The organism is Aquimarina spongiae (genome assembly GCF_900141785.1).
Lineage (GTDB): Bacteria > Bacteroidota > Bacteroidia > Flavobacteriales > Flavobacteriaceae > Aquimarina > Aquimarina spongiae.
The window spans coordinates 1-57671 of sequence record NZ_FQYP01000007.1; the positions used below are offsets into that span (position 1 = coordinate 1).

Annotated in this window: 45 protein-coding genes (1 of these 45 running past the window's edge); 34 read left to right on the forward strand and 11 right to left on the reverse strand. The window is 37.1% G+C overall.

The annotated features are described in order from the left end of the window. The 7 genes from BUE24_RS15670 to BUE24_RS15700 form a co-directional block, all read right to left on the reverse strand. Positions 1-1925: DUF5060 domain-containing protein (locus BUE24_RS15670; protein WP_073317673.1), on the reverse strand; the 1925-nt coding region annotated here is incomplete at its 3' end. A gap of 118 nt (positions 1926-2043) precedes the next feature. Further along, positions 2044-6969 carry a glycosyl hydrolase family 8 gene (locus BUE24_RS15675; protein WP_073317675.1) on the reverse strand — a complete coding sequence of 1642 codons (4926 nt, stop codon included), beginning with the start codon at positions 6967-6969 and terminating at the stop codon, positions 2044-2046. Positions 6970-6987: 18 nt separating this feature from the next. Then, positions 6988-10317, reverse strand: a complete 3330-nt coding sequence (locus BUE24_RS15680; protein ID WP_073317678.1) for a PKD domain-containing protein — start codon at positions 10315-10317, stop codon at positions 6988-6990. Between the two features lie 132 nt (positions 10318-10449). Further along, positions 10450-17415, reverse strand: coding sequence for a PKD domain-containing protein (locus BUE24_RS15685; RefSeq protein ID WP_073317680.1), 6966 nt, complete (start codon positions 17413-17415; stop codon positions 10450-10452). 125 nt (positions 17416-17540) lie between these two features. Then, entirely contained in the window at positions 17541-19931 is a 2391-nt protein-coding gene (locus tag BUE24_RS15690; protein WP_073317683.1) for a cellulase family glycosylhydrolase, read from the reverse strand. Positions 19932-19989: 58 nt separating this feature from the next. Beyond that, the gene (locus BUE24_RS15695) at positions 19990-26667 is read right to left on the reverse strand and encodes a glycoside hydrolase family 48 protein (RefSeq protein ID WP_073317685.1); all 6678 of its coding nucleotides are present in this window, start codon (positions 26665-26667) and stop codon (positions 19990-19992) included. Positions 26668-26855: 188 nt separating this feature from the next. Further along, the gene (locus BUE24_RS15700) at positions 26856-29030 is read right to left on the reverse strand and encodes an RICIN domain-containing protein (protein WP_073317687.1); all 2175 of its coding nucleotides are present in this window, start codon (positions 29028-29030) and stop codon (positions 26856-26858) included. 663 nt (positions 29031-29693) lie between these two features. On the opposite strand from BUE24_RS15700, the gene BUE24_RS15705 reads away from it, so the two are divergent. The 20 genes from BUE24_RS15705 (at position 29694) to BUE24_RS15800 (ending at position 45974) form a co-directional block, all read left to right on the forward strand. Beyond that, entirely contained in the window at positions 29694-31421 is a 1728-nt protein-coding gene (locus tag BUE24_RS15705; RefSeq protein ID WP_139242022.1) for a tetratricopeptide repeat protein, read from the forward strand. A 77-nt stretch (positions 31422-31498) separates the two neighbouring features. Then, on the forward strand, positions 31499-31978 hold the full coding sequence (locus BUE24_RS15710; RefSeq protein WP_073317693.1) for a hypothetical protein: 480 nt from the start codon (positions 31499-31501) through the stop codon (positions 31976-31978). A gap of 56 nt (positions 31979-32034) precedes the next feature. Continuing rightward, positions 32035-32592, forward strand: coding sequence for a crossover junction endodeoxyribonuclease RuvC (gene ruvC, locus BUE24_RS15715; protein WP_073317696.1), 558 nt, complete (start codon positions 32035-32037; stop codon positions 32590-32592). A 5-nt stretch (positions 32593-32597) separates the two neighbouring features. Then, on the forward strand, positions 32598-33731 hold the full coding sequence (hemW, locus tag BUE24_RS15720) for a radical SAM family heme chaperone HemW (protein WP_073317699.1): 1134 nt from the start codon (positions 32598-32600) through the stop codon (positions 33729-33731). A gap of 19 nt (positions 33732-33750) precedes the next feature. Then, positions 33751-34536, forward strand: coding sequence for a class I SAM-dependent methyltransferase (locus BUE24_RS15725; RefSeq protein WP_073317702.1), 786 nt, complete (start codon positions 33751-33753; stop codon positions 34534-34536). Positions 34537-34545: 9 nt separating this feature from the next. Continuing rightward, complete coding sequence (locus BUE24_RS15730; protein WP_073317705.1) at positions 34546-35298, forward strand: cyclase family protein; 753 nt, start codon at positions 34546-34548, stop codon at positions 35296-35298. Continuing rightward, positions 35295-35651: a DUF4260 domain-containing protein gene (locus BUE24_RS15735; RefSeq protein ID WP_073317708.1), complete on the forward strand. Its 357-nt coding sequence runs from the start codon at positions 35295-35297 to the stop codon at positions 35649-35651. Before BUE24_RS15730 ends, BUE24_RS15735 begins: the two co-directional genes overlap by 4 nt. Position 35652: 1 nt before the next feature. Next, positions 35653-36273: a DUF4230 domain-containing protein gene (locus BUE24_RS15740; protein WP_073317711.1), complete on the forward strand. Its 621-nt coding sequence runs from the start codon at positions 35653-35655 to the stop codon at positions 36271-36273. Then, positions 36273-36686: a GNAT family N-acetyltransferase gene (locus BUE24_RS15745; RefSeq protein WP_073317714.1), complete on the forward strand. Its 414-nt coding sequence runs from the start codon at positions 36273-36275 to the stop codon at positions 36684-36686. Before BUE24_RS15740 ends, BUE24_RS15745 begins: the two co-directional genes overlap by 1 nt. Continuing rightward, a complete protein-coding gene (locus tag BUE24_RS15750) occupies positions 36683-37042 on the forward strand; it encodes an MmcQ/YjbR family DNA-binding protein (RefSeq protein ID WP_073317717.1) in 360 nt (119 codons plus the stop codon). Before BUE24_RS15745 ends, BUE24_RS15750 begins: the two co-directional genes overlap by 4 nt. 105 nt (positions 37043-37147) lie before the next feature. Beyond that, on the forward strand, positions 37148-38923 hold the full coding sequence (locus tag BUE24_RS15755) for a MutS-related protein (protein WP_073317720.1): 1776 nt from the start codon (positions 37148-37150) through the stop codon (positions 38921-38923). Between the two features lie 77 nt (positions 38924-39000). Then, complete coding sequence (locus BUE24_RS15760; RefSeq protein WP_139242023.1) at positions 39001-39384, forward strand: hypothetical protein; 384 nt, start codon at positions 39001-39003, stop codon at positions 39382-39384. A gap of 162 nt (positions 39385-39546) precedes the next feature. Next, positions 39547-40113, forward strand: coding sequence for a hypothetical protein (locus tag BUE24_RS15765; RefSeq protein WP_073317726.1), 567 nt, complete (start codon positions 39547-39549; stop codon positions 40111-40113). A 10-nt stretch (positions 40114-40123) separates the two neighbouring features. Next, complete coding sequence (locus BUE24_RS15770; RefSeq protein WP_084549590.1) at positions 40124-41338, forward strand: serine hydrolase domain-containing protein; 1215 nt, start codon at positions 40124-40126, stop codon at positions 41336-41338. A gap of 343 nt (positions 41339-41681) precedes the next feature. Continuing rightward, the gene (locus BUE24_RS15775; RefSeq protein WP_073317732.1) at positions 41682-42248 is read left to right on the forward strand and encodes a hypothetical protein; all 567 of its coding nucleotides are present in this window, start codon (positions 41682-41684) and stop codon (positions 42246-42248) included. A gap of 112 nt (positions 42249-42360) precedes the next feature. After that, on the forward strand, positions 42361-43050 hold the full coding sequence (locus BUE24_RS15780; RefSeq protein ID WP_073317735.1) for a VOC family protein: 690 nt from the start codon (positions 42361-42363) through the stop codon (positions 43048-43050). A 156-nt stretch (positions 43051-43206) separates the two neighbouring features. Beyond that, positions 43207-43542 (forward strand): hypothetical protein, encoded by a 336-nt coding sequence (locus BUE24_RS15785; RefSeq protein ID WP_139242024.1) that lies wholly within the window; start codon positions 43207-43209, stop codon positions 43540-43542. A 408-nt stretch (positions 43543-43950) separates the two neighbouring features. Continuing rightward, entirely contained in the window at positions 43951-44400 is a 450-nt protein-coding gene (locus tag BUE24_RS15790) for a hypothetical protein (protein ID WP_073317740.1), read from the forward strand. A 138-nt stretch (positions 44401-44538) separates the two neighbouring features. Next, positions 44539-45180, forward strand: coding sequence for a hypothetical protein (locus BUE24_RS15795; RefSeq protein WP_073317743.1), 642 nt, complete (start codon positions 44539-44541; stop codon positions 45178-45180). Positions 45181-45302: 122 nt separating this feature from the next. Beyond that, positions 45303-45974 (forward strand): YARHG domain-containing protein, encoded by a 672-nt coding sequence (locus BUE24_RS15800; protein WP_170864611.1) that lies wholly within the window; start codon positions 45303-45305, stop codon positions 45972-45974. A gap of 97 nt (positions 45975-46071) precedes the next feature. On the opposite strand, the gene BUE24_RS15805 is transcribed toward BUE24_RS15800, so the two are convergent. Continuing rightward, positions 46072-46692, reverse strand: a complete 621-nt coding sequence (locus BUE24_RS15805) for an NAD(P)H-dependent oxidoreductase (protein ID WP_073317748.1) — start codon at positions 46690-46692, stop codon at positions 46072-46074. A 97-nt stretch (positions 46693-46789) separates the two neighbouring features. Here BUE24_RS15805 and BUE24_RS15810 point away from each other — a divergent pair, with 97 nt between their 5' ends. From BUE24_RS15810 to BUE24_RS24425, 9 genes are all read left to right on the forward strand, one after another. Then, positions 46790-47665, forward strand: coding sequence for a LysR family transcriptional regulator (locus tag BUE24_RS15810; RefSeq protein ID WP_084549591.1), 876 nt, complete (start codon positions 46790-46792; stop codon positions 47663-47665). Positions 47666-47860: 195 nt separating this feature from the next. Further along, the gene (locus tag BUE24_RS15815; protein WP_139242025.1) at positions 47861-48274 is read left to right on the forward strand and encodes a hypothetical protein; all 414 of its coding nucleotides are present in this window, start codon (positions 47861-47863) and stop codon (positions 48272-48274) included. Between the two features lie 29 nt (positions 48275-48303). Next, positions 48304-48750, forward strand: coding sequence for a hypothetical protein (locus BUE24_RS15820; RefSeq protein ID WP_139242026.1), 447 nt, complete (start codon positions 48304-48306; stop codon positions 48748-48750). A gap of 36 nt (positions 48751-48786) precedes the next feature. Next, positions 48787-49284 (forward strand): hypothetical protein, encoded by a 498-nt coding sequence (locus BUE24_RS15825; RefSeq protein WP_073317760.1) that lies wholly within the window; start codon positions 48787-48789, stop codon positions 49282-49284. 84 nt (positions 49285-49368) lie between these two features. Then, positions 49369-50184 (forward strand): RNA polymerase sigma factor, encoded by an 816-nt coding sequence (locus BUE24_RS15830; RefSeq protein WP_073317763.1) that lies wholly within the window; start codon positions 49369-49371, stop codon positions 50182-50184. Positions 50185-50261: 77 nt separating this feature from the next. Beyond that, complete coding sequence (locus BUE24_RS15835) at positions 50262-50603, forward strand: YciI family protein (protein WP_073317766.1); 342 nt, start codon at positions 50262-50264, stop codon at positions 50601-50603. Between the two features lie 22 nt (positions 50604-50625). Beyond that, on the forward strand, positions 50626-51075 hold the full coding sequence (locus BUE24_RS15840; RefSeq protein WP_073317768.1) for an SRPBCC family protein: 450 nt from the start codon (positions 50626-50628) through the stop codon (positions 51073-51075). Positions 51076-51236: 161 nt separating this feature from the next. Then, complete coding sequence (locus BUE24_RS15845; protein WP_073317771.1) at positions 51237-51698, forward strand: hypothetical protein; 462 nt, start codon at positions 51237-51239, stop codon at positions 51696-51698. 145 nt (positions 51699-51843) lie between these two features. Continuing rightward, positions 51844-52437 (forward strand): acyl carrier protein, encoded by a 594-nt coding sequence (locus tag BUE24_RS24425; protein ID WP_073317774.1) that lies wholly within the window; start codon positions 51844-51846, stop codon positions 52435-52437. Between the two features lie 116 nt (positions 52438-52553). Here the strand turns inward: BUE24_RS24425 and BUE24_RS15855 are convergent, their stop codons facing one another. The 3 genes from BUE24_RS15855 to BUE24_RS15865 form a co-directional block, all read right to left on the reverse strand. Further along, positions 52554-52745 (reverse strand): helix-turn-helix transcriptional regulator, encoded by a 192-nt coding sequence (locus BUE24_RS15855; protein ID WP_073317777.1) that lies wholly within the window; start codon positions 52743-52745, stop codon positions 52554-52556. Further along, positions 52729-53202, reverse strand: a complete 474-nt coding sequence (locus tag BUE24_RS15860; RefSeq protein WP_073317780.1) for a DUF2178 domain-containing protein — start codon at positions 53200-53202, stop codon at positions 52729-52731. The genes BUE24_RS15855 and BUE24_RS15860 overlap by 17 nt, the downstream gene beginning before the upstream one ends. A 544-nt stretch (positions 53203-53746) precedes the next feature. Next, a complete protein-coding gene (locus BUE24_RS15865) occupies positions 53747-54496 on the reverse strand; it encodes a CPBP family glutamic-type intramembrane protease (RefSeq protein ID WP_073317783.1) in 750 nt (249 codons plus the stop codon). Positions 54497-54655: 159 nt separating this feature from the next. Here BUE24_RS15865 and BUE24_RS15870 point away from each other — a divergent pair, with 159 nt between their 5' ends. The 5 genes from BUE24_RS15870 to BUE24_RS15890 all read left to right on the forward strand — a co-directional run. Beyond that, on the forward strand, positions 54656-55306 hold the full coding sequence (locus BUE24_RS15870) for a hypothetical protein (RefSeq protein WP_073317786.1): 651 nt from the start codon (positions 54656-54658) through the stop codon (positions 55304-55306). A gap of 61 nt (positions 55307-55367) precedes the next feature. Beyond that, entirely contained in the window at positions 55368-55895 is a 528-nt protein-coding gene (locus BUE24_RS15875) for a GNAT family N-acetyltransferase (RefSeq protein WP_073317789.1), read from the forward strand. A gap of 118 nt (positions 55896-56013) precedes the next feature. Beyond that, entirely contained in the window at positions 56014-56634 is a 621-nt protein-coding gene (locus tag BUE24_RS15880) for a hypothetical protein (RefSeq protein ID WP_073317792.1), read from the forward strand. A gap of 97 nt (positions 56635-56731) precedes the next feature. Continuing rightward, positions 56732-57370, forward strand: a complete 639-nt coding sequence (locus BUE24_RS15885; RefSeq protein WP_073317795.1) for a YIP1 family protein — start codon at positions 56732-56734, stop codon at positions 57368-57370. 66 nt (positions 57371-57436) lie between these two features. Then, positions 57437-57671, forward strand: partial view of a hypothetical protein gene (locus BUE24_RS15890; protein ID WP_073317798.1) — the 5' portion only. It continues 83 nt past the right edge of the window; the window shows 235 of its 318 coding nt (coding positions 1-235); it begins with the start codon at positions 57437-57439; its stop codon lies beyond the right edge, outside the window.

Below are 57671 nucleotides of genomic sequence, written 5' to 3' on the forward strand. Positions count from 1 at the left end.
CGAAGATCTCCGTTGTTAAAACGAGTGGTTCCTTGCAAGTAAGCGTCTTCTGAAGCAATAGCTACTTTGGTATTATCACATCCACCGCCGTTTCCATTTCCATCTTTGCTAGTGATTAAAGCTACCCAATCATTATTATCTGGAGCTACCAGATTACCACCTAAGGTTGTTTTGGCGGTAAGGTTTCCACCAGCTCTTGGATTGTACCATTGTACATCATACTTATTGTTCCCTGCAGGTAAACTTAGTCCTGTAGATCCTCCATTTGGACGATATACAGCGTATACATTTCCTGCTTTGGCCAATACATAGTCATTGTTATCCGAGGTAACACCATCTGCACTAACCATATCTACCATGGTGCTTTGCAAATGATCATTAAAGAATTTTAAAGCATAACCACCTTCTTTATATTTCTTCCCTCGTTTTCTGTGATCATTACCGTTGATATCACCATCGTCGTTGGTATATCCGCTATAGTACTCTACTCCGGTTCCTCCGGCCATAAGAGTTCCCCAAAGTACTCTATGTCTCACTTCTTTGTCAGACACTCTAACTCCGGTAGAAGCTGGGCCTTGTTCATCATTGGCTACTACCCATTTTTTACCTGCGTTTCTCGATTTCTCTAACCATCTTTTTACATCGTTATGTACATTGTTCTTTCCGGTTTGTATCGATGCTCCGGTTAGTTCAGAATTGTTTCCTAATAATGGATTGTAACGCTGATCTTGCTCTCTAGGGTAAGTATGTATCACGATATTGTGATCATATGGATCTACATTTTTGATATATGCTGCCGTAGCTTTGGCCACGTTATCTGTCAATGTAGTCTCCTCAGTCAAATTCCAGTTCAAAGCTAAGTGGTGCCCAAAACGTGCAATAAGTTCTCTGTAGTATAACTTGCGTTCTCTTCCAAAGTTATTCCCATCCATTTTATTGTCGTTCTCGGTCTCCATGGTTTTAAAATGCAGGTAAATTCCCTTTTTATCTGCATACTCCATGATCTTTTCCCACTGATCCGTTTTTGAAACATCAAAACGATCGTGATGTACTTTGTTCCACTGTTGACCTCTGGAGGTATTTCCATATTCCTGCTCAGACACTTTCAGCACATGAGGAAAAACTGCTCCTCCATCACCATCGGTGTTCCAGGTTAAGAAAGACATCACATTGGCTCCTTCGCCAGAAAGGTAATTGATCACCCCTAACATTTCGGTACCTTTACCATTTCCCCAGGTATATGCGCTTGCATCTGCTGCTACATAATCCCTTTGGTGAGGCTGCCAGGTTTTGCTTCCTATCTTATTCAAATTGTTATTAAAACTTGGCGTAGCATCAAAATCCACATAGTTCAATGCGTTTTCTGGAGAATCCGCTCCTGCTTTTACAAACCAAGGTCCATTTGGATTTGCTGGATTGGTTCCCACATGCTTTAAATAGTGTTGTCCTACATATTTCAGTCTTCCAAGTTCTTTACTTCTGAAATCTCTTCCAGACTTATCAGACTCTGCCACGTTGAAAGATCCAGTAGCACCGTTCATAAAGCCTGCTCCAGAACCTCCGCCGTTGATAGCAACGTTGGACCCCTGTTTAAAAGACACCGACCAGTTCCAGGCCCCTGTTTGATCTGGCGCAAAATGTACTCTCCATTTATTTCCTGAAGCACAACCATTATTTGCTGCATTCCCACAAGCAGCAAAATAACCAGGAACTTTGTAACTACGGTTACTTGCCTGATGTGTAAAGGTTACTTCCAGATTATAATCTGAAAATGGATTGGGGCTGGCCGTTTCTGAGGTGTTTGGCCCATTAAATGTCAAGGTAACTTTGTGCCACCTTTTTAATTCTCCTTCTGGGGTTTGGGCTTGTGCCAGTAACCCCAAAACGAAAAATGCAATTAAGCAATTAAGTTTAGTAAGTTTCATAATTAAATTGATTCTAGTTAAACGTATTATTATTTGTTTGTAATTAATTTTAATGACTCTCGTCATCCGTGTAACTAGGGGTAGTGCTTGCGAGGTGCCCACACCTCATGTTTATGATCTATCGGTGAATTATTATTTTTTTTCTGATTTGTGTATTTGTTTTATAGTCTACAATTTCTAAAATGTAGATCCCGGATTCTAAACCTTCTACAGGGATTACCGTTTGAATGTTTTGTTTTCTTTCTTCAATAAACTTTGTAGTAATGGTCAAACCTGTAAGGGTATATAGATGTAATTGTAACTGAGTGATTCCACTATGTTTTTGGAGCTCATCTTGCGATATATCTACATGAATATAATTTACCGCTGGATTAGGGCTTATCACTACATCCGTTTCTGCTATACCATCAGCAGTAGCATTGGTACAATCTGGAGAAATAGAGGAAGTACTAAAGTATATTGAAAACCCTTTCGATTTGGAAACCAAAACAAAATTGCTTCCATCCAATCCTACCCAATAATCTCCATCAAGCCCGGGAATCCCAGATGCTGTAATCAAAATTGAAGGTTGCAGTTCATCAAAACTATGGGTCACCTTAGGCAAGAGATCATTCCACCAATTTGGAATACCATCGTTGGTATTCATAGAAAATTGATAAAATCCATTATTTGTTTGGTCCCAGTTTACTTCAAACTTGATAATATTGCTTAAATCCGGACCACCATCCCCAAGAACGAATACATTCTCGAAAGCACTGTTGATTGATGGAAGCGCACTATCCAGCGGAGTACCAAAAGTGCAATCACCACCGCCACTACTTGCAGGATTTCGGAATACGGAAATCGAATTTGAAAAATCGAAATCTCCAACCAAGGTATTGATATTTGCATTCATAGTTAACCCTTGTAAACCATCTTCGTAACTCAAATTCCAAATAAGACAAGTCCCTGTACCAGTAGTATCAAAATCAACAGATTCAATAGTCACCGGTAGGCCAAGTATGTTATTTTGATCATCGGTAACCACCCATTGAGAGTTGGCTCCCCTATTACCAACCAACGAAATACCAGAAACATTATCAATAATACCATCTTCAACGATAAAAGAGAAAGGTCCACCAGAAATACTTCCCCCTTCGACTACAGGAGTAGGTGTTGTCCCTCCATCACAATTAGGTGCTATCACCGAAGTACTAAAGTAAATGGTAAATCCACCAGTTTTTGACACCAGCACGAAATTATCGGTGTCGATAGTAGCCCAATACGAACCATCTAAACCACTAAATCCAGAGTCGGTTATGGTAATTTCTGGTTCTGACGAATTGAAATTCTGGGTTACTTTCGGTAAAAAATCATTCCACCAGTTTGGTGAACCATCATTGGTACTCATAGAGAGTTGATACAATCCATTATTACCTACATCCCAATTGATTTCGAACTTGGTTACATTATTCAAATTTGGACCCCCATTCCCTAAAACGAATACATTCTCAAAAGAGGTGTTGATCGAAGGCAAGGGAGTTGCCAAAGGCGCTCCAAAAGCACAACTTACATTTCCATCGGTAACTGTAATAGTCTTGGTGATACTATCTGTTTGACCAGATGTATTCGTCACTACAAGCGTTACCGTATATGTTCCTAGACTAGTATAAGTAGTCGTTGTTGTTGCCGTTGTTGCCGTTTCTCCATTATCAAAATCCCAACTGTAGGACAAGCTTTCTCCTGAAGGATCGGTAGATCCAGTACCATCAAAAGTTATTGTTACCGGCGCCACCCCTCCATCTACATTGGAAACTATTGAAGCAATCGGGTTTTGATTATTGGTATTCGGCTTATATATCTTAAACTCTCCGGCCAGATGCATAAAACTCATCATGTACAGCAAACCATCGTAATATCGAAACTGTCCTGATGGTATCGACAATTCAAAGAGTTCATCCACAAAAGGCCAAATCTTGGCATCTTCCAACGCTAAACTCCCCACTGCATTACAGGCCACCAACCCAGGATTATGATCTGTATTTCTAGGTGTACCATCAAGTGTCCATAAACCAGGATAATTAGGTTTATCTTTAAAAAAGTCGATCTGTCTGTTGATCAAAGGTTGAATAGATGTTTTATTTTTCTGAAACCAGGCAAAATCAAACCCCATATTCATAATATTTCTCCAGGCATCAAACTCAAAATTCGCATGTGTCCCAATATTTTTAGGAGTCCCGTCGAATTCTGAATAATCAGGCATAAGACCTGTTACCGGATGTGCAGCTCTTGGTAAAAGATAGGTTCTACTCACATCAGCCATTTCTGACCAAAGCGTATTATTATTATCTGCATATAAAGCCCATATTTCATAAAATCCCGCCAAATGATATGAAGGATCAGTAAACGTAGCCGATGTACCACAAGGGGTAAAAACGATTTGCTTCTCTGTGAGATTAACAAGATCCGTAGGACATTGCCCACTATCTGAACTTGGTTTATTAAGCATACTGTCCAGGATATAATTAGCTTGCCCTCTATAATCAAAGACGTCAGTCTGCGGATCAAAATTACCATCAGCAACACTCCCCCATTTGGCATCAGCAAAGAACAATGCTGTGGCAAAATACTCTTCGCCGTCGGGAGCCGGATTTTGATCAATCATAGAAAAATCTGTTGTGGTTAACTGCCATGCAAAAAGCCCTTCTCTGGTAGTACCTGGTTGATGTTGACTATGTGTTTTTGCAAATTTCCATAGCTTATCAAATTGTTCTTTCTTATCCAATTGCACACAAATCATCATTCCGTACGACATCCCTTCAGATCGAATATCATTATTTCCCGTATCCAGAATATAGGCCATGTCATTACCCACTTCATAATACAAGCGCTCAGAATTCACATCTCCATTAACAAAGAATTGATTCCATATTTGATCCAGCCTTGTCGAAACTTCAAGAGTTGTTCGCCCAGATTCTACAAACATGTTTCTGTAGATATCGGTTGTAAATGAAGGTTGATCAGGAATAACTGGCGCAGGCCTGGAATCACCATTATTCACAGTTATTATTTTTTCTACTTTTGAAGTACTTCCGTTTCCATCATCAACAGTCAACATTACCGTATAAGTACCTGGATCCACAAACGTCATTGAAGGAGTTACGGCGGTAGCCGTTTGCCCATTTCCAAAATCCCATGCATATGTTAAAGTATCACCATCTGGATCTGAAGATGTGGAAGCATTAAAATCAACTTCCAAAGGCGCTGCACCAGAGGTTACACTTGTAGTAAATGCAGCAACAGGAGGATTGTTTGTTGTATCTCCTTCTTTTGTAAAAGTCATTGTAGAGAAGTTAAACGAACCTCCATCTATAAATATTCGCATCACCTGTTCTCCTGCATTGAGCGTTACATTTGAAATCTTTTGAGGGATGTAGCTTATCCATCCACCTGTGGAAGCTACCTGTTGAATTCCGGTAACATCAATTCCATCAAATTCTAAATGGTAAGCCCCTGTAGATACTGCCGAAGCTACCAACACATCAATAGTATACGTACCTGCTTGCACTACATCTACGGTGTATTCTATCCACTCTCCTGTAGCGGTATATCCAATATTTCCACCATCACCTCCAGATTCGGTATCCACATCTTCTTCTTGTCGTATACCGTCACCTTCATTTCCTACGGTAGTATCATGATAGGCAACCACTTCGCCGCCCAGATCAAAAGAAGTAGCCTTTATTTTCCCTGGGATACTTTGTGGTTGTCCGTTTACATAAGGCACCTGTGGTGGTAACGGTATTGCCGAAAAAACCACATCGATCGTATGATCACTGGTGACATTCGAGAATGTATGAGTACTTATTGCTCCCAATGAACTCCCATCTACTACCACATCTTCAATCTTAAAGCCTCGATCCGCTGTAATATCAAATATCTGGTTATCATTTTCAGAAACAATAACGTCTCCCGAAGGCGATATACTACCTCCTGTACCAGCTGATGCTACAATGGTATAAGTAACTCCACAAGCAGGAATACCTGGGTTTATCATCGATTGCGGAATCACAGAGGTGTTTTGTATAGAATTTACATCGGTTACGCATATTTCTTCAGCAAAGGTTGTTGCCCAATTTCCAAACACTCCATCTGTTGTGATATCTAATTCGCTATTGGGTGCTCCACAATCATTATTATCTACAGCCCCCCATGACCAGCTTAGCCAACCGATTTTTTCCTCTTCCAGTCTTTTGATCATTTCTTTGTATGGGAAACTTTGCCCACAAGCCACTGGAGAAGCTACTTTCTGCGGACCTTCACCTATGATATAGGGAAGTTCTTTTTGTCTCGCATCAAGAATCATGGCATTAAGACGATCTATTTTGGCTTGATCATCACCATTGGTCCAATAGGTATGTACCGCAAAAATGATATTGTGCAACGGGTCAAATTCTAACAATTCTTTTCCTCCTTCAAGAAAATAGCGTTCCTGATTTCCATAACCCCCACAATCTATCATCAAAGGGGTATCTACTCCTGCATCTCGCAGTTGTGTAATCGCATCTTTGTAATAATTTACCCATTGGGCGGTAGACTCGGATCCATTCCCAACCTCATTTCCGATATTAACGATTAACCATTTTTTATACTTTTGAATGGTTGCCAAAACTGCTGGTTTTTTCCAATAATCCAACAATAGTTGAAGTTTACTAAAATCACCTGTGGCATCATGTAATTCAGCCACAGGAACCATTTTATTCTTAATACTATTATTAATTAAAGCATCCAATTCATTTTCTGGACCTTCGGTTGTCCAAACCAATCGTACGGCATTGGATCCTGTTTTTGCTATTTCAGGAAGAATTCTTTCTCCTGTTCGGTCCTGAGACCAAACAAACATTTCGTTAACTCCTCTCATTACTATTTCTTCACCACAAGAAGAATAGATTTTATCTCCTTGGACACGTATAGTATTTTGCGAAAACACTTGTTGATTGTTCCATCCTAAAACCAATAGAGCAAACACCAAAAGTGTTTTTAAAAATTTACTTGGTATATTCATGATTGCTAGTGCTTGGTTTTATTTTATCACTTGTTTTACAATTGTCTTATCTCCTTTTTGAATTCTAACAAAATAGGTCCCAGGACGCAATGCACTAAAGTCAAATGATGTACTATTGATATCTTCTTGCACTTGCTTTTCCTGGAATACTTTACCAGAAAAATCAATCACCTTGATGTTTGTATTTTTAAAAGATGCTGTTGTATTTACCACTAGCTCGTTTATTACTGGATTTGGTGAGACAATAACTTTTGAAGACGCTATCGTAGCAGGAACAGCAGCAGGTTCCAGACCCCAAATCAAGTTTCCATTTTGATACATGGTAATTTTATCATTAGCCATGTAATCCAATGCTGTTGCATTAGACGAGTAGTCATCGGACTCATCAAAAGGAGTCCAATTTGTTTTGGCAAAACGCCCTTGTATCGGACCAGAATTTTGCGATGCACTTATACTTCCAGCAGCTGGATCAAAAGATATTTCGAGATAATCCATTCCATTGGCCTCTCCAAAAACTCCATTTACAAAACCACTACCCAACTGGGCCCAATCGCACCAGAAATTAAGATTGCTATTCTCTTCTGAAGTGAACCAATATCTAATCGTAAGATCACTATAGGTTACAGCCTGATTGCTGTTATTCACAATTCTCAAATGAGGATTGATCATATTATCAGTGGTATTTCCTCGCCCTCCATCTTTATACTCAATAGCTAAATCAGACACGACTGGTTCGTCGATAACGGTAATCGTAACAGATGCTGCATCCGTCCCCCCTTGCCCATTATCCAAGGTTAATACAACAGTATATATACCTGCCGAAGTGAATGTATGAGTTGCTAATTCTCCAGTAGCAGTATTCGTATCTCCAAAATCCCAGGCATAACTCAGTACATTCCCCTGCGGATCCAAAGATCCTGTAGCATCAAAATTTACAATAAGTGGTGCTATACCAGAAGTCACATTTGCAGTAATACTGGCTATTGGGTTTCCGTCTGTAATCGTTATGGTTTTGGTTACAGAATCATCAAGTTTACCATCATTTACAGTAAGTTGTACCGTAAACGTACCTACCGTATTAAATAGGTAAGAAGCAGTTACTCCTGTCGCCGTATCTCCGTTTCCAAAATCCCAGGTATACGTTAAGGTATCATTGTTAAGGTCTGTAGACGATGAAGCATCAAAAGTAATGGTAGCCGGTGCAATAGCGGAATCTGTATCTACTACAAAAGAAGCCACCGGAGGTTGATTAGGATCAGTAACGGTAATCGTAATGGTATCGGTATCGGCATTACCACTAGGATCACTAACTGTTAAGGTTACTAGTTGATCCCCGAATTCGGTAAATTCGTGATCTATAGCAGCTCCTGTTTTGGTGATTCCATTCCCTAAATCCCAAACATAGGTCAATACATCTCCATTAGGATCTGTAGATCCAGAACCATCAAAAGAAACTAATAATGGTCCATTACCAGATGTGGTACTAGCTGTGATCAAAGCCGTTGGTGTATTTACGGTAGTTCCCGGTTCAATACCACTAATCAATTTCCCATTGAGGTACAGCGCTACTTTTTCCCATACGGCAAAGTCTTTTTTGGTGCCATCATATGAGTAATCGTTTGCCTGATTTGTTATAGACCAAGTGCTGTTTGCTATTTTGGGCTCCATTCTACCAGAGCCATCATTTCTTCCCAATAGCCCTGCAGCAGGATCAAAAGTAATTTCAAGGTAATGCATGTTACCTTCGGTATTTACTATAGTGCCTTTGATATTTTCACTTCCGATCATGGCATAATCCACAAAAAAGTTAAGAGGTAAGTCTTCTTCGGTTTCAAACCAATATCTGATACTCAAATCGGCATATGGCACATCATCTGAAGAATTATTAAATATTCTGAAATGTGGTTTTATGATATTGCTTTCTACGGCAGTTGATGCATCTTTATATTCTAATGTTAAAATACCTTCCCCTCCTATCTGAATATTTCTTGCAGAAGAGGTTTTGGTCACCCCATTTACCCCGGTTGCCACTGCAGTAATCTGGTATTGACCATCTGGCAAATTATTTAAATCCAACTCGTAAGGAGCAAAAACATCTTCTCCTACCAACGCTCCGTTACTAAAGAATTCTACTTTGGCAATGGTATTGTTTTCATTTAATAAATTGGCTTCAATATGTACCGGACTCCCAGACACAAACTTATCTCCTGATTTTGGAGAACGCAGAGAAAGGTAAATCGCTTCTCCTCCCGACATTTCTTCCATTCGGAGTGCATGTTCTTTATAGATCGCAACCTCAACATCGCCTTCAAAAACCGCGAACTTATCTCTTGGAGTATTATTATCCGGGAACCACCAAAAACCACTAGCTCCGATCTTATTTTCTTCGATAAAGCTATACATCTCCTCCCACCATTCGTAACGTTCTTGTATTTCTACATTGAATTCGCCGATGTATAAGGGTTTTTTGATGATATTATGGGATTCGTCTGCCCATTGTGCCATTAATTGCATGGTTTGCTCCAAAGTAAAGTTGGACCAGCTCTCGCGTATATATGGGTGAGCAGAAGTAAAATCAACATAAGGAGATTCATGTATTTTGATGAAATCATTCCCTTCGTCTCCTCCAAATCCATATTTTAAACCGTGTGCCTCAAGACCTGTCCCTAGCAAATGGTTGGGATCTATGGTTTTAATAAAAGCACCCATTTCGTCTACCCAAGCCCTTAAGGTTTCTGATGCCAAATCGTCTCCAAATCCTTGATATCTGGGTTCATTCATAAGCTCCCAAGCTAAGATGGTAGGGTCATTTCGGTATTCGACTCCATCATAATGGTTTACCCTGGTGATGAAGTACTCTACATAATCCTTGTATCCTTCTATAGCGGATCGATTGGTGAAAAACTGTCCTTGATCATGTATCCCCGCTCCTTGTACATCAATCCCTTCCCATTTCAGGCGGTCTTTGATTCCTCCATAGTCATTCCAGTAATTTTCGAGCGCAACGATTAACTTGATTCCGTTGGCCTCTGCGGATTTTACTACATAATCGAATAATGAGAATTGCCCTTCGCTGTATACTCCTTTTTGAGGTTCAAAACCGTGCCAGTCTTCATGACTAAATCCCCATAATCGAACCACTCGTACTCCATTGACATACAAACGCCTCATATGTTCATCGATACGATCTTTATCCATAAATTGAGTTTCGATATCACCACTAGATGATCCGTAAGTGAAGAAATCATAAACGTTGGCTCCAGAAAAATAGAATGGTTTTCCGTCTAACATAAATTTATCTCCTTCGGTATAAACAAAACCTGCTGGAGGGGTCGTTTGTGCAGTCATAAAACTGACATTTAGAATCAAAAGAAAGCTCACTAAGAGTATCTTTCTAATTGCTGTTATTTTCATTTTTTTGTGTTATAGTTAGTTGGTGTTCTTGTACTTTTTTATACACTGATTTATCATCAGTGAGCATTATTTATATTTCAAAATTTGCTTCACCACAGTAGCTCCTGCATATTGTATTTGCATGAAATACATTCCTGATTCTATACCGTCTGTAGCCAAAGTGATTTGAGATGTATCTTGTTGTATTTGATGAGATTGTATGATTTTCCCGTTAAGATCAATGATGGTAATACGAGCTCCCTGAAGGGTCTTTGGGTTGCTAATAGTAATCTGATCGACAAAAGGATTTGGTGACGTTACTACCTGTAACTTTTTATCATTGTTCGTGGCTTTTACAGCGTTTTCACAACCTGGTGCTGCAGCTGCATTACTGAAGTATATGGTAAAAGTTCCTGCTTTGGATACCATCACAAAATTATCTCCATCTTTTGCCACATAATACGTTCCATCAAAGTTGGTGATACCGGTCCCGGAAAAAGTAATTTCTGGTTGTGCCGAATTAAACGTTTGATTTGTACTATTGGCGATCAAATTCACCCACCAATCTGGCACACCATTATTAGTGTTGATCGATAATTGCCATAGCCCGTTATTTTCCAGACTCCAATTGATTGTAAAATTGGTCACATTACTTAAATCAGGCCCACCTGTACCCAATACATACATGTTTGAATAGGTACTATTTTCGATCGTAGGTAACGGATTTGCAAGTGGTGTTCCAAAGGCACAATCATTACCCCCAACCACAGGTTCTTCGATTACTATGTTCTGGGTAGTTGTATCTGAAATACCATCTGCATTAGATACCGTTAGGCTTACTACGTAGTTTCCTGCAACCGTATATTCATGAGCTACCATTGCTCCTGCATCAGAGGTTCCATCACCAAAATCCCAATCATAGGACAATACACTATTATCTGAAATTGTAGAACCAGACCCGTCAAAATTAATGATCGCAGGCGCTGTAGCAATTGTCGCATTTGCTACAATATTGGCTGTAGCCGTTGGAATTGAAGGGTCAGTTACCGTAATGGTAACCGTTTCTGAAATATCAGAATTTGCCGCATCACTGATGGTAAGCACAACCGCATAAGATCCTGTTTGTGTATAAGTATGCGAAGGATTTTGTGCGGTACTTACATTTCCATCCCCAAAATCCCAAGAGTAGCTAATCACAGCATTACCAGGAAACACAGAAGATGAACTATCAAAATTGACTACCAATGGCACAGTTCCCTGGGTTGGTGTTGCCGTAAAATTAGCTTCCAAAACAGGTATGGGATTGGTTACAGTGATCCGCACGGTTTCGATATCTGTACCTCCTTTGGAATCATCGACCGTGACAACCACATCGTAATCTCCAGCTTGTTGATAGGTATATGCTACTACCCCTCCCGTGGCGGTATCTCCATTTCCAAAATCCCAGTTGTAGGTCAACACATCTCCATCGGGATCACTAGACCCAGAAGCATCTAAGTTGAGTGCTAGCGGAGGAACACCAGAATTTGTATCTACTGTAATGGTCGCTGTTGGAATTCTATTAGGAGTTGGCACATTATTGCCATCTGGCTCCAGCCCCCAAACCAAAGTACCTTTGTAGTATAAGGTTATCAATACATGAGGTTGTAGCGAGGTTTTCCCTGCATCATACGAGAAGTCGTTAACTTGATTGTGTGTTTGGAAATTAGAGTGATGTAGTCTTGTTTGAATAATACCTGACTTTCCATTGGCAGGTAAATTTCCTGAAGATGCATTAAAACCTAATTCAAGGTAATTTTCTGCTCCTTGAGTTCCAAAAGTCCCAGAGACTCCGGTCACTTGAGCATAATCTATATTGAAACTCATAGGTGTATCATGCTCGGGAGTAAACCAATACCTAACTTTAAAATCACTTAGTGGTAAACTTTGTGCAGACTCACTAACAATTTGGAATATAGGTTTTAACTCTGAAGTCGATACGGATGAGCTATTATCACTATATTCTACACTAAAATCAGTATCGGGCAGATTATTAAATCGTTCATCTACCGTTATTGAAATTTCGGCAGGATCTCCTGTGATTTCTCCGTTGGCTTTGGCTAATACCAATTTGATGGTATGTTGTCCTTCGGGAAGATTGGATACCGCAATTGGTGCTATCGAAAATACTGATCCTTGCTCTATATCATCAATGAAGTATTTGACATGTTGCCCACCTGGAGCAATATCCCACAAAAATGTTGAGAATTCAATAGAAAAATCCGGGCCTACCAATCCACCATTAGAAGGGGATTCGATGATCGCTGTCGGATTTTGAGGTAAAGGATCATTGGTCACAATTACAGTAATGGTTTCTCCAAGATCCGTTAGAGAATTATCACTTCGTTCCATCTGTAATGTTAACTCATGAGGTCCCTCAGATAATGCGGTGGCATCTGTAAATTCTCCTTCTGCATCAATTAATCCACGATCACTACCATCGATTCTAAATCGAAGTTTGTATTGCTGCGACGGCAGATCCCAACCTTCAGTTTCAAAATTGATTTGTAAAGGTGTATTGACCAATTGCCCATCTGTTGGGGATTTGAAATACACATCGGGTAATGGTCCGATTGGAGTCGTTGCATCTCCCCCGTGTAACGTCCACAGCACTGCGGCATCAAACATTTTGAGCCCCTGATCGGTAAGCAAATGCATAAACTGATCTCGAAGTGGAAAAGCCACTCTACGAGAAGGAATTGAAATACTAGGTTCATACCCAAATAGTATCGGTTTTGTACCTGCTTTGGCAATCACTATAGCTTCGTCTGAAGGGTTCCCAAATGGCAAACTTTGTGTAATCGAATATAAAGCCGTTTGTATACCAGCCCCTGCAGCCATAGGATGATCTGTAGCAGTAATGGTTACATTAGCAAATCCTTCAGGAGTGATCCCATACCCCGTGTTTAACTCTCCACTGGTCATTCTTAGTTTCCCGTACATAAAAGGATTCCAGGTCATCAGTGGGACTCTCGCTCCTTCCAGGTCGTTCCCTAGTTCTCTAGGATCTACCGTAGACGATACCAAGACCAAATCGAATGGGTTTGCAGATTGTGGACTTGTAGCTTCTTCGTCAGAAAACAAGGTGATTACAAATCCTAATTTTTGCTCCAATCGAGACTTAATTCGCTGATCTTCGACAGACAAATTATTCTTATCTCCAACCACAAACATAACCTTGATCGTGTTCTTGAATTTGGCATTGATCTCTGGTGTAATTGAGGCTGTTTTTCCATTATTATAAAACACTTTGGCCGCCATGGTATACGATTTCCATATAATCGGTTGCCAAGAGGATTCGAAAGGTGGAGTAGTTACCTCATCTACCAAATCATTATCTACATAATATTCAATCTTTGTAACTCCTTCAATATTGGTGTTCACACTTAGTTTTACTGGATCTGAAGTATCAATTTGAGCTCCATCTATTGGCGAGGACATTTCTAAATCTTGTGTAGATGTTACTCCAATTTCAGACCCGTCTATTTGTTTTATATAGGCTTCAAGCTGATCAATTTGAGTTTGACTTAAAGAAGATATGTTACCATGCGCATCTCCAGTATTATAGGTGGTAAGAACATCCCTGATGGTCTTTGCCGAACCATTGTGTAGGTATGGAGCTGTAGCCCAGACATCTTTTAAGGTTGGTACATCTATCCCTAGCAATTGTTTTTGCAAACGGTTACCACTATTGGCTACAACCGTTCCTACATCATGCAATTTACCAGTGTTACTATCGGTAAAGCTACTCCCTCCATGACAGGAGTTACATTTCAGATCTTCGAACAGAGATTTTCCTGCTACCCCTTGTGTGGTAAGAGATCCATCAGAATTTCGATAAGGACTAGGATCAAAGGTATTCAGTGATTCGATATAAGCGGTTAAAGCATCCAAATCTGCAGATTTCCCAACCTTAGGACTCCCAAGAGATAAGGCAGTGGTTCCATCATTAAAATCGGCATTACTCATAAATCCTTGCCCCTTAAAATGGAATCGAATATCATTCTCAAAATCCTGAATTTCATCAAAATTGGCACTCCAATGCACTCGTCCATGCCCAGTACCTGCTCGTCCGATTAACGAAATTGTATTCCGTAAACCTTCTCCTCTATCTGTAAAATCCCAGGTTCTTCCATCTTGAGTACCGTCGATATGACAACTAGCACAACTTATATATCCATCAGTACCCATTTTTAGGTCTGCAGCATCATAAAAAATTTGCTTCCCTTTAAGTACTGTAGCACTAAGTTCTTCTTGACTTACCGTAGTAATATCAGATACTTTTTCTAAGGTTACGGTACCATTTTTGATCATTTGTTCTGCATCAAAAACGGTTACCGATCGATCCATAAAATTCTTTACAAAGAGTCGATTGGTTACAGGATCAACAACAAGTCCTTGTGGTGCTTTACCTACATCCATTTTTAATAGTTCCATGCCCCGTTTTGGATCTATCACTACGATCCGATTATTCCCTTGCATGGTTACAAAAAGGTAGTTACCACTAGGGCTAAATAAAGCAGAAGACGGCTGCCCATGATTGTCAATATCCAACCTACTGGGGAGTATTTCGGTACTGGTGACCAAATTAATTGGAGATATTGCTGTTCGAACAACATTATCAAATGTTAGGGGCTGACCGTCTCTTGCCAAACCTCTTAAAATATTATCTTTTTTGGCCACAGACCAGGCCGTTTGATTATTAGGGTGTATTGTTACGCCGGAAATGTAGTTAGGTAACCCTCTTCCTGCATTTCCATTATCCTGTGTAAAATCATCAAGGGGCAAAGAAATGGTGTTTTTGAGAGTGCGGGTGTTGATATCCACTTCCCAAATTTGCCCTTCACTATCTGGAGATATAAATCGGGTAACTAATAAAGTTTCACCATCTCCTGTTATACCTAATGCTCTTGGTGTATCCCCGATACTAAAGGATGTACTTACCGAATTGGTTTGCGAAGAAACTTCTATAATATTTCCAGACCCGAATCCAGAAACGAAGCCTTTTTCTCCATCAGGAGTAAAAACCATTCCGTATGGTCTGGTTCCTTTGTTCAGGACAATTGTTTTTTGTACGGTTCCTTGCGTATTTAGAATATACAATTGATCAGAATCTCTACAACTCACCCAGGCATTGCTATTCTTATCTATCGCAACACTAATAGGATCTTTACCTACAGTAACTTCCTTGATTATGGAAAGGTTATCTGCATTGATAAGTGTCACCGAATTATTATCCGGGTTTACAGACCATACGATTCTATTGATTTCATCTACGGCAATTGGACTGGATTGGGTAGGACGAAGAGCAGATAGATTTCCTGTTATTACCAAAGATTGCGAAGCTACAGCAAATCCTCCGTTGTTATCGCTTACCTGAACCTGAACGGTATAGTTACCAGAATCTGTGTAGGTGTGCGTAACCGTATTACCCACCCATTCGGTCTTTGGAGAGCTATCTCCAAAATCCCATCGATAATTGAGGGTATTTCCTTCTGGGTCTGAAGCCTCGGCAACAAACTGAATCTGAGTTCCCGTAGTAACAGGCGAGGGTTGATCCAAGTTAATCCCAGTAATACTCGGCGACTGATTGGAGGCATCTCCTCCTGTAGTGAAATAGAAAATATATTCTTCCATCCCGTTACCCACTGCATCTTTGATTCCTCCTTCTACAAATTTTACTTCGTACGTAGTATTAGGTAGTAATTCTTCTTTTGGGGCGTAATTGATAACCTGATAAGAGGTTGTGGTTACATCTCCACGTATTGGGTCACCTCCCAGAGGACTTACCTGAATGGTTTGATCATTGAGTGTTAAATCATTTAGCGTTTCATTAATTACAAAACCTATGGTGGTCGTAATAGGTTGATTGATGGCTCCTGCTATAGGAAAGTGATGCCCTACAGAGGGCGGGTTAGTATCCAAACCATCTTGATGTGCAAAAATGGAAGTTTTATCATCTCCACTCGCTACCAAAATATGTCCAATAGGCATCCATTGATTATCGATAAACTGAAGGGTTTCATCACTAGATGGAGGAAAAAATTCCTGTTCAATCTCCATCGTTTCAAAATTGAATTTTACTCCTCTGTCAAATCTTCCGGAAAAACCAAATTCATCCTGAAAAATCATATAACGCCCTAGTGTAATTTGATCTGAATGCAGGCTGAATCCTCTTTTTACATCGGTAGGATCGCTAATATCAAATCCAACCAAGGCATCAGGTCCCTGATTTCCACTCATAAATACCAGGTAATTTCTCCAGAGTTGAATCCCAGTACTATATTGCTCATGAGGAATATCTCCTCCAAATGAGCCTAAAAATTTGATGTCATTTGGATCTCCAAAATCAAAAACAGTAATAGCTCCGGTTTGCGGAGCGTAAAATACATAGTTCCCCACTCGGACCACAACATCGGGCACCGCAGCAGGCACAGGAATATCATCTACTTGTACTCCAGATCTCATGTCAAAAACACGACTTCCAACAATGGTATGGGGGAAAGTTTCTAAATTATCGTAATTCGCTTGTCCGTCTTGTACCGTATACAAAATATCAGAAGCTGTCACGGGTTTACGATCCAACATGTCTGATAAATCAAGGTATTTATATCCTGTTCCTTGTACTTCGGGCACAGAATATTCACGGTAAAATAGATCTCCTTCCAGTTTCCACCAGCGATGTCCGTTATTGGCTGCATCGCTAAACTGAACTCTTTTGGGTGCTGTAGGATTCGAAACATCCCAGATTCCGGTTCCAGCTTGACCGTTGATCATTAAATAGTTTCGGTGATAAGTATTGATTCTGTCTCCTTCAGGGAAATTGGCAAGAAAAGTCCCTGCAGGCCAGGTTTGTGTTGTCATTTCAGGCCCCTTGGTGCCATCGTACACTTGTCTTACTGACTTTACCACCAGACCGAAGGAAATAAACACGGCAATGGCTATCCACAAGCGATAGTTCGTTTTTTTAAAAAGCATAAGCCAGCTAGCTCGCTTTTTATATGCAGGCTTCATAGTTATGATGAGTTTGTGTTTGCATGGGTTCCTAAAAACCCATTAAGTCTTAAGAGAATGATTAGGTGTAAGGGAGGAAGCTTTGAGCTTCCTCCGCTTTGGTTTTCTTTTCAGAATTGATCTATCTATTTTTTAATAAACTGTTTGGTTAAGGTTTGTTTGTTTTGATATGTTTTAATGAAATATAATCCTGAATTAAGTTCAGAAATATCCATGGTCATTTGTTTTGTGGCTGTATCTATAGTGGTTGATTTTATCACTTTTCCTGTCATATCGATAATAGTAATCACACTTCCTAGCATGGATTCGTTTCTAGAAATGCTGATTTGGTTGATCACTGGATTCGGAAAAAGTTTTATATCTGTAAATCCAATAGCTTTACTAGCACTTTGACAAACCGGAGGGGTCCCACTATTGCTAAAATAGATGGTAAAGTTTCCTGTTTTGGAAACCATAACGAAGTTAGTGCCATCCATAGTCACGTCGTATGCTCCATCAAGGTTGGCAAAACCGGTTCCAGAAAGCGTAATTGAAGGTTGTGCACTATTAAAAGTTTGACTGGTAGTGTTACTCAACAGATTATTCCACCAATCTGGCACACCATTACTGGTATTCATAGAAAATTGCCACAATCCGTTATTCGTCAGGTCCCAATTAATCGTAAAATTGGTTACGTTACTTAAATCGGGCCCTCCACTACCAAGTACATGTGCATTGGAGTATGAATTATTAGCAATCGTTGCTAATGGATCGGCTTGAGGCGCCCCAAAACTACAATCTCCACCTGGTGGATTTGACGCTGTAATTGTAACTGAAGTAGATGCGGTATCCGACACTCCATCAGGGTTAGTAGCGGTTAATGTTACCGTATAATTTCCTGCTGCCGTATATTCGTGAGCCACCGTAGCACCATTTCCTGTACTCCCATCTCCAAACACCCAAGAATAGGTTAATGCACTACCATCTGAACTTGAAGATGCAGATCCATCAAAAGAGATGGTCACAGGAGCAACTCCTCCTGTGCTACTTGCTACTATATCAGCTACAACAGTTACCGGAGTCGTATTACCCACTGTAATGGTTGAGTTTTGCGTATCGTTTAGAGCTCCATCACTTACGGTAAGTGTAACCTGATAAGTTCCTGATTGAGTAAACACGTGAGAAATTCCAACTCCTGTAGCCGTGGTACCATCACCAAAATTCCAGGAATACGACAGCGTATCATTATCGGGATCAGAAGACCCTGAAGCATCGAATTGTACTGTTAAGGGAGCATCTCCCGAAGTAATATCTGTAGTAAAACTTGCTACTGGTGGTCGATTACCGTTTCCTCCTACCACATTAGGAATAAAAGGGGCGAAATGCGGTCTTAATACATCCATTTTCCATTCGTTTACCGTAGACCAATCATCCGCCAAAATACCTCCGGTATCTCCAGAGTTAGGATTCATGGTCCAAAAGGTCCAGGAATAGATATCTCCCATAAAATTCACCCACTCCGTGAACCAGGTAAACGCAATACCATTGAAAGCATCCTGATCTTTAATACCAAATTCTCCAACAAAAATGGGAGATGTTTCGTTTTCGTATAAATAGTGGAAATGGTCTCTCCATATCTGAGGCATATTTTGAGGAAAATTAGAAGCGGTAAACCAATCCTGTGTGGCTACTTCTGGTCCATACTCATGAGCAGAATACATCAACTTGCTTGGATCTGATAATTGAACTGGGTACTGTTCCGCCCCCATCAATTGGCCTCCCCACCAGTAGGAATCTCCTTCAAATTCTCCTACACCTTCTACAATGATTAAAACGTTAGGATTCACCTCCAAAATGGCATTTCCACATCGTTCGGCCGCTTCGTTCCAATCGGTAGCAGGGTTGCTATTCCCCCAGGAAGAACCATGAGGCTCATTATTCAAATCCATTCCTACTACAGCAGAGAAATTTTTATATCGTTCTGCCATAAATAACCAATCGTTGATCCAACGCTCTTCAGAATATTCATCGGTGTACCAAAAGGCTTCATTTAAGAAGCCATCGGCTGCACGAGAGTGATTATCCAGTACAATTTTTATGTCGTTATCCTGACACCATTGTACAATTACGTCCATCAACTCTATAGGTGATGTGATGTTGGTTTCAACTTCATTCATAGGAGAAATACCAGTGTAGGGATCATTTCCATATGAAGGTATATCAATAGTAGCTCCGGGATTTAGCATTTCATTACACCACGGTACTCGAATCGTATTAAATCCCAAATCTTTGATCTGCTGAAGTACACTTTTGGTATCTCTGGTCCATATTCCATGAGGCATATAAAGTGAGGTCTCGAAACCAAACCAATTTACCCCGGTTAAACGTACTTCTTTTCCTGTGCTATCATACAGCTTATTTCCTGAAACACTTAGGAAATTTTGTTGCTGTGCAAGTGTATTATTAGTAGAAAAACCTATACATAGTACTCCTAATACTACGAAGGCTTTCTTTAAAAATCTAGTAAAGTTTTTCATGATATAAATAGTTAAAAAGAGAGAGGCGAGCAAACACCTCTCTCTTATATTCATCCTATTATCGAGTTATAATGATTTTCTTTCTGGTTTTTTGATTTGTATTAAAATCAACGATTTCTAATACATACAATCCAGAAGGCAATCCATTTACATCCATGCGAGTTTGTTTCTGATAGTTTTCTACGTACTCCATTTTGATAACGTTTCCGGTAAGATCCACTAATCTCAAACGCACATTTTCAAGTCCTTTTTTGGTAGAAACATCAATAAAACTTTTTGCCGGATTAGGGCTAGCGGTAACATCGATTTCTTTTACGACTTGTACAGATCCTGCAGAAGTATCATTGGCAAAGAAGAACCCATATTCTGCATTAGCAAGAGCTACTTCGATTTGCGCCCAACTTCTGTGGTAGCGTTGTGTATATTCCTGACCAGCATTATAGGCTGTTTCTAGTCTTGCAAACTCAGGATCATTTCTTAAATCTGATCTAATATCTAAGAAAGACACTCCAGGCTTAATTTCATCTCCATTTGGCATCGTTCCTGTAAATCCGTTTGGAACGAATACTTCTTGTTCGAAGATTCTAGCAAAATCACCGCGATCTTCTACTGATGAAACTCCTTTTTCGTCACGATACGTCACCCACATTCTATCCAATACCTCTTTAGCCAAGTCTCTGGCTTCAGTATCCAAAGTAGCATATTTGCGAGTTGCAGCAGCATAGTAAATCAAGGCTTTTGCCATAGAGGCTGCTACACCGAGATCTTGTCCGTAATCAGTAACTGTAACACTTAAGTTATTATTAGCCCCTGGACTCGTTGGATCCCAGGTATCAGGCTCTCCGGTCCATTCTAAAGTAGCAGGGATTTCAAAGTCATCACTTCCGATTAATCGAACTTCGCTTTTCACCCAGGTTGCCCACTTGTCCATCAAATTTTTGGCCATTGGATCGTTGGTGATATAGTAGTACTCTGCCACTCGCTCCATAGACCAGGCTTGCCATCCAAACCAGGTACCACTACCTGGATCTTCGTATACTGGGTTGTCATCATAGGCCATATCATAGAAAGTTGATTTACCAGCAGGATATGGACTGTAATCTCCATTCCAACTATTGGTTGCTCCACCGGCAATTGCTCCTTCTTTTGATTGTAACCAGGTATAAAACTCCATTTGTCTCTTCAAACTCTCTGTCCAGTCTCTAACTCCATTTTGTGAAGTTGGTTTTAACTCATCTACCTGAGTTAGTGCGTAAGCTGCAACTGGGTTTTGATATCCAAAGTGACAGTGGCTAGAACTAATTCTAAATGCCCATTGTGAAGCAGGATCGGCAGAACCACCCCAAGACATGTACCACGACATTAAATAGTGAGCACTGTCGTATCCAGATCCCGCTCCACTGGTTGCACTTTGTACACCTAGGGGCTTGAAATATTTATCAAACATTGAGATTCTAAGGTAATCTCCCATCTTGATTGCTTTATCTAAGTCTAAAGCCGAAAGGCTTGTACCTTGTTCTTTGGCATATATCTGAGCCCAGTACATTGCTTGTACCGCTCTGGCATCTGCATCAGGAGCACTTGTATAACGCCATTGCTTTGCATAATTCTGATCTAGAACGAAAAGTGGTAAGTATCCACTTGGTCCTCCCCAATCAAAACTCTCCCAAGAAGGGTGTGGTACAGTTTCGTATACAGACTCTTGCTCTCCTCTTTGGAAAGTATTGATGTATGAAGGCGTACTCACACCATCACCTCTGTTTCCGTATCCATAGAAGTTATCATTATCTAACAACCAGTGCATCTGATATACATCCGGCCCATAGGTTGCTGTTAGGTCTGAAGATACTGGATCCGCTCCTACTGGCGCACTAAATTCTAATGGAGCCGGATAATCGCTAGGTAATGGGAATTCACTTGCATATGCAGCCGGAGAAGACGGATTGTAAGCCGCATTTGTTGGCTGATCTGCAGTAGTTGGAATAATAAATTGTTCTATTTTATTCCAAACATTGTTCAATGGAGTCCAGTCTCCTGTTACACGTCCATTCATTACCTCAAGCCATAACCAGTATGAGTACAACTCACTTGTAGACTCGTGTCCATGGTCCGGTGCTTCTACAATTAATGTTTCTATTGAGTGGTGTGGAGAACCATCTGCGCTGAAATATCCATTGGCAGGATCATAGAACTCATTTCTCATTTCTATAAAACGATCAACATACTCATTATCTCCTGTTGGTGGATTGATAATGATATCGCCATCAGTAACGGTTATTGAAATTATGGCCTGATCTTGTCCGTTATTACCGTCATCTACTGTTAAGGTAGCCTGGTAATTCCCTGGAGCAGTAAATGTATTATCTACCGTTACACCAGTTCCTGTGTTTCCATCTCCAAAATCCCAGGTATATGTCAATGCATCTCCATCGGCATCAGAAGATCCGGAAGCATCAAAAGATACTAACAATGGCGCTTCTCCTGAAGTTGGCGTTGCAGAAATATCAGCAACTGGGTTTGTATTCCCTCCAGTATCACCACAAGTTGGTGCTGTAGCTGAAGTACTGAAATACAATGTAAAACCTCCTGTTTTGGATACCATTACGAAGTTTCCTTGATCTTCGGCAACCCAATAATCACCATCTAATCCTGTTATACCTGTTCCAGAGAAAGAAGCTTCTGGACTTGCTGTATTAAAACTATAGGTAAGACTACTTCTTAAATCTACATACCAATTAGGTTGACCATTGTTGGTATTGATTGCAAAAACATACAATCCGTTATTCGCCAAATCCCAGTTGATATTAAACTTGGTTACGTTATCTAAATTTGGTCCGCCATTTCCTAACACATAAATGTTTTCGAATTCTGCATTAATAGCTGGTAATGCATTTGCTATTGGAGTTCCAAAAGAACAATCTCCTCCTGTAGATACAGGATTTCTTACCACTTCGATACTATTTGATAAATCGAAGTCTCCAGCTAAGCCAGCAAGAGTTCCATCGGCAGCAAGACCGGTAATGGTTCCATTATAACTTAGGTGATAAATAAAACAAGAGCCAGCACCTGCACCATCAAAATCAACAGCTTCTGGTGTAGGTGGTAATCCTAATATTTTTCCTTGATCATCGGTAACTACCCACTGGCTAGTTTCTCCAACATTACCTGCAAGTGTTACTCCTGAAACATTATCAGCAATTCCATCTCCTACGGTAAAAGTGAATGGTCCACCTGTAATTGTTCCTCCATCAACTGTTGGCGTTGCCACAGGGTTTCTTACGACTTCAATACTGTTTGACAAATCGAAATCACCAGCCAAACCAGCAAGAGTTCCATCGGCAGCAAGACCGGTAATGGTTCCATTATAACTTAGATGATAGATAAAACAAGAGCCAACTCCAGCACCATCAAAATCAACAGCTTCTGGCGTAGGAGGCAATCCTAATATTTTTCCTTGATCATCAGTGATCACCCATTGGCTAGTTTCTCCAACATTACCTGCAAGTGTTACTCCTGAAACATTATCAGCAATGCCATCTCCTACCGTAAACGCAAATGGCCCACCTGCAATGGTTCCTCCGTCTACAGTTGGTGTTGCTACAGGATTTCTCACGACTTCGATGCTATTTGACAGGTCGAAATCACCGGCTAAGCCAGCAAGAGTTGCATCAGCAGCAAGACCCGTGATGGTTCCATTATAACTTAGGTGATAGATAAAACAAGATCCAACTCCCGCACCATCAAAATCAACAGCTTCTGGTGTAGGTGGTAATCCTAATATTTTTCCTTGATCATCAGTGACTACCCATTGGCTAGTTTCTCCAACATTACCTGTAAGTATTACTCCCGAAACATTGTCGGCAACTCCATCACCAACAGTAAAACTAAATGGACCTCCGGCAATAGTTCCTCCATTAACCGCAGGTGTTGTAACCCCACAATCTGGAGCTGAAGCTGCATTGGTGAAATACAATGTAAATCCACCTGTTTTGGATACCAATACAAAATTACCCTGATCCTGAGTAACCCAATATGCTCCATCTAATCCTGCTATACCGCTTCCTGATAATACAGCATCTGGATTTGCACTGTTAAAACTTTGCGTAAGACTGCTTCTTAGGTCTACATACCAATCAGGCTGTCCATTATTGGTATTCATTGCAAATACATATAAACCATTATTTGCCAAATCCCAATTGATTGAAAATTCTTGCAGATTATCCAAGCTTGGTCCGCCGTTTCCTAAAACAAAAACATTACTAAATCTATCATTAATGTTTTGCAAAGGATCCGCTGTTGGTGTACCAAAAGCACAGCTTACACTACCATCGATTGCCGAAATCGTTTTCGTATCGGTATCAATTTGTCCTGCTTGATTGGTAACTGTTAATGTCACCGTGTAATCTCCAATAGCAGCATACGTAGAGGTTGCAGTTACGCCAGTTGCAGTAGTTCCATTTCCAAGATCCCAGCTATAGGTAAGTGTGCCCCCAGCAGGATCTGAAGAACCTGATGCATCAAAAGTAACATCAAGAGGTGCCGCTCCAGCATCTGGAGTTGCGGTAAAAGCAGCTATCGGACTTCCATCGGTAACTGTTATTGTTTTATTAACCTCTGAAGAAATATTTTGCCCATCACTAACCGTTAGTGTTACCAAATAAGATCCTGGAGTAGAGAAGGTAATTGTTGGATTTACCAAGGATGATGTTTGCCCATTTCCAAAATTCCAATTGTAAGATAACGCATCTCCATTTGGATCTGAAGAAGCCGAAGCATCAAAAGATACATCTAATGGTGCGATTCCAGTTTCTGCAGAAGCTGTAAATGAAGCTGTTGGTGAGTTTCCTCCGCCTGGTTCCACACCTCCAGCTAATTGACCATCGGCATAAATAGGAACATTATCCACAATTTTTAATGTATTATCAATACCTGTTCTTGAATAATCATTTGTAGGATCCCAAGCACTCTCACTTGCAGAGCTAGGTATTCCTACTCGCATTTGGATTTCGCTTCTATATTCTCCTTGTCCTCCAGGAAAAGGCATATCTCCTGCATTTACTTCTACCTCAACGAAGTAAATATTACTCGCTGCATCCCATGCCTGTAGTCCTCCTACAGCATTTCCTGCCCCTCGAGCTGTTATTTCATAATCACTTGGAGTAAGTCCTGCGGCAACACCTTCAGAAATATCTATAAAATACCGTGCTGTTAATTTGTTAGGCACTCTGGCTGGCCATGCAGAACGGTTATTTAACCAGATAGCTACTTCAGTAAATCGAGAAGAAGTACTATTGATTTTTACCTCGTTTAGAAACTCGGCTCCAGGGGTTTCCGGTTGTGGGAAATTCGTTAGCGGAGTTCCTCCAAATTCCATCACCATTCTGGCAAGAACACCTTGGTAACAGGCGTTGTAATCTGTAGCCACTTCGTTCTCTACAAAATCAGACCGATCTTCTAGATAAGCATCATCAGGAGAATCAGGACCACCAATAAGTGCTCCCCAAAGTATGTGTCTAGACTCTGCTGGTATATCTTCACTTCGTCTCCAGCTGCTGTGTTGTCCTCTATGATGTACTTTGGTTGGTGGGTTGTTTCCAAAACCAGTTACAAAACTTCTGTTGATCGGATTATCTCCCAAAGCATACTTGACTTGTGCTACAGCAAAATCGTGATATTGTTGTTTCTTTGGCGTGGTCACATTATCACTATAAATCAAGGCCGTTAGTGCTGCATTCATAGAATGACGTAGTGATCCCCAACGGAATAAATGTGCCTGACCCCCTGGAGAGTAATTGATTCCTCCTCCTTGTTGCCAGAAGTCTAAATGACGTTCAGAATCTATTTTGTATTGTTCTTTTCCAGTCAAAATGGCTAATAAAACCATATTTCCATAGGCTTTATCATCCCAAACCAAACTCCACAAAAAGTCAGGTTGTGTATACTCTGCTTCTGCTTTATCCAGGTAGGTTTGATCCCCGGTAGCCTGATATAACCATAAAGCTCCCCAAACCAATTCATCTTCGTATGGACCTGCTGGATACGTAGGCCCTACTGGTGTTCCTCCATCGGTATGGTATGATCCTCTGTAGGTATCTCCAAATTCATATAATTCTTTGGCATGCTGTAATAAAGTAGCACTATAAGCAGGGTCGCTATCTTTAAAAATAATACTTGCCGACGCCAGCGCAGCTGCGGTTTCGCAACTAATCTCAGTTCCTGGATTAGCTGGGGTTAGCTTATGCGCTTTACGCACCCCGTACATTGGATGTACATCTACCATCTCTGCAGGCATCCAGAAATTGTGATCTTGCCCCTTTTCTGATACTTGGGAGTAAAATTCGTTTGGACTAGGGTGACATTTGATAAAATAGTCCGTTACCCACTTTACATTACGTTTAAAGATTTCGGTTTGATTGGTCGCATCGTACCCGTCTTTATATTGTAAATACCCCCAGTTAAGGGCGGTAACCGAGAAAGCCATGGGGAAACCAAACTTGATGTGATCTCCGGCATCGTGCCATCCCCCTGTGAGATCGAGACCTACATCTTGTCCATCATTAACCCCAGCATCAGCTCTCCAGCTGATTCGGTTCCAATCGGGTAAAATCCCTGATTGTTGTGTTTCATAGAAAAGCAATGATTTTTGTAAAGCTTCCCCATAATTAAACTGTGCAGTCAATGTACTACACCATAAGTACAATATGGCTATTGCACCTAGCTTCATAAAGTTTTTCATGAGTTGTGTTAGTTTTTAAGTTGATTTAAATTTTACGTCAAACCGCGTTGTTCCTTATGTGTTAGGAAGTCGAAGAAACAACTGGGGCTTGGTGTGTGCTCTGTATAATAAAGAGCTGCAAATCAGCGCTTTATAGACATCATTTTCCCGCAAAATTTATACGTCTTTTCCTTATTTTAAATTGATGTTTATTCTTTGATTAATTGCAGTTTTGACTTACCGGCAATAGAAATAATGTAAACTCCAGTCTCCAGAGAGGAGATCGAAATCAATTCCTGATCTGATTTTGCAATTGTTGATGAAACAATTTCTCCAAGCAAGTTGTACACGATAATTTCTTCTCCTTTATATTGCCCCATAATGGTAACAACATCTTTTGCCGGATTAGGAAAAAGCCCTACGATTCGGTCCAAAGTATCATTTGACTTACTGGCATCTGCCGGAACTATTTTCCATTTCTGATTGGCGTTTGTAGTACTGAAATCCCATATCTGCACATTGGCATTGTTAGCACCTCCAGATCTGTCCAGACCCGATTGTAAACAATGTAATGGTTGTAAGGAATATGAATTATTACCGTTAGCTATCACTTTCCACTTTTTATGATTGTCGTTAGCATCGGTCCAGGTGGCTACATTTTCACCATCTCCACAACGTGCATACGGTACTTCTAAAAATCTACCCGTACCCAGATTTTTGATGGTATATACATTGTCTCCAAGATGTGCAAATGTCCATTTCTGGTCATTAAAATTTCCAGGATCATGCATTCTTGCACTATGATTTTCTAAACCTCTGGCCAATATCCTTTGATTGTTTACTGACGAAGCAATAAAATAGGTTCCATTTGCTATGAGTTGAGGATTGGCAGAAACTACGGTTACATTATTTACCTGATCGTTATCCAATGCCTGTTGCCAGTTCGTACCTGTTGGGCGTATATGTGCTTTGTAGGCATAACCTACACCAATAGCTGGAGAAGATGGTAAAGTAACGGTGATGGGTTGCACCCCGTTTCCTTTGGAAACCTTTTCCACTTTACTAGCTACCCAAGCGTTGTTTTTCCAGAAGCTCACTGCTATTTCTCGTTCAGCAGAAGCGCTGTATTCCATATCAAAAGTATATGCACTAGATGGATTAATCGTGGTAGGCGCATTCTTGAATGCTACTTTGTCTTCAAAAACTACTTCATTTTCGACAGTAACGTTATTGACCTGATCGCGATCCAAAGCTTCTCGCCATGTAGTGCCTACCGGACGAATATGAGCTTTATACACGTATCCAGATCCTGCTACGGGTGGAGAAGGTAAATTTACTGTTATTGCTCTTGTTCCCTGACCTTTTGCTACGGTTACTTGTTGTTGTGCTATCCAATTGTTTGCAGACCAAAACTCTACTACGATTTCTCGATCGGTAGATGCCTGATAATCCAGGTTGAACGTATAACTGGATTGTGGAGTGATAGTAGTTGGTGCATTATTAAAAGCCACTGTATTTTGTCCAGAGCCTCCATTATCATCTACAAGCTTGTAGGTACGTACCCAATCGTAATAGGTAGTTCTGTTTGCAGCAGTATCGTTCATTCCATCCTGACCTGCTTTTGGAGGATTCCAATCATAAGTTTCGGTTACCAATCTCAAATACATCGGTAAATCAAAATCTGCTGGTGGTTTTATCTTATAAACAAATTTTCCGTCTAGGTAAAACAAAACCTCATCCTTGCTTTTCCACCAGGCTCCATAGGTATGATATCCTTTCCACGAAGGTTCTCCTAAACCAGCTTTACCCCCTTCTTGTCCTACAGGTGTATTATTACAAGCGGTACCACGGCTGTGCGTGTTTGAATTCATGTTCCTAATGGTGTTATTTACCCAACTCGCGCCATTAGAATTAACTCCAACAGTTTCTGTGATGTCAAGTTCGGTTACCCGTACATCACACCCCGAACCTTCGTTACGTTTATTAATGAGCCAAAATGTTGAGGACATAAAGGTTTTGTTGGCTTTCATCCTACATTCGTAATACCCATAGGTTTGACTTTTTAGCGCTCTTACCAATGCGCCTGCATGAGTATATCGATTGCCATTTACAGTTTCTGGAGATGATAATTTGTATGCGGTAAATTGTAATGATCCATCTTTTACTTTTACAGCATTTTGCTTAAAGATTCCTGGTGGTCTTCCTATCCAGGTGGATACATTTATTGCCCATTTCGAGGTATTTAAGTTGTTTCCGTTGAATTCGTCGGAGAGTGCTTCTACTTTTTCCCATTTTTTACCATTGGGAGGTGTTGGTTGTGCTTGAATTTGCAAAATACTTACGCAAAAGATAAGTACTGCAAAAAAGATTTCAATGCGTTTCATGACTTTTGGTTTTAACAGTTAGTTTTGTTCTGTAACATATGTTATTCTATCTGTTTTTCAGCGGGTTACAAAAAAACAGAATAGTATTGGGATTCATATATAAAAAGCTGCAAATCAATGTTTTGTAGACAATAGATTTCCTCAAAAATTATACACTTTTCCCATATAAAGGATTATGGTAATACACTATGAACTGTAATTATTTATTCCTGTACAATTGTGGTGATCAATGCTCAAATTGATAGTAAAATGAGCAAGAAGCATTTTATGGATCACAAGGGAATATGCCGTTAATAATTCAGAATAAGTATTAGATATTTTACCACTCACTTTTGAGTGAACAGAACGAAGATTTTTTGACGACTGACTATGTTTTGGTATTATCATTTTCATTTTAGAGTTTGCGTTAGATGGTGTGGTTTTCGAAAATTTTGATTTTGTGAGTTTTAGGAGTTCATATTTTAGATTTATTAGGTTAAATAGAATATTATCAAGTTTTTATCGTTAGTTTTTGTAACCAAACTGTGTTTTTAAAGAACGTCGGTTTTCTATTTTATGGAGGGTACATATGGGGTACATTCAATAAAAAAAGAATACATACGGCGTACTATTTTTTAAAAACAATGTTATTACACAATTCGTCTAAACTAACCACTCAAAAAAGTGAAACGCTTAACCTACTACACCCTCATCTTTTTATGGATGCATACCTATCATATGGTCCATTCTCAAGGAGCTACCAATCATGAGCTTCAGATCAAACAAATCGATAGTCTTTTCGAAATCGCCAATCAGGATCTTATTGGTAACGGAGATGTTTTAAAAGATTTAATCCAACGTTCTAAAAAAGCCAACTATCCTAAAGGAGAAGTTCGCGGTCTGGTCAATCTTGGTGTTTACTATATGAATAATGCTATGAATGACAGCGCGAATGTGGTGTTTGAAAAGGGCCAAAAACTCATTCAAAAGCATCCGGATCTGGAGTTTGTACTCTCTTATATCTATAACAACAAAGCCACGATTTTAACCAATCAGGACTTGCATTACCAGGCACTAAAATATTATCACAAATCACATAAGATCAATTTGAAACGAGGTGATCAAAAAATGGCGATGATCATTAAAATGAATATTCTAACCTGTCACCTTGCTCTAGGTGAACCGGATAAGGTATTGGCCTATTCCAAAGAATTAATACATGATTCTATTGTTGTCGCCCAGGAAGATTTGAAATACAAGTTGTACACCAACATGGCTATGGCTCATTTTGATAAAAAGGAGTATCGAAACGCCATCAACTGGTGGGATGCAAACCTCGAAACGATAAAAGATACAGATCAGATCGGAGAGATCAGTTACCTCTTAACCTCTATTGCAGATGCACACCGAAGCTTAGGAGATTATGACATCGCTTTACAAAAAGCATTAGAAGCCAAAAACATTTTGGAATCCAAACCTGAATTAAGTTCTTATGCGGCGGTTAATGCATTGGTATTAGCCAAAATTTATAATTCTCTGGATAATCCCGATGAAGCCATAGTATATTTTGAAAAAGCAGTACTAAAAAACCCAGATGACCCTATGGACATCGCATTTGCCTACAAAAATCTGGCTGCGATCTATAAACGAATGGAATCCTGGGAAAAATCCATGCAGTTTTATGAAAAACACGGGGTGCTGATTGATAGTTTATACAAAAACAGAAATGAAGATATCGCCAAAATCTCTGAGGGTAAATTTCAACTTTTGGAAGAGGAGCACAAAAATGACTTGCTCACCAAGGACAACGAAATCTTATCCTATAAGAATGACAAACAAGAGTGGTATATTATTTCGCTTGCAGTAGGCTTGTTTAGTGTATTAGTTGTTTTCTTATCGGTAATACTTTATCAAAAATATGCCAAAAGCGAACAAGAAGTAGAACTACTAAAAGAAAATGAGAAAAAAATCCTTGAACAACATTTGCAGAGTCGAGAAGAAGAATTTTTGGCCACTATGATATCTGTAAATGAGCGATTGAACAGGTTGACCACTATCAAAAAAATCCTGTCCACGGCAATTCGATATAACAACAGAGAAGAAATCATCGAAGCCGAAAAACGATTAGATAAATTTATTTCTTCTACTTCAGACCTTACCGTCTTAAAGGATCGTATAGAATCCCAATATCCAGGTATCACGGCCCAGATCAACACCCGTTTCCCAGAGCTATCCTCAAACGATATTAGACACTGTTTGCTTATGAAATTAAACTTATCGATCAAAGAATCTGCTCAATTATTGAGTGTGTCTACACATGCTGTAAAAATGGCCAGAAAGCGACTGAAGAAAAAAATGAATATTCCAGAAGATATCTCACTAAAGGATCACTTACAAAATGAAATTGCTTAGACATTCTTTTTCAAAAAAATGAGTTTTTATACTCTTAAAAAATACGTAGTTTGGTCGTCTGAAATTAGTATCAGGTTATGAGCTGGAGAGTTATATGGATCGGTGTATTGTTTCTTGGGTTATTATCCTGCGATAGCTTTGTTCTTAAAAAAGAGAATAAAGAGGACATCGTAAAGGATAGACTCAATAAATTAAATTGGCACGATGTCGAACAGCCTCCTTTCTTTAATTCTTGCAAAAACAGAGCAGAGGAAGAATTGGAAATCTGTTTTCAACAAACCATCACACAGCATATACAAGAACATTTGGCCAAACAATCTTTTTCGGTAAATACTGCCATAGAAGACACCATTTGGATACCCCTGTTGATCACCAAAGACAGTGAAATTCTACTACAGGATTTTGAACTACCCGATATTATTATTTCTGAGATTCCTAATCTGAAAGACCTCTTAAAAGAAGGCATTTCTACCTTGCCCGAAGTAGCTCCTGCCCATACGCGTAGTACTCCTGTAACGGCATTGTACAAGCTTCCTTTGGTAATTCGTATCAATTAACACCTGTGCTACTAACGAAATGCGTAGTTTTGTAGGAAACAAAAGCATTTCTGAATTTGAGTAGCGAAAAAATTATACTTGGTATCGATCCCGGTACAACAATCATGGGGTTTGGGCTGATTAAAGTTCAAAATAAAAAGATGTCCTTTTTACAATTGAACGAACTTCAACTAGGGAAGTATGACGATCATTACCTGAAGTTAAAACTTATTTTTGAGCGTACCGTAGAATTAATAGACACCTATCATCCTGACGAAATTGCAATTGAAGCCCCTTTCTTTGGTAAAAACGTACAATCCATGCTAAAACTAGGTAGAGCTCAAGGAGTGGCCATGGCGGCTGGATTGAGCCGAGAGGTTCCGATTACTGAGTATTCTCCTAAAAAGATCAAGATGGCGATTACTGGAAATGGTAATGCGAGCAAAGAACAGGTGGCCAAAATGCTTCAAAATCTGCTTCATATCAAAACGTTACCCAAAAACCTGGATTCTACCGATGGACTAGCTGCTGCGGTTTGTCATTTCTACAATATGGGTAGAGCAGATATTGTTGGTAAAAGCTATACAGGATGGGCTGCTTTTGTCAAACAAAATGAAGGGCGAATCAAAAAATAAACAGTATCAGCGGTATCTACATACATATTCCTTTTTGCAAGCAAGCTTGTCATTATTGCGATTTTCATTTTTCGACTTCGCTAAAGAAAAAGGATGAAATGGTGGACGCCTTGGTTCATGAGATCATTTTTCGAAAATCAGAAATAGGAGATGCCGAAATCCACACCATCTATTTTGGAGGAGGTACTCCTTCTATCCTTTCGGTAACAGAAATACAACGTATTATCGACTCAATCTATGCACATTATACGGTTATCGAAGATCCTGAAATTACCTTGGAAGCAAATCCAGATGACCTTTCAAAAGAAAAAATATTGGAACTAGCCGATAGCGCTGTAAACCGACTTAGTATTGGTATACAATCTTTTTTTGATGAAGACTTACAATTGATGAATCGAGCACATAATAGCCATGAAGCTTTGGATAGCCTAACCATGGCCTGCGAGAAGTTTCAAAACATCTCCATCGATTTGATTTACGGCATCCCCAATATGTCTATCGAGCGCTGGCAGCAAAATATTGATAAAGCTCTGGAATATAATATCGCACACATCTCGTGCTATGCACTTACCGTAGAACCCAATACCGCACTGCCCAAGCTCATTGCTAAAGGAGAAATCCCGGCAGTAGATGATGACCTGGCCCAGGAACATTTTGAATTTTTGATCACGCATCTGGAGCAACATGGTTTTGTACATTATGAACTATCAAACTTTGGAAAACCCGGATATTTCAGTAAAAACAACACTGCTTACTGGCAAGGTAAACCGTATTTGGGCATAGGCCCTTCTGCTCATTCGTATAACAAAAAGCAACGAAGCTGGAATATTAATAACAACACCAAATACATACAGGCGCTACAGCAAAATAAACTTCCTGCAGAAATAGAAGATCTAAGCATTACGGATCAATACAATGAATATGTAATGACTGGACTACGCACAATTTGGGGGGTTTCTCTCAAAAAAATAGCATCCGAATTTGGTAAAAAGTATTGTGAATATCTACTGCTACAAGCTCAAAAACATATCGAAGAACATCTCTTGTTTTTGGATGATGACACTTTACTGGTAACCAAAAAAGGAAAGTTTTTGAGTGACGGTATTGCAAGTGATCTTTTCTTAGTAAATTTAGGCTAACTTCCAAAGCACTGGGGCTATGACAGAAAAATATGATATCATTGGGGTAAACTATAACGCTACCCGAAAAGCAGATCCTTATCTTTTTAGCAGATTACATGCACTACTTGATCCAAATCCAAATGGCACTTATTTGGATATTGGATGTGGCACTGGAAATTACACTTCAGAATTTGCTAAAAAAGGATATCAGTTCATCGGGATAGATCCTTCTTCCGAAATGCTGGAAAAAGCAAAACGGCAAAACGCCAACATCTCCTGGAAAATGGGTAAAGCAGAGCATATTGAACTTCTGGATGCAAGTGTAGATGGTATTGTAGCCAGTTTAACCCTGCACCACTGGCAGGATTTGATGCAAGGGTTTTTAGAACTGCATCGTGTGTTGCGACCCAAAGGACGAATCGTCATCTTTACAGCTACGCCTAAACAAATGGAAGGCTATTGGCTGAATCATTATTTCCCAAAGATGCTTGAAGATTCGATGGTGCAAATGCCAGCCTACGATCTGATCTCTTCTTGCGCTGCCCATACAAATTTAAACATTGAGAGTACCGAAAAGTATTTTATCCAACCTGATCTGCAAGACCTGTTTTTGTACTCAGGAAAACACAATCCTAAATTGTATTTTGAACCTGGAGTACGATCGGGTATCTCTTCTTTTTCTTCGCTCTCTAATGCCAAAGAAGTAGAAGAAGGCTTGAATACGTTGCAACAGGACATCACCTCTGGCAAAATAAAGGAGATCATAAAAGAGTATCAAAATGAAGATGGAGATTATTTGTTTATGACTCTTACCAAATCTTAGTATGTATTTATGATTACAACGATTACCTATAAGAACAAACCGTATACTATTGATCTTACACAACCTCTGGATATTTCAATTCCGATTAGAAATTCAGAAGAGAATGTAAACGCATGGTATATCGAAGGACCTACAATTGCGCCTGTTACTGACAAGGATTGGGTAGGTAAAGTATCTGAGGGGGCTTCGACCAACTTCAATACCATTACCTTTAATCCACATAGTCATGGGACTCATACCGAGTGTGTAGGGCATATTTCTTCAGAATTTTATAGCATTGATGAGGCGCTCACCACCTTCTTTTTTAAGGCCGAAGTTATCTCTGTACAGCCTATATCACAGGGAGATGATCATTTGATCACCAAAGATATGATTCGGGCGGCAATAACTTCCGAAGATAATCAGGCACTGGCGATAAGAACGCTTCCGAATGCAAAAGATAAATTACAAAAACACTATTCGCACACCAATTGGCCCTATTTTACCGAAGACGCTATTATTTACATACGAGAAAAAGGTATTACCCATTTATTAGTTGATTTACCTTCTATCGACAAGGAAAAAGATGAAGGAAAATTACTGGGGCACAAAGCCTTCTGGAACTATCCCGAAGCGATCCGACATGACGCCACGATTACCGAATTTATATTTGTCCCAGATCCTATTGAAGACGGAACCTATTTTCTGAATCTTCAGATCGCTGCCTTCGAAAATGATGCAACACCTAGTAAACCGGTACTGTACAAAATACAAAACTTATGAAAACAACACTACAATTAGAAGAAATTGCGATGATGGGACTGGGTATTTATCTTTTTAGCCTGCTTCCCTATTCCTGGTGGATATTTTTGGTATTGTTTTTGGCACCGGATATTGGTATGATAGGCTATCTGATCAATAATAAAGTTGGTGCTGCTATGTACAATATTTTTCATCACAAAGGATTGGCGATTGCATTGTATTTGGCAGGTGTCTATCTATCCAATGATATACTTTGTTTGTCTGGGACTATACTTTTTGCACATTCGGCTTTTGATAGGATTCTTGGATATGGTCTAAAATTGGAAAAAGGTTTTAAATTTACACACCTAGGAGAAATAGGTAAAAAAAATTAGTATGGAGTTATTATTTATTGGGCTTTTGGGTGGTGCCATTCTCGCCTATCTTATTTTTTCCAGATTTAGTGCTGTCAGAAACAAATCTGCTATAAAAACGCAATCCACTGTTCTTATGGAAAAGATCAAAAGCGTTTGCAAACTGGTTACTGTAGAAGGTGATTTTGCAGAGATTTATCATTATGAAAGCGTAAAAGAAAAATTCTTTAAGCTCCTTACAGGCACAAAAAAAGCCTTGATTCTTATCGATGCCAAAGCCTATGTAGGTTTTGATTTGTCTAAAGTAAAACTAGAAAGTGACACCAGAAACAAGCGGATTATTTTAACTCGATTTCCGCAGCCTCAACTCCTTACGATTGAGACTGATTTTAAGTATTATGACAAGAAAGAAGGATGGCTAAATCCCTTTACCTCGACCGATCTTACAGAACTGAATCAGGAAGCCAAACAATTTATCAAAGATAAAATCCCAAATAGCGGATTGATGGAGGCTGCCAGAAAAGAGGCACTAACCGCAATTTCGCTAATGGAAACTTTGGCCGAATCCATTGGCTGGTCGCTGGATTATTCGGCTTTGGAACTCGAAGACACATATCACGATAAAAAAACATTAAAAGAATAATGGCAATAGAGATCTCTACCGATACCGATAAGCTGGATATCGATGTGATATATCAGTTTTTAACCCATTCGTATTGGGCCAAAGGCAGAACCAAAGCACAAGTACAACAAAGTATAGAGCATTGTCTTAATTTTGGAGTATACCTGGGAGGGCAACAAATTGGTTTTGCTAGAATACTAACAGATTACACTGTTTTTGCCTACGTAATGGATGTTTTTATTCTAGAGGAGCACCGCAAAAAAGGCTATTCCAAAACGTTGATCAAAGCTGTTGTAGAACATCCCGATTTACAAGGAGTAGGACGATGGATGCTGGCCACCAAAGACGCTCATGGTTTGTATCGACAATTTGGCTTTGAAACGATTGAAGATCCATCGTTTTGGATGAACAAATTAATACCAAAACAATCATGAATAATGTAGAAGCATTTAGAGACTATTGTTTGTCTAAAAAAGGAGTTACGGAAGAGTTTCCGTTTGACGAAACCACCATGGTATTTAAGGTGATGGGTAAAATATTTGCGATTACCGGTTTAGAGCGTATTCCTTTCAGTGTAAATCTGAAATGTGACCCAGACAAAGCCCTAGAACTGCGTGAATACCATTCTGAAATTATCCCTGGGTATCATATGAATAAAAAACATTGGAATACCGTAGATTTTACTGGCAGCTTATCTCCTCAACTACTATGCGAACTGATCGATCACTCCTACACCCTGGTAGTAAACAGCCTGACCAAAAAACTGAAAAATGAACTCGAAGCATTGTAACTCATAACAATAGGTTACATTTGTCGTTTATCTATTGCATACGGATTGTAACAAACTGCCCCAGTTGTTGTACTTATACAAACACGAATAGTTTTATAACACATAATGAGTATCCCAAAAGAATTTTATAGTGCTCAAATTGCACTACATCATACATCATTAAAAAAAGTAAAAAAACAGCTTGCGGTATCCAGCACGATCCGATTATTGGTTTTTCTGGCAATAGCGGCAACGATTTATCTGGGGTATCCCAATACGCAAATCATTTTGGGTGCCATAGGGATTGGGATTGTTGTTTTTATCTTTTTGGTAAATCGACATACAGACTTGAGTTATACCAAAAGGAAACTTGAAAAACTGATCCAGATCAATCAATTAGAGCTGGATGTTTTTGATGGAGATGTAAGTCGACTTTCTTCTGGAAAAGAGTTTATTGATACTACGCATCCTTTTAGTCATGATATTGACTTGTTTGGAGATCGCTCCTTCTTTCAGTATGCTAATAGAACCACTACCGAAGCTGGAACATCTATGCTTGCGCAAAGTTTGACGGCAAATACTATAGATGCTATTCCAGAAAAGCAAAAAGCGATACAAAACGTATCAAAGTTGGCCGAATGGCGACAAGATTTTTGGGCAACTGCCTCTCTGGTCCAGGTCACGGTCCCTATTGCAAAAATCCAAAAATGGTTGGATGGGTTTACTCCTTTCCTACCCAAAATAATGCGGGTGTTGCCTGTTATTGTTTCTGCAATATCAGCTATTTTGGTTGTCCTATTATTTCTGAATATCATCACCCTACAGGTATTGGTCTTCTGGTTTTTTATTGGTTTGGCGATTACAGGTACACAAATCAAAAAAATCAATGCCTTATACAACGATGCAAACAAAGTAAAAGACACCTTTGAACAATATTATAAGCTGGTTAGTAAAATCGAAAATACCGAATTTGAAGCTACCCTACTCAAAGAAAAACAACAACTGGTGATCAGCGAAAAAGAAAAAGCTTCGCAGACCTTAAAACACTTTGCCAGTATCCTTAACGCTTTTGATCAACGTAACAATATGATGTTTGGGGTTTTAGCGAACGGATTATTATTGTGGGATATCATACAAAGCTATCGTATCGAACAATGGATCGCTAAAAATCGACATCACGTAAGCCAATGGTTTGAAGTAATTGCCTTTTTTGATGCTTATAATTCTTTAGGGAATTTTGCTTTTAACCATCCGGATTATGTATATCCGGAAATTACCGAAGGAGCACATATCATCAAGGCTCAACAGCTAGGACACCCAATGCTGGCCACTGCAAAAAGGGTGGATAATGATATTACTATCTTAAAGGAGCAATTTTTTATCATTACCGGAGCCAATATGGCAGGGAAAAGTACTTTTTTGCGTACGGTGGCCCTACAAATCATGATGTCGAACATTGGATTACCCATATGTGCTACTTCTTGCGAGTACAATCCTATAAAATTGATATCCAGTATGCGCACCGCAGATTCTTTGACGGATGATGCTTCGTACTTCTTTTCAGAATTGACACAGCTCAAAAAGATAGTTGATGCCCTGGAGCAGGATGACTACTTTATCATTTTGGACGAGATCCTAAAAGGAACCAACAGCAAAGATAAGGCTGCGGGGTCTCGAAAGTTTGTCGAAAAACTAGTTGCAGCCAAAGCAACGGGTATTATTGCTACACATGATCTGAGTTTATGCGAAATTGCAGAAGAACTGGATCAGGTACAAAATCGATTTTTTGATGCTCAAATCGTGAATGACGAATTGTATTTTGATTACAGGTTTAAAGATGGTATCTGCCAAAATATGAACGCTTCCTTTTTATTGAAAAAAATGGGGATAGTGACGTCTTGATTTGGTTTACTATATTAGGGTCACATTTTGTACTGCTTTGACATATATATTAAATGTTGTACATAAGTTTAAAAGAAGTGACTAAATTCAAAATCTTAATATTTATCGGATTTTTAATTTCGTGCAATAAGGAAAAAACGGAATTTGGAAATGCAGAATTATCACAAAGAATAAATCTAATTGAAATAACCGATTTAACAGAAAATTCATCTGATTTTGACAATGATACTCTGAAAATTATTGGTGACTTACATCTCGAATTGGAAAATAAAGGAATTTTCAGCAAATCAGGTAAAATTTGGATAGACTCCTTTAAACCAGCTACTGAACTAGATACTGTATGGAAAAAAATGAACGGAAAGACGGTTGAGATAATCGGACTCTATAAAAGTGGAAAAACTGGACATTTAGGACTATATAATGGAGAGTTTAAGGAGATATACTATATCAAAGTGAATTAAAAAAATCTATGCACAACAACCTATATGTGATTATAGCAACGAAGTGATCAATCGATTGGTCTATGTATTTTTTTAAAGGCGTAATGCTTGCAAAAAATAAAAGCCATAGTCGCTCAACCCATACTACGGCTCTTATGCTAAACGTTACCCAATATTGGAAAAATGAGAACTGAAATTAAATATATAGAGCTGAAAAGTGGTTTTTCTGGAAATGGTCCAGCGTGGATTGGACTTGTATCGTTTTCAAAAAGCGGAAAGACAATTTATTTTGACGGCAAGGCATTTCAAAGTCTTGACGGAACTGGAATAAGTGGAAACTTTTTTGATCCTGAGACAGATGACGAATATTGGATCTCAGGAGTTAAAAAAGATATGACTGACCGCCATAAATTTGGTGGTGGAAAAGTATTTGTGGAAAAACGGATTTTAAGTGATTATTTACAAATAATCAGTAAATCGGAATTACCAAAATCTGACTACGAATTAACCGAAGTGGAAACCGAAAAACCAATTGAGCGGATTAACGAATTGGAAAATGAAAAAGCTGAAATAAATGAATTCGATACTGACTTACATTTCAAAAAACCGAATGAACTAACTGACGAAGAAATTGAATTCGTAATTTCTGAATTAGCTGAGGATGAGAAAAATGTTCAGTTCAATAAAGCTAGGAGAAGTTATAAGAAAAAACGTCTTGAATTAGAAGCGGAACTGGAAAAGCGAAAATAAAAAATATCAAATGAAAAAGTTTCTGAAGAGTGCATTACTCACAATTCTTTCAATTGTCCTATTTCTCTTGGTACTTTTGTCTATTCAATATACACCTACTTACGTTTATCGACTCATAACCATGAATGTAGCGGATGTTTATGATTACAAGAACTTTGAAAATCATAGGATTAAAGGAACAGAGCATACTAATACATTTATTTCAAATCCAAAAGAGAAGTATATAGAATCTTTATTCGAAGAACTCGTAACTAAAACTGGATTTAATAGCTTTGAAGAGTGGGCAATCAAATCTCAAACCACCGCGTTAATTGTCATCAAAAAAGACACCATAATTTATGAGAAGTATTTTAATGGATTTAAGAGAGATTCCTATTTCCATTCTCAATCTGTGGCAAAATCTTTTATATCATTTTTAATAGGAGCTGCTATTGATGATGGTCTAATTAAAAGTATAAATGATCCGATAACAAATTTTGTTCCCGAACTTTTGGAGCGTGATCAGCGCTTTAAAAAAATAACCATCAAAGATTTATTAGAAATGCGCTCTGGGCTTGCATACAACACAAGTCTTATACCTTTTACCAACATTCATTCTCCTTGGCACGACGAAGCGGTTGGATACTATCATCCCAATGTTCGAAAGCTGTTACTTGAGAATGTAGAAATTTCATCCGAACCGGGAAAAGATTTTCAATATTCCAATTATAATACAAGTTATTTAGGATTAATTCTAGAAAGAGCTACTAACTTAACCGTATCAAATTATTTGGAGCAGAAATTATGGTCAAAAATAATGGAATATGATGCGCTTTTCTCCTTAGATAGTAAGGAATCTAATTTTGAATATATGCCAAGTCGTTTGATTGCCCGAGCGATTGATTATGCACGTTTTGGTCAGCTTATGCTCAATGAAGGAAATTGGTATGGTAATCAGATTGTATCAAAAGATTGGGTACAAGAATCTACCCGAGAAAACAAATCAATTCCACGAGATATTTATCCAAAGTGGTTTGGAAGAAGCGACAAAAGAATTTATTACAATTACCAATGGTGGGGTCATGTAAATAAAAACGGTACTTATCATTTCTATGCAAATGGGAATCTTGGACAAAACATCTACATGATTCCCGAAAAAGAAACTGTAATTGTTCACTGTGGTAATTCACTTCAATATTATAGTAGTGATTTTGATTTATGGAATGTTGCTTTACAGTTGAATTAGAATTAAATAACAGTTAATATTCAAAATAAAAACTGGCTGTAACGCGGTGTATAAAACATAACTAATAATTACTAAACCGAAAGGTTTGTGTATATTTATGAAGTCAGTCTATTTTTAATTTGGATTTTCAAAAGAGAAAAAAATAAAAATTCGGCTCTGTGTTAAACCGATAAGTTAGTGTCTTTTTGCACGCTACGTTTCATACACAAGTCCGTTGTGTATAATTATCAAGTCTAATAACTAAACTATTCGGATAGTTAATCTTCTAAAAAGGTAGGTTTACTCATTTTAAGTTTTATGAATAAGCTGACTAACATAGTTTTGTATATAAACCGACCAAATAATGAAAAAAATACTATACTTATTTATAATACTTTTCAGTTATAATCTGTCTTCTCAAGATTTATTGGATTTAGCTTTAGTTGATAAAACAAAGATTATTAACAAAGATGGTTACAAACCTAATTTAAAAACGGACAAATGGAATATCTATAATTATCTCTATGAGTTAAATGAAAGTAAGCGGATTTTGAATGACTCGATAACCTTAATTGAACTAATTTCAAAAAGTACTACTCAAAACTTGACGGAATGGAAAGTGGACGAACTAAATGAAGTTTATCTGATAAAAAAGAATCAGAAAATTAGTATAAATGCTGCTCTGGAATCTATTAAACCGAAATCTAAAGAACAGGAAAGAGAACTAAAAAGAAAAATCAGACAGTATAATAATAATCCAAATAAATGGAGAGGTTGGCCAATATCAATATCTCGACCTGTTTATTCTAACGATAATAAATACAGTGTAATTAGTTTTAAATTCGGGAATAATGGAGGATACTCCTGCCTATACCAAAACTTAAACCAAGAATGGAAATTGATTGGAGTTTTTAATCGATTTGCTTATTAAAAAACTATACACAACAATTTGTATAACGCATAAGCTCCCTTCGGGAAGCAAACGCACCATACAAGAGCCGTTGGCTCTGATTTAAGTAAACGTAAACCAAAAAACAATTTTAATGAAATTCATAGAATTAGAACTTTATACAAACAAATTTGAGTCTGAATTAAAATTCTATTCAAAAACGTTAGGTTTTAAACTTTTAAAGCAAAGTGACATTTCATTTACAGTCGAAATCGGTTGGAGCAAATTAACTTTTAAAAAATCCAAAAAAGAACACAAATACCATTATTGTTTTTTAATCCCAACAAACCATCTAAACAAAGCATTAGAGTGGATGGAAAAGAGAACGAAAGTAATAGATATTGAAAACGGGAGAAAAACTCAAAACTTTGAATCTTGGAATGCAGACTCTTTCTATTTCTATGATGCTAGCGGAAATATAGCTGAATTTATTGTTCGTTATGACCTGAAAAATGACGATAAAACTGATTTTGACATTTCAAAAGTATTAGGAGTAAATGAAATGGGAATGCCTACAAATGATGTGAGAAAAATAAATATACAGTTAGAAAACGAATTGGGTACTAAATTTTGGAAAGGAGATATCGAAAGATTTGGAACTAATGGAAATCAAGAAGGAATTTTATTGCTTCCTAACTATAAAGTAAAAGAAATTTGGTTTCCAACAACTTTAAAGATAAAGCCACAATCTTTTAACGCTATTATTGAAAATAATGGACAAGAATATAAAATAGAATACAAAGAAGAGCGATTAAAAATAAAAAATACAGCCAACAATGTGTGAAAATACATTAAAACGCATTTTACACTAGATGTTGTAAAACATTTGACCGAAATGAATCGCATCCTTCAAATTTTAGGGATTATAATAATATTGATTAGTTGTAAGTCGACTAAAATTGGTTCGGAATCCGAAATTGGTTCAAAATCTGAGTTCAAAATGATGAACGAATCTGTAAATCTTTATGCATTTATCGGAGAAAAATTATCTGTAATTGAATTTGATCCAAATGAAAATAATGAACGAATGGAAATTGACTCTATAACAGGAGACACTCTGATTTTTAAAAATTGGGTAATGGACAACGGATTTAAATGTAAGTACAAAGTTCTTAGAAATGTATATAACGAATTAGAAACTGACACGGTCGAGTTCGAAGCTTATGACCATTACGGTAGACCTGCATTTGAAAATTACGAAAATGCTATACTATATTTATCTTATAGTGAGGAAGAAAAAAATACTATCACCAGAAATACATATTTGACCCAATAAAAAAGAATAAAAATGGAAAATGGAAAGGGCGGAAAGGAAAAAGTGTTGAAAAATTATTTACCGAACAGAAAAACAGATTTTTAAGAGCTCGTGGAGTATTTGAAAATGAATAAAAACCTTTTACAATAACGCTTATAAGTAATTGCTTGTTCTCACTTAATTCACTTGAATGAAGAAAAGAAAAATTATATTAATTCATCTGACATTATTCATAACCCTAACCGCAGTTTTGTTCTTTTCGGCAGAATCTTTATTAAAAATATTGGCTCCCGGTTTTCACGATGTGGTAATGTGGTTAAGTTTGATATTCTTTGGTGCAATTGGAATCTTAATTTTGACAACAATTTCTTGTGTGATTTTTATAAAAAGACAATCTTAATGTTTTAGAAAAAAAGTATCCCTGCTTAAATGAATATTAGCTTTGATCTTGATAGCACATTAATTCCTAATGGGAAAGAATTCGAAATAGAAAAGAGAAGCGGAATTGCTAAACTGTTTGGAATTGAGGAAATACGAAAAGGCAGTTCCGAACTGATTTCCGACTTGCAAAAAGATGGACACAAAATTCATATTTACACAACATCTTTTCGGACAAAAAGAAAAATAAGATGGACGTTAAAATATTATGGAATTAAAGTTGATCGAATTGTGAATCAAACAGAAAATGAACGGACTTTAAAATCGCTGAATATAAATTCGTCTAAGTTTCCTTTGGCTTTTGACTTTGACATACATATTGACGATTCAAAAGGTGTCGGAATAGAAGCTGAACGATTAAATTTTAAGGCGATTATAGTTGAACAATCTGACAAAAGTTGGGTTGAAAAAATAAAAAAAGAAATAAAAAACATTGGGTAACAAAGTGTATAGCTCATTACGGCCGAATTCCTTGACGGAATTCATTGCAGATTTGCTACCTTAGTGACTTATCGGAATGTTTCCGAAGGAAACATTCCACAACGAGCCATACACAGAACGTTAGCACACATCTAAAAAATGACGACATTTTTAGCTTTACTAACAATATTTTTAGGAATCAGCCTAGTATTGATTTTAACAAAATCTGACTTTCCTAAATTGGAAAAGGTAATTAAGCGAATTTCGTTTTACTCTTTAATTGGAATTTTAATCTGCAGTTTACTTTTGGTTTTTGACCTTCGGGTTAAAGGAAAGTATACAATCACAATTATCGGATTGACTTTCTTGCTCTCAACAATTCTTCTATTCGGATTGGCTAAAAAATTACAAACTAAAATAGTAAGTGGAGTTTTAACTATCCCAATCACGATATTCGGGGTTTTGAGCTTGGTTTGGGAAATGCCTATCATTTTTTTCTATCTTTTAGCGATGCCTTTTCACCCACCAAAAGAAAAATTTGAAATTGACAAAAAACATAACATAGAAGTTAGAAATGGTGGATTTATGGCTTGTGGCGAAAGTCTGTTTATTACAGAAAGCACTATATTTATTTTGGATAAAACAAAACACGTGGGGAATAACCTTTGTGCAACTGGAATTAATAAAATTGAGGCCTTACATTTTGAAGAAAACAAAATTGAGTTTTTAATACATCATGATGGAAAAACTGAATTTGAAAATCCATATACGTATCAACCAGAAATAAAAAACATGTGGTAAAAGTTTGCATATGGTATATACCGCCTTTGGCTGGTAAACGTAACATACAAGGAACATTATAAGCAGCTATAAGGATGAAAATCATAACTACAATATCAATATTTTTTATTTCGAATATTGTTTTGGGACAATACTTGGGTTATTCGCCCATAGACGATTCGGATGTAGCAAAATGGATTCCAAAATACCAAATGGAATACTATGGAGTCTATGATTTTGGGGATTCCGAAGGAGAATCTACCCTAGTTCTATTCGGCACAGGATCTGAAATAATTACCCAAGTAAAAAGTGGAAAGTGGAACTCCGATACTAAAGCAACTGAATGGATATCTGTTTATGATAACTTGACTAAGGTTACGATTGATAAGAATGGACAGTTCACATCTGACCAATATCAAGGAGAATTCGTTACTTATGAAAATAACGGAAATCCAATAAAATGCTTAAAAGTTTATGATTCCTGGAGTGGAGTATCAGAGAAAAAAGGAGAATACGAACTTGGCCGTAAGACAAATCAAAACGTATCTGAAGTATTTTACGGACACTATGCAAATGCTTCATTTGAAAATCTAAGCCCTGAAAATCTCGAAAAAATGTCATCCAGGGAACTTCAAATTATGAGAAATGAAATCTTTGCCAGATATGGATACCGGTTTATTAAAGGAGGTAAAATGGACCTTCATTTTAGACAACAAAATTGGTATAAGCCTCAACATTCAAATGTGGACAAATTTTTAACTTCTTTGGAGAAACGAAATATTAAGCTAATCCAAGAAATGGAAGGAAGACCTTAAAAAAAGTACCTAACGATTTGTGTAGTGTATTTGAAAAAATGAAACAGATAATATTAGTTCCTTAAACATACAACGAAATCACATACACCCGCTAGAATTAATTAGAAAACCAACTATCTATTACACCCTTAATTTCCAATTTGGCTTTAGCCAGAATCGAATCTAGTTTATGTCTATTTTGATCAACCCCAAAAGCTAAAATTTGTTCAGAACTTATTCCTATAAAATCAAAATTTTGTTTTATTGTTGATGAAGCATATTCCTTTACATCATCAGCATTACTGTAATCAAAACCACTAACAATAATAGATAAAGCTTTCTTGTTGGTGCATAGACCTTTAAATCCCATTTCAGGACTAAAAGAAAATGTTTTATCACTTACCACAATAGCATCAATCCAGGCTTTAACTGTAGCGGGTAAGGTAAAATTATAAATAGGAAAAGCTACAACAATATGATCCACTTTGAGTAAGTGATTGATATATCTATGATGATTTGATAAAATAGAAAGTTCAGACTTTGAAAAATCCCTTTTTCCATTGTTCCATTCCATGATCAAATTAAGGTTGTCTACCAATAATAAATCTGGAGGTGTTTCGGATAAGTCTATGTGAATTAACTCTGTTTTTCCATTAGCCAATTTAACGAATTCATCAAACAAGATTTTTGTGTAAGAACCCTTCCTTGGTGTGTAATTAATTACTAATGTTTTTGTCATGATTTCTTTTTTTTTCAAAAGTAATCAGAGTCAATTGATAATTTTAATTATTTTAGTTAGCCAATTAATAACTATTGTTATGATTAATTTAGAATGACTGAGAACTTTTAGCGCTATATATGAATGCAAGAAGATAACAGAAGCTTCTAAAAAATTAAATATGACGCAACCAGGAGTAAGTAAACATTTGGCTGCACTAGAAAATCATATTGGAAAAAAATTATTTGAAAGAACCACCCGTAAATTAACTCCTACTGAATATGGTAAGTTTTACTACTCTCAAATAAAGACCCCATTACAGGAACTGGAGAAAGTAGAATATTATTCAAGTCAAAGAGCAAAGAAACAACGTAGTGCAATAACAATAGGATGTACCACAGACTTTTTTCAAAAAGAACTAAGACAAATAATCTATTCTTTTGATATGTATATCGTTACTTGTTTCGGCACCGAAAAAGAACTAGTTGAAGCCCTTGAAGCTGATAACGTTCAATTACTTGTGGGAATAAAAAAATACTATAAATACGACCATGAATTCACTTTTTTGAAAGAAGAAGAATTAATTATAATCAGCTCAAATGACATTGAAATACCGGAAGATTTAAAAAAAGATGAAAAACAACTCATCAAATGGCTACAAAGACAAACTTGGTTCACTTTTGATAATGAACAAGATGATATAAAAAAGTTTTGGGAAACAACATTCAGTACTACGCCTAAAATTGTCCCAAGGTATATTTTACCCTCTTATCTAGATATTATAGAGTCTATAAAACACAATCAAGGCTTTAGTATTGTACCTAAACACTTGTGTAATGAAGCATTAGAAAACAACTCAATTAAAATACCATTTGAAGCATCAATGCCTACACATCAAAAAAGATTTTATTCAAATAAATTAAAAAATAGTAGGTTGAAAGAAATCAATACATTTAAAGAGCTAATAGAAAAAACTGGTACTAACACTGCATAAAAAGACATAGTGCTGTTTTGGATTGTTCCAAAATTTTGAGTTCATCTACTGTATTGCCAAATATGAAATTTGATATTTCAATATTGAAGATATTCGCAGAATACTATATTTGGCATAGTTATAGCTCTGAAGTTATTGCTACGTCCCCTGGCCTACATTTCTTGTACTTACCGTTGGATATAATTCCATCCGAAAATGAAAAACAATAAGTTGCAAATAACATTTAAATTATTGTGGTTAGGTATTACCCTATTTACAATCTATATGCTTGGTTGGTTGACTTTCATTCTTTTTTGGTTAGGAAATATATTTAATGAAAAATATGATTTTTGGAATTTATTACTGCCAAATATCCTGACGATTGGAATACTAATCATCTATACAAAAGAAATTTTATTTGGATATAGACCAAAATCTTCAAATTGGAATTTGAAATCATTACTCGTATTTTCAATCCTCATCATCATATTAACTATAGTTCAGATTTCACAATTTGAAGTATTGTTTGACAACCCTAAATCAAAATCTTGGCAAATAACTTTATCGCTTATTACAATTCTAACCGCTTATGTTGGAATTCTATTGAATAGAACACTGAGAGTCAAATGATTCTTAAAATAAAATTGACTTACAACACTATGAGAAAAATTATTTCATCTTTAATATTTATATTGACAATCAATGTTTTTGGACAAAACATTGAAATTGATGCTACTCTGATTACTGAAAAAACCTTCCTCAAAACTTCTGGATATATTTTTGAATCAGTAACAGCAGAGGTCTTCAAAAATGACACTATCAAATTGGTTTTTATCCGCCCTACTATGTCAAAAGCCTTTATTATTAATTTAGCAGATAAAATTACTCCCGAGATTATATTGAGGTCTGATTACCCCTCATTTGGAAAAAAATATTCCTCTTCTATCCCATTAGAATCTTTTAAACTTAAATTTAACAAGGCTAAATACAAATTAGGAGATACCCTAATGGCAAGAGTTGAATGTGTATCTAAGCCTTTTAAAAAATATACTGGAAATCCAAAATTTAAATATTCTGGTGAAATTATGCATATCATTCAGCACTAAATAAAACTGTTACCAACAAATTAAAGACCCTTTCAAATGAATAATATAAAAGAATTTGACGGACTTTCCATTAGGGCAATGACCGCACTTGGAGTCTTTAGTCTTGTACATTATTCCAGGAAACATGCAATTAATGATTCTAACCTAATTCAATTCGGAAATAAAATGCTGGATTTATTAACAACGAACAACATTCCAGAATGGGATAATGAATGCAATCAAATTGAAATTACAGGTTTAGGGGATGAACTTCCAGAAGAGTTGATCACTAAGTATCCCGAATATCAAAATACAATTAGCCAAATAACCCAAAACATAAGAGAAATAAGCGCTTCTCAAATTTATGGTGAGTGGAATCCTAAATTATCTCATTCTGTACTTCATGAGGTTCAGAAATTATGTCAAATCCAAATCAATAAGGAATTTGACTTAAAGCTATTCAAAATGCATAACGCTGGATCAAATGGTTGGGGCGCAACCATATCAAATGAACTAATTAAAAAGTGGAAAAAAGCTGGTAATAAAGTGTATTAATTATCTTTAACAAAGGCAGAAAGTACCCGTGTACTTTCTCGCAGCAAATCATACAGCAACGTTAGACAAAATTTGAGACACCCAATGAAAATTACTGAATCCGAGTTTGAGCAATTATTTAAAGAAAATCAACCTAAGCTAAAATCCTTCATATACAGACTCGTTACAAATACAGAAGACGTTGAAGATTTGAGTCAGGAGACATTTATCAAAGCCTACAAAAACCTCAATAAATTCAAAGGTGAATCCACTTTTAAGACTTGGTTATTTGCCATAGCAAACAACTTAATAAAAGATCATTTTAAAGCACAAAAAAGATGGACAAGAAACGCTCAGGACAATTGTAGTCAATCCATAAAAAATTCTTCGACACTACAGGCGGAAGTGATGAATATTTATGCCAAAAATGCATTTGACATAAAAAATCATATTGATTATTGCTTTACTTGCGTGATGAAATACCTGCCGCTTGAACGACATGTTGCCATTATGCTAGCGGACATCTATGATTTTAAGGTTGCTGAAATCTGTAAAATTATGGATAAAACAGAGGGAAGCATAAAACATTTGTTATTCAAAGGCAGAAAAACGATGAAAGAAGTTTTTGCAGAAGATTGTACACTTATTCATAAAACCGGAGCTTGCTGGAAATGTTCAGAATTAAGTAATACAGGTAACACCAAAGCCGAAACTCAAAAAAAAATTGCTCAACTAGAACTAGTTAAAGCAAAAAAGCGAGGAGATACTACTAAATTGTACAAGATGAGAACAGCATTAATAAAAGGCATTGATCCTTTGCAAAGCAGTAATTTTCAGCTACACGATTTTTTGTTGAATCAAACAAATGCTGCCAACGGAAAAACCTATCCCAAAGTGGATAAAGCATGTAGTGATTTATAAAAATTCATTTTTCACAACCGTTTTGAATTGTACCGCCGTCTAAAGGGTAAATAGTACAAACATAAAACGTAAAAAAAATGAAAAAATTCATGGTATTTATTTATCCTCAGGGAGCATCAATTTTTAATCTTCCTCAGGAAGCGCAACAAATTCATATCCAAAAAGTAGGTGCATATCTAGGACAACTCAAAGAAAAAGGTCTTTTACTTGATGCACAACCCTTACAACCCACTGGAACTTTGGTTTCTGGCAACAAAGCTTCTCTTACGGTAAAAGCTTTGAATCAAACTAACATTGCTGGGTTTTATACGCTTCAGGCAGAAGATCAACATAGTTTGATTTCGATTTTAAAAAAAGATCCTCGTTTTGAAGATGCTAGCTGGCAGCTAGAAATCAGAGAAGTATTAGAAATGATGTAAAAACAAGCAAAAGACTAGGAGAATGAATTTTAGAAAGAAAATTATAGTACAAACTACAAAAGAACAAGCCTTTGATGCGGTAACCACAGGTATTAGAAATTGGTGGGGTAATAGTAATGCTACAATTACAAAAATTGGTGACGAATTTTCCATATTTTTTGAAGAACAAACCGAATGGCGCTTTAAGGCGACTGTTCTAGATAAGTTTAATGAGGTACATTGGAAATGTATCTATGCCAACCACAGTTTTTCTAATCTCAAAGGCATTAAAGAAGAGTGGCTAAACAGCGAAATAGTGTTCCTATTTAAAGATATAGAAGAAAATAAAATCGAATTGATTTTTGAACACAAAGGACTAACACCAGCATTAAACTGCTACGAAATATGTGATGCGGGATGGACTCATTTTATTGTCACAAGCTTAAAACAGCTGTTAGAGACGGGAAAAGGCGCTCCAAATTTGGTTGAATGAAAACTTCACTGGATAATATGAAAAACCTATAGAAGAATTCTGAACTCTTCTGTAGGTTTTTTTGTATTGCTAACTGTCTACCAGACAGGAAAATCAAAAATTCAGGTAACATTTTACCGTTCTGTTACACCTATATTTAAACATTAAAACAAAACGAATCGATGATTGAAAGTAGCGCATTTCGTGCAGCAACCTGGAAATTTTCAGGTGTGGTATTTGGCACCATTCTTATTGCATTTAGTATTCTGAAGTACTACAATCCTGAGAGCACCACAGATTGGACTAAGTTGACGGTGATTTCATCCATTGGCATTGTCCTTATGATTCTCAATTTTTTCTACTTTGATAAAATCAAGAAGGTAAAAATAGATCATAGTAAGATCATTTATCAGGAAAAAGGCGTTGAAAAAGTTGTACCTTGGAATGAGGTCTCCAGCGTTTATCGTGTCTGGTCATTTTCTAAGCCAATGTATGGAGCTCGCATCCACGGAAAATCCTTTATTTTCCCTACAGAATCAGTTTTTAGCCTCATGAGCGTTAGCATTGGATCATATACTGCTACATATGACCATAGCCAAATGGGAGCTGTCATAAAGAAAGTAAAGGCAACGTATCATATCTAACCTCATCAAGGTAAGTTCGTGCTTTGCTAAACGCAAAAAATCATTACTTTTAAATCAAATAGGTTTTTGTGTTATTTACTCTTGCTTCAGAAAAGTACTAGCTATACACGAAAACGTGGTAAAAACATTTAAAAATGAATTGATAATGGGATTAGATTCAGTCGAATTGGTAATGTCTATTGAGGACAAATTTGGAATACGAATTGAAGATTCGGAAGCGGAAAAAATTTATACGATTCAGGATTTTGCGGATATCATTTTCAGCAGAATTGTTACAAATCCTACAGATAAATGTCTGACACAAATAGTATTTTACCGAATTAGAAAAGCCTTAAGAAATTTGACTTCAACCGAAAAGGAGATAAAACCTGATACGAAAATATCTGAAGTATTCACTCAAACAGAACTGAAAGAAAAGTGGAGTCAATTAAGAACAGAACTTGAACTTGAATTACCTGATTTAGTGGCATTAGATTTCAATCCAGAATTAGGTTCACATGTCAAAATTTTCGGAATTAAAACCATTAAACGAACAACACCTGTTTCAAAAGGAACAATTAGACAATTGGTGGATTGGACGATATCTCTAAATCGAGATAAACTCATCGACATAGAAAAGATATCAAGTAAATATGAAGTTGAGCGAATCATTTGTGGAATTACAGAAGATAACATCGGAATCCCAATAAGTGAAATTGAAGTACATCATTCCTTTACAAATGATTTAGGGATTGATTAAAATATTTCATAATAATGTAGGTAACTACTAACTGTATTAATTCTCCTTACTTCAGTAAAACCAACCCAAGGAACGAAATTCATTCTAATTTTTGTTGCTCCAACCCTCATAGATAGCTAATCTAAAATAAAAACTTCCTCAATTTTCAAATGGAACACCTTAGAAATATCATATGCTAATTTCAAAGATGGGTTGTATTTTCCTTTCTCTAAAAAAACAATAGTCTCCCTTCGCACACCCACTTTTTCAGCAAGTTCTACTTGAGTTAAATTTTCTTTGAAGCGCAGCTCCTTAATCCTCGTTTTCATCTGAAATACCAACCTTTGAATAATATAACCAATTAAGAAGAAAAACAAGCGCCATTACCAGCAAACCTAGCCCCATTATTATTTTAGCTTTAGGTTCTATATCCTTGACAAAAAGGATGATCCCAAGCCATATATAAAAGGAAATGCTAAAAGCTTTAGAACTAGCTCTCTCTTTGATTCTCTTTGAGAATTCGTCCTCAGAAGTCAAACCTAATCTTTGGTTTTTATAAGTTTGAATCTTAAAGTATACACCTATTAATATCATAATAAAACTTAACCCAAAAATTAGGTAACCAGTAGCATTAAATGGTTTTTTGGCCATATATAGCCACAACACCAAAAGAACAAATCCCAAAATAGTCCCCATAAAAGAAATGAGCGTCTTATATCCTATTTTCATTTTAATTGCATTTATAATGTTATTTATTTCTAACACAAAGTTAAGTATTTCTAACATTATAGAAGGAGTTTTTCATAAAAATTTATGGAGCTATAAAATGATGTACCCCACAACTGGTATAATTAATTACCATGGGTTTTAACTTCAGAAAATCACACACAAAAGGTTATACCTCATTAAATGAATAAAAACATGAAAAATAATACTATTAGTAGCATTCATACTCGTAACGATTAACTCTAATCCTCAAAAATCTGACTTAATTGTTGGTAATCGGGTTTTTACAAAAGCACTGAACGAAGGCATTGACCAAGAGAGATTAGCTTACATAAAAGCCGAAGTGATCGGGAAATGGAAGTTTAATTTTAAATCGGATGGAAAATTCGACACTTCTATGAAGAGGAGAAAAAGCAAACGGAACCTGGAGTTTTGATTCAAGCTCAAATGCTATAACTATATCTAGTGCCGAACGAAGTTCTCGGGAATTCAAAATTTTAAAATCAACTGAAAGTGAGCTAATCTTAAAACTTGGATTTGGAGAGTTCTTGCTGATCAGAATTGAATGATAAAACTAGGCAAAACACCATGTAGTTTTTTAGGATCAATCAGAAAAAGGCAATAGCGACAAACTTAGTGCTAATAGGTTAGTAAACATATGAAAAAGAAGCGGGTATTTGAATCCAAAAGAAATTCTAAGATATCCATACATCAAAGCACTCATTAACTGTGGTAAGGTAAGAATCGGCAACAAAAGAACATTGGTAACATTCAATTCGTACTTTGTGATATGTCCCCAGGCAAAAAACAAACAGGACAAATAATAAATAGTCCGAAAATTAGAACTCCAAAATCCAGTCAATTTATCTTTAAGCCATTGCACATTCACAATCGGGAAAAGAACTAATCCTACTATACTTGATAGCATAACTCGAGTTATAAAGGTATCATCTACGGCACTAATTTTTGTAAAAAAGACAAACTTGGTCAATATATAATAGGTCAATACCGTTGATGACAAAACAAAATATATGGGCTTGAATCGTAGCGAAAGCCTAAAGGTCAGCTCTTCAAAAAATGGCAAAATGATTCCTCCGACTAATAACAGAACCAGTGGTGAAAAACGCTCGGACATACTCGCACTTTGCACATTAACGGGATCGTATACCAAAGCAAAAAACAACACTACTGGAATAAGAAAAACTAATTTCAAAATATACAATCCAATAGCATCATAAATCTTTGTTTTTGTCGATTTTTCGTAGTTCTTTTCTAGTGTTGGTTTTTTAATAAAACTGAAAACCTCGCTGAATAACGAAAAGTAATATTTGGGCTTAATCAAGGGGTATTTCATATTTGTATACGTTTATTGGGAGACGATCAAACCATATATTTGTTACTCCTAGTATAATTTTACTCAAGAGTAACAGAGTAACATTTTGGGCTGCAACAACACTTATATTAAATATTGGAAAATATAAAACTCATAATGAAACATTTTATACTCTTGTTGATGGCAGCAATATTATCCAACTGCTCCGGAAATGAATACATAGAAGAGTTTGAAAACGTTTTAGGCAAAAAAAATAGCGAAACTTTAAACTTTTTAGTCTCTGACTTTGAAAATGATTTTCTTAAAAAACAATACCCAAACCTTAGCAAAAAGAAGGCGTATCAAAGGTTTTTAGTTGAATTAAGTAATTTAGAAATTGAACACTGGCAAAAAATATCGAAAGAAGCACGAGAAGTTTTCAAAAGGAGTGATTTGCGATTAGAAATTTACTGTGTTGCCGACACTTCCTGGTTAGATCTGAACCCAGCTGAAACAACTTCTCCATTGATAAGAACAAAATTAAAGTGCAAAACTGAAGATGGCTCTATTATGGTTGATTCGTCTGCTGTTCCTTTCAATCATAAAATATCTGATTTAGATTCAATTTTGAAAATGCATGAGAATTTCGTGGAGACTAATTTTGAAGGAAAGTATAATAAAGCTCTAAATTCTATTTCAGATTCAAGTCCCTTCATGACTAAATATGTTGAGATTAGAAATTCGTTCGGCATTCTTCCTCCAGAAATGGTTGCAAGTGAAATGATAGAATCAGATGTAGATGTAGACGATTATTTTATCAAAAGATTAATTATTACCGAAATGATGTATTAATACATTTGCCAACAGCGGGGGTAATTTATACTAAGTTACTTACGCATAACAAAAATCATCTATGAATCAAGAATTTATAATTAGAAATGCAAAAGAAGAAGAGTTCAAGAATATTGGTGGATTAATGGTTCAAGTATATTCAGCACTCGAAGGATTTCCAAAAATTAATGACCAACCAGAATATTATGAAGTGCTCAAAAACGTTGGTGATTTAACCAAAAACTCAAATACCGAACTGATTGTAGCGGTATCAGAACAAGGGAAAATTGGTGGTGCCGTAGTCTATTTTAGAGATTTAAAAGACTATGGTTCTGGGGGTTCTATATCATTAGAAAATGAAAAAAATGCTTCTGGCTTCAGACTGCTTGCGGTAGATCCAGAAACACGTGGAATGGGAATAGGAAAGAAATTGATTTTAGAATGCATACAAAGAAGTGAAGCCTCTAATTTTGAGCAAATCATAATTCACTCTACAAAAACTATGCATACTGCTTGGAAAATGCATGAAAAATTAGGTTTTAAAAGGTCCGAAGAATTAGATTTCATGCTGGGCGATTTAGGGGTTTTTGGATTTAGATATATCCTTTGAAATTAAGATGCCTAAAATTTAAAAAACGGCAAAAAAGAAAAAGACAAGAAGTGTTTGATCCGCTCCAATTCATATATTTAGCATGCCAACCATTTTTATAAAATACATTTAAAATAGAATGAATAAAACATTAAAAAGTATTTTAAAATACCTTGTCGAAATTGTCATTGTTGCTTTTGGAGTGTTTTTGGGAGTCAATTACAGCAATATCAATGCGGATAATAAAACGAAAAAAGAAAAAGAGAGGTCTTTAAATTTAATTATCAAAGAATTAGAGTTCAACCAACAACTACTCGAAGACCATATAGCATATCACGCAAAAATCAAAGTCGAGATGGATAGTATCGTTCCTAGTCTAAGTGAAAAAGAAATGTATTCGGATTTTACAGAGTCTACATTTAAACATATGGAAATTAAAGGTTGGACTGGATTTAATTTTGCCAGACTCCAAAAAACAGCTTTTGAAAGCACTAAAACTAGTGGGTTGATAAAAGAATTTGATATAGAACTCACACAAAAATTATCCGACATTTATTATTTCCAGGATACGTATTTGGGCTTTGCAAACTCTATTTTAAACAAAGCTATAGGTATAAATTCTTCTATGAAAATAGCAGATATGATAGGTGCAATCAGATTAATGACCTCGGATTTACTGGGTTTAGAAAGAGAACTATCAACAAAATTAGAAAAAGCTATCACAGAATTAAAAACGTCGCACAGCGGTGAGGATCAGTAATTGCTACTTCTCATCGATTTTGAAAAACCAAAACAGGGTAACATTTTGATCAGCTACGACACCTACATAAAACTATTATGTACAATTTATCTAGCTCATGAAAAAACAAATCGATGCTTTTGCACAATTACTAATCGATCCAAAATCATTTTTTAAAAATGATTTGGAAACCAATGACAAGAATCTTTTTGCTATCGCAATGGTGGTGTTTTGCATTGGATACGGAATTGATCGAATGGATCGTCAATTGGTAAAACTTGATCTTAGAGGTACGCTTGACGAATTTGGATTCTTTAATACTTGGATTGGTTATTGGTCAATTTCAATAATTGGCGGAGCTATTGGTGGCTATATTCTATACTTGATCGGGGGATGGTTTTACCATGTGCGCGTCAAATGGTCCAAAGGAAAAGGAGATTTGGACCATTCCCGAAGGCTTTACTTATTTTCGAACTTCTATTTATATCTCAGCATAGCCTTAGTATCTGTTTGCGCTACTCTAATCTTATCCCGACCTTATGATCCATATGCAGAATTTAGTGTCTTTGATGGGATTACAGGGATCGTGGTTATTTTAGCAATTTTTTATACCATCTATATAAGCTTTTCTGGGGTTATGTCTACCACAGAAGCAGAGAGAACCAGAGCTGTAATTTGGTTCATCGTGCTACCTGCCTTCTTTTATATTGTTTCATTTAGTGCCTTGATCGCGCTTCTTGCTTTTGAATGGTTCTAATAAACTGGAATCGACAATGAACTAAGAACTTAATCATGTCATTATATTATAAGGAAAAAGAACTAAGTGCTGTCGAAGGAAAAATCAAAACCACAATTCAAGAGTCTGGATTTTTCGTTAAGAATATTTGGAAAGTTGTTGGCTTTGGGCTGTTTTTTTTCATTCTGGGCTCCTACTTATTCTGGAGGTGATGAATTAAGTGGGAAACGTTCGGCTATGGATATGTCCGAACTAGGATATTTTGAACTTGTTATAATGACGGCACTAGTCTATGTTATTTTTTGCTTTCTTGCACGCTTTA

What these genes read in the sequence shown, in the direction of transcription:
- BUE24_RS15675 (WP_073317675.1), bottom strand. Translation starts at nt 6,969, where the DNA reads ATGAATATACCAAGTAAATTTTTAAAAACACTTTTGGTGTTTGCTCTA.
- BUE24_RS15680 (WP_073317678.1), bottom strand. Translation starts at nt 10,317, where the DNA reads ATGACTGCACAAACGACCCCTCCAGCAGGTTTTGTTTATACCGAAGGA.
- BUE24_RS15685 (WP_073317680.1), bottom strand. Translation starts at nt 17,415, where the DNA reads ATGAAGCCTGCATATAAAAAGCGAGCTAGCTGGCTTATGCTTTTTAAA.
- BUE24_RS15690 (WP_073317683.1), bottom strand. Translation starts at nt 19,931, where the DNA reads ATGAAAAACTTTACTAGATTTTTAAAGAAAGCCTTCGTAGTATTAGGA.
- BUE24_RS15695 (WP_073317685.1), bottom strand. Translation starts at nt 26,667, where the DNA reads ATGAAAAACTTTATGAAGCTAGGTGCAATAGCCATATTGTACTTATGG.
- BUE24_RS15700 (WP_073317687.1), bottom strand. Translation starts at nt 29,030, where the DNA reads ATGAAACGCATTGAAATCTTTTTTGCAGTACTTATCTTTTGCGTAAGT.
- BUE24_RS15710 (WP_073317693.1), top strand. Translation starts at nt 31,499, where the DNA reads ATGAGCTGGAGAGTTATATGGATCGGTGTATTGTTTCTTGGGTTATTA.
- BUE24_RS15725 (WP_073317702.1), top strand. Translation starts at nt 33,751, where the DNA reads ATGACAGAAAAATATGATATCATTGGGGTAAACTATAACGCTACCCGA.
- BUE24_RS15730 (WP_073317705.1), top strand. Translation starts at nt 34,546, where the DNA reads ATGATTACAACGATTACCTATAAGAACAAACCGTATACTATTGATCTT.
- BUE24_RS15735 (WP_073317708.1), top strand. Translation starts at nt 35,295, where the DNA reads ATGAAAACAACACTACAATTAGAAGAAATTGCGATGATGGGACTGGGT.
- BUE24_RS15740 (WP_073317711.1), top strand. Translation starts at nt 35,653, where the DNA reads ATGGAGTTATTATTTATTGGGCTTTTGGGTGGTGCCATTCTCGCCTAT.
- BUE24_RS15745 (WP_073317714.1), top strand. Translation starts at nt 36,273, where the DNA reads ATGGCAATAGAGATCTCTACCGATACCGATAAGCTGGATATCGATGTG.
- BUE24_RS15750 (WP_073317717.1), top strand. Translation starts at nt 36,683, where the DNA reads ATGAATAATGTAGAAGCATTTAGAGACTATTGTTTGTCTAAAAAAGGA.
- BUE24_RS15755 (WP_073317720.1), top strand. Translation starts at nt 37,148, where the DNA reads ATGAGTATCCCAAAAGAATTTTATAGTGCTCAAATTGCACTACATCAT.
- BUE24_RS15765 (WP_073317726.1), top strand. Translation starts at nt 39,547, where the DNA reads ATGAGAACTGAAATTAAATATATAGAGCTGAAAAGTGGTTTTTCTGGA.
- BUE24_RS15770 (WP_084549590.1), top strand. Translation starts at nt 40,124, where the DNA reads ATGAAAAAGTTTCTGAAGAGTGCATTACTCACAATTCTTTCAATTGTC.
- BUE24_RS15775 (WP_073317732.1), top strand. Translation starts at nt 41,682, where the DNA reads ATGAAAAAAATACTATACTTATTTATAATACTTTTCAGTTATAATCTG.
- BUE24_RS15780 (WP_073317735.1), top strand. Translation starts at nt 42,361, where the DNA reads ATGAAATTCATAGAATTAGAACTTTATACAAACAAATTTGAGTCTGAA.
- BUE24_RS15785 (WP_139242024.1), top strand. Translation starts at nt 43,207, where the DNA reads ATGATGAACGAATCTGTAAATCTTTATGCATTTATCGGAGAAAAATTA.
- BUE24_RS15790 (WP_073317740.1), top strand. Translation starts at nt 43,951, where the DNA reads ATGAATATTAGCTTTGATCTTGATAGCACATTAATTCCTAATGGGAAA.
- BUE24_RS15795 (WP_073317743.1), top strand. Translation starts at nt 44,539, where the DNA reads ATGACGACATTTTTAGCTTTACTAACAATATTTTTAGGAATCAGCCTA.
- BUE24_RS15805 (WP_073317748.1), bottom strand. Translation starts at nt 46,692, where the DNA reads ATGACAAAAACATTAGTAATTAATTACACACCAAGGAAGGGTTCTTAC.
- BUE24_RS15815 (WP_139242025.1), top strand. Translation starts at nt 47,861, where the DNA reads ATGAAAAACAATAAGTTGCAAATAACATTTAAATTATTGTGGTTAGGT.
- BUE24_RS15820 (WP_139242026.1), top strand. Translation starts at nt 48,304, where the DNA reads ATGAGAAAAATTATTTCATCTTTAATATTTATATTGACAATCAATGTT.
- BUE24_RS15825 (WP_073317760.1), top strand. Translation starts at nt 48,787, where the DNA reads ATGAATAATATAAAAGAATTTGACGGACTTTCCATTAGGGCAATGACC.
- BUE24_RS15830 (WP_073317763.1), top strand. Translation starts at nt 49,369, where the DNA reads ATGAAAATTACTGAATCCGAGTTTGAGCAATTATTTAAAGAAAATCAA.
- BUE24_RS15835 (WP_073317766.1), top strand. Translation starts at nt 50,262, where the DNA reads ATGAAAAAATTCATGGTATTTATTTATCCTCAGGGAGCATCAATTTTT.
- BUE24_RS15840 (WP_073317768.1), top strand. Translation starts at nt 50,626, where the DNA reads ATGAATTTTAGAAAGAAAATTATAGTACAAACTACAAAAGAACAAGCC.
- BUE24_RS15845 (WP_073317771.1), top strand. Translation starts at nt 51,237, where the DNA reads ATGATTGAAAGTAGCGCATTTCGTGCAGCAACCTGGAAATTTTCAGGT.
- BUE24_RS24425 (WP_073317774.1), top strand. Translation starts at nt 51,844, where the DNA reads ATGGGATTAGATTCAGTCGAATTGGTAATGTCTATTGAGGACAAATTT.
- BUE24_RS15855 (WP_073317777.1), bottom strand. Translation starts at nt 52,745, where the DNA reads ATGAAAACGAGGATTAAGGAGCTGCGCTTCAAAGAAAATTTAACTCAA.
- BUE24_RS15860 (WP_073317780.1), bottom strand. Translation starts at nt 53,202, where the DNA reads ATGTTAGAAATACTTAACTTTGTGTTAGAAATAAATAACATTATAAAT.
- BUE24_RS15865 (WP_073317783.1), bottom strand. Translation starts at nt 54,496, where the DNA reads ATGAAATACCCCTTGATTAAGCCCAAATATTACTTTTCGTTATTCAGC.
- BUE24_RS15870 (WP_073317786.1), top strand. Translation starts at nt 54,656, where the DNA reads ATGGCAGCAATATTATCCAACTGCTCCGGAAATGAATACATAGAAGAG.
- BUE24_RS15875 (WP_073317789.1), top strand. Translation starts at nt 55,368, where the DNA reads ATGAATCAAGAATTTATAATTAGAAATGCAAAAGAAGAAGAGTTCAAG.
- BUE24_RS15880 (WP_073317792.1), top strand. Translation starts at nt 56,014, where the DNA reads ATGAATAAAACATTAAAAAGTATTTTAAAATACCTTGTCGAAATTGTC.
- BUE24_RS15885 (WP_073317795.1), top strand. Translation starts at nt 56,732, where the DNA reads ATGAAAAAACAAATCGATGCTTTTGCACAATTACTAATCGATCCAAAA.